The organism is Candidatus Limnocylindrales bacterium (genome assembly GCA_035571835.1).
Taxonomy (GTDB): domain Bacteria; phylum Desulfobacterota; class Binatia; order UBA1149; family CAITLU01; genus DATNBU01.
The window spans coordinates 1-45000 of sequence record DATNBU010000013.1 but is presented as its reverse complement, the minus strand read 5'-3'; the positions used below and the strand labels follow the sequence as shown (position 1 = coordinate 45000).

Below are 45000 nucleotides of genomic sequence, written 5' to 3'. Positions count from 1 at the left end.
TGTCAGACGCAACTTGGAGTCGGGAGTTTAAGTGGCATGCAGCAGCGGAGTCAAACGGTCGCTGCAGCGTAGCTCCCGCCTATGCTGCCTGGGACAGGTCGACCGAGACCATCTTGGAAATTCCCGGCTCCGGCATCGTAACGCCGTACAGGGTGTCGCAGATCTCCATCGTGCGCTTGTTGTGCGTGATGAGCAGGAACTGCGAGCGGTCGCACATCTCTGCCACGATCCGCGCGAAGCGTCCGATGTTGGCTTCGTCGAGCGGAGCATCGACCTCGTCGAGCACACAGAACGGGCTCGGCTTGTGCAGAAACAGCGCGAAAATCAGGCCGATGGCAGTCATTGCCTTCTCTCCGCCCGACAGGAGGTCGAGATTTCCGAGGCGCTTTCCCGGCGGCTGGACGAAGATTTCGACGCCTGTCTCCAGAAGGTTCTCCGGGTCCGTCAGCGATAGCGACGCCTTTCCGCCGTGGAACAGCTTGGGGAACGTCAGCTGGAAGATGCGGTTTACCTCGTCGAAGGTTTCGTGGAATCGCGTCCGCGACAGCTTGTTCAGCCGCGCGATGGTCGCGCGCAGATCCTCGATCGACTTCTCGAGATCGTCGCGCTGTCCGCAAAGCTCCGCCAGGCGCGTTTCGATCTCTTCCAGCTCGGCCACCGCTCCGAGATTGACCGTCCCGAGCCGGCGGATCTTCGCGCGCACGGCCTCCAGGTCGCCGGCCAGCGAAGCCGCGTCGGAATCCGCCGGAACTTCGGTCGCAAGCAGCTCCTCCGCGCCGATGCCGAGACGCTCGGCGATGCCGGCGATCAGCGTTTCCCTCTCGAGCTCGCACTGCTTCCTGCGCAGCTCGCAGCGGCCGAACTCCGCACGCGCCGCATCGAGGCGGGCCGCCAGGCCGTCGAGGTCCTTGTCGATTCCCTGAAGGGATGCGCGAGCGGCGTCCGCTTCGACATCGACCGCTTCGAGGGCGCTTTCCGCCTCCGTACAGCGGCTCTTCAGGCGTTCGAGATCCAGCACCGGGTCCGTCAGACGCGCCCCGACACTGGCGATCTCCAGCCGCGAGCGCTCGACCCTGGCCAGCAGAGCCTCGCGGCGACCTGCCGCTTCGTCCCGGGCAATGGCGATCCCGGAGAGCTGCGACGCCAGAGCCTCGATCCGCTGGCGCGCTTCCGCCTCGGCTACCCGTGCCTGTTCAAGGTCAGTCAGCGCCTGGCGCCGGGCCGTTTCGAGCGCCTTCCCTTCAATCTCGAGCTGCGCACGCTCGCTCTCGAGACGCGCCGCCTGCTCCTCGGTGGTCTGAAGAATGGCTTCGGACTCCCGCTGCCGCGCGAGCACCGCCAGCCGCTCGCGATGGACGCTGTCGAGCTCGAGCCGGACCGCGCGAAGGCGGTCCTCGGTTCGCGCACCGTTCTGCTCGTGAAGACGCTTTTCCCCGCTCCAGCGAACGCGCTCGACGGTCAACAGATGAAGCTCCCTGTCGAGGTCCGCCAGCCGGCTGTCGAGGCCCGCCGCGGCATCGGCCGCGGCGCGAAGCTCGTCCTGGGCCGTTCGCGACGAAAGCATCGCACCGTCGAGGGCCTCGCGTATGCGTCGAAGCTCGGAGCTTCGCAGAAGCAGCCCTTCGTCGACCGGGTTCTCGCTTCCGCCCGTGACGATGCCGCTTCTGCCGACGAGCTCGCCTTCGACGGTGACGAACGTATGCCCGCCATCCCCGCCCTCATACCGGCGACGCGCGTCGTCGAGGTCGGCCACGACGACGCAACCTGCCAGCAACGGCGCCACCACGGCTTCGAAACCTTCACGCACACGAACGTGCGCGGACAGCCGCTCGGCATCTGCGCTCACGGCATCGTGCGCGAGCACAGATGTCATCGGCAGGAACGTCGCGCGGCCTGCGGATTGCTCCCGAAGATATTTCGCACCTTCGATTCCGGACTCGGTGGATGGAACGACGATGTACTGGAGCGCTTCGCCGAGGACGGCTGCAGCGGCACGCTCGAAGCCGGTCTCGATCTCGATCACGTCGGCAAGCACAGCGCGTGCGCCCGCCCGTTCGCGGCCGCCGTTCGACATGAACGCGCGCACGCCGTCGTTGTATCCGGAAAAACCGCGATGCAGCTCCTCGAGAGACTCGAGCCGTGAGCGGAGCAGCGCGCATTCGTCGCGCCAGCGTTCGGATTCGGTCTGTGCAATTCCACGTCGGGTCTGCGCTGCGCTGAGCTGCGCGGCGAGCTCGTGTTTTCCGCCCTCGGCGGCGTCGAGCGCCTGCCCCATTTCGGCGAGCTTCTGTTCAGCGGCGGCGAGCTCTTCATGGAGCCTCTGCTTGACCGTCGCGAGCGCTTCGTCTTCCGAGCGGAGGCGGGCTTCACGCGCTTCGGCAGTTTCGATCTGGCGGGCGACAGCCGCGCGCTCGTTGCGAAGCGCAGCGGTTGCCCCGAGTGCTTCGATGAGCCGCGTCCTCATCGCATCGGCCTCCGCCGACCATGAGAAATAGCGCTCGTCGCATTCGCGCACGCGTGCCGTGACACGCGCACAAACCTGCATGGCTTCGTCGTAACGCGTGGAAAGCTCATCGCGGCGGCGCTCGGCTTCTGCGGCTTCGCCAGACAGCCCGGCAATTCGCTCGTCGAGCTTCGCCAGATCGGTTCCGGATTCGCCGAGAAGCGACTCGAGCTCGCCGCGGCGCTGCATCAGATGCCGCCGTTCCTGCTCGGTTTCGGTCACGCGCGTACGTGCGGCAAACACAGCCTGCTGCGCGGACTCACGGGTGGCTTCGATCGTGCGCCCGCGTTCGCGAAGAACTTCGCGCTCCTGATGACCGCGTGCGATTTCGAGACGAAGCGCATGCTCGCGCCCGCTTTGCTCGGCGGCTGCTTCCATTGCGTCGTGCAGCTGCGCATCGACCGCACCGACCCGCACCATCGTCCACACGCGGTCGAGCTGATCCTCCTGCGCACGAAGCTCCTGGTATTGAACGGCGCCGCGCGCCTGGCGGCGAAGAGAGTTCGCCTGGCGCTCGAGCTCGCGAACGATGTCGCTGACTCGCAGCAGGTTGTCGCGGGTGCGTTCGATCTTGCGCTCCGCGGCAATCTTTCGGCTGCGATACAATGTCGTGCCGGCGGCCTCTTCGATGAACAGCCGCAGCTCGTCCGGTTTGGCGCCGACGATCTGCCCGACGCGTCCCTGCTCGACGATCGAATAGGCCTTGGTCCCCACGCCGGTGCCGAGAAAGAGCTCGGTGATGTCGCGAAGACGGCATGGGCGGTCGTTGATCAGATACTCGGACTCGCCGGAGCGGTACAGACGGCGTGTGACCTGCAGCTCGGGAACCTTGCGCAGGGCGCGCACCACTTCGTTGTCGTCCTCGCCGAGCTCGGCCGACGGTGCTTCGAGACCCTTGTCGTTGTCGAGGACGATGCTGACCTCGGCCATGCCGAGCGGGCCATGATGCTGGTTGCCGGCAAAGATGACGTCTTCCATGCTGCGGCCGCGCAGGTGGCGGGCGCTCTGCTCGCCGAGAACCCAGCGCAGCGCATCAACGATGTTGGATTTGCCGCAGCCGTTGGGCCCGACGATCCCGGTGATGCCCTCGGGGAATTCGAGGACGGTGCGGTCCTTGGAAGATTTGAAGCCTGTCAGCTCGAGCCGTTTGATCCTCACCTTCCTCTCCTCCTCTTCCTCATCCTCTGATCCCTTGGGGTCTGGGCACTATACGGCGGGCCGACGGCCGCAAGCGGCGCATCCGACGGGCGAGTATCCCACGTGGGGAAAAAGCGAGTCAAGACGCGGGAGACAGCGCACAGGTCTTCATGCAGAGGTTCACCAACGGTCCGAGGCTGATCGACCTCGGCTCACTACACCGCTCACGACTTCGGAACGGCAGAGACGTCAGTCCGGATCGAGCTCGACGTTCCAGTACGCGGTGTCGACAGCCCTCAGGAACGGCACCCATTCCCGGTAGCCGCTGACGCCGAACTGCTTCTGGACGAAGGGGCTCCAGGCCGGCCGCTGCGGAGCCCGGATCAGCCGCATCCCGGCGGTATCGGGATCCCCGCCGCCCTTTCGCCGGTTACACTCGATGCACGAGCAGACCACGTTTTCCCACGTCGTCCGGCCGCCACGGCAGCGCGGGATGACATGGTCGAGGTTGAGCTCGCTCCGCGAGAACCGTCGCGCGCAGTACTGGCAGGTGTTGGCGTCGCGCACGAAGATGTTGTGGCGGCTGAAGCGTACGCGCCTGTGCGGAACCCTGTCGAACGACACCAGCAGCACGACACGCGGAATCCGCACGACGCCTTCGACCAGACCGACGGCATCGAATCCGGAGATCGAAAGCTCCGACCAGGACTGGAAATCGAAGGTCTGGTATTCGCTGTCGACGGCCTTCGCGACGCCGCGATAGAGCAAAGAAAGAGCACGCCGAACGGTGGTTACGTGGATCGGCAAGAAGGCCCTGTTCAGGACCAGGCTCCTCCCTTGGAGAGGCGGTGCCGAAGCCACCGCAGTCGTCATTACCGCGGAGGCTACCATCGAGCCTACCGCAGTCAAGGTCGAAAGCCCTGAGTTCCCGCATTGATACACAGCCGCCCCATGGTAAGGTTCCGGACTTTTCGGCGGCCCTGATGCTGCGACCGGCGCCCATACGCGAACTGCGCCGGTCCGTCTCCCTCGCCTCATCGACCGCCGGCACGCATTCGCACCGACACCCGCCACAGGAACCCCGACCTTGCGCAAACAGATCATCATCAACTCAAACCCCAACGAGGTGCGAGTCGCGCTCCTCGAAAACGGCGTGCTCGCCGAGGTTCACATCGAGAGAGCCTCGGAAGAAGCGGCCGCGGGCAACATCTACAAGGGCCGCGTGCTGCGCGTGCTTCCGGGCATGCAGGCCGCATTCGTCGACATCGGTCTCGAAAAAGCGGCGTTCCTGCACGCGTCCGATGTCGTCACCGATGCACCGGCGGCCGTCGACGACTCCGCCGCGGACGATCCGGAGTTCGAGCCGTCGCGCTCGGGCCGCGGTCACGTACCGATCGAGGAGCGCCTGAAACGCGGCGACGAGGTCATCGTCCAGATCGCCAAGGAGCCGATGGGCACCAAGGGCGCGCGCATCACGATGCACGTCTCGCTGCCCGGGAAATATCTCGTCTACATGCCGTTCGGCGACCTCGTGGGTGTCTCCAAACGCATCGGCGACGACCGCGAACGGCGTCGGCTCCGCGAGATCATCTCTTCTGCCAAACCGGCCAGCGGCGGCGTGATCGCGCGCACCGCTTGCCAGAACCTTACCAAGAAGGACATCGTCGACGACATTCGCGGCCTCGAGCAGATCTGGACGGCAGTCCAGACCAAGGCGCCGAAGACCTCGCCGCCCGCCCTTCTGCACGCCGACCTCGACCTCGTGCTGCGAAGCGTGCGCGACATGCTGTCGCCGGACGTCGACCAGATCGTCGTCGATACCGAAGCCGATTTCCTTCGTACACGAGACTACGTCGGCTCGTTCCTCCCGGGTCTTGCCGAGAGGGTCGAGCACTACAACCACAGCGAGCCCATTCTCGATCGTTTCGGCGTCGAAGAGCAGATCTCGCGGGCGATCGAGCCCAAGGTCTGGCTGAAATCGGGCGGCTACCTCGTCATCGACCAGGGCGAGGCGCTGACGATGATCGACGTCAACACCGGGCGTTTCGTCGGGCGGCGCAGCCAGGAGGAGACGGTCCTGAAGACCAACCTCGAAGCCGTCGAAGAAATCGTCAGCCAGCTCCGCCTGCGCAACATCGGCGGCATCATCATTCTCGACCTCATCGACATGGAGGATCAGGCCAACCGCAAGCTCGTCTCCGACACGCTCGAACAGGCGCTGACCCGCGACAAGGCACGCACGAGTATCCTTCGCATCTCGGAGCTCGGCCTGATCCAGATGACGCGCAAGCGCACGCGCGAGAATCTCGAGCGCCTGCTATCGGCTCCGTGCCCGTACTGCGACGGACGAGGCCGCGTGAAATCGGTGCCCACGGTGGCGTCCGAAATCCTGCGCGCGATCCAGCGCGAGGCTTCGCGCACCCCGTCCGCGCACGGCCGCATGGTCGTGCGGGCCAATCGCGACGTGATCTCGTATCTCTTCAACGACGAAGAGGATGCGATTCGCGGTCTGCAGGAACGTCTCGGGCGTGGCGTCGTACTGAAAGTCGCCGAGACCTATCACCAGGAACAGTACGACGTCGTCGCGGCGTGAGCTTTCTTTTTCACAGTCGGCCCCACGCGGCGGCCGCGCGCGCGGCTCTGGTCTCGATTCTGCTGATCACGGCAGGAACCGACGCGCGCGCCGGCACGATCGGCTTCAAGACCGATGCAAAAGTGACGGCCGGACCCGGCATCGACGCCGAGGTCACGCTGACGCACACCGGAGACGAGATGGCCTCCGACGTCCGCGTCGAGGCGGAGCTGCTTGGCAAGACCGTCGACGGCGAAAAAGTCCCGGCGATCGCGCCCGGGCAGAATCACGTCTGGAAGTTCCACATGGCCGACCAGATCGCGCGAGGCTCGTACGCGATCGTGCTTCGCGCGCACTACTCGGATGCGAACGGTTATGAGTTCGAGATCATCAGCACGGCCGTAGCGCCTGTCGGCATAAGCCCTGCGCCGAAGATCTTCGGCAGCCTCGACGTGCCGAGCCTGGCGGTCGGTGGCCAGGCCACGGCAACGCTGAACCTTAAAAAGCCGTCCGAACGCTCCGGGTCCTTCGAGGTACGGCTGGTTGCCCCATCGGGCTTCGACGTGACACCCGACCACGTGACGCTCGACTTCGCGTCCGGCGACAAAACGAGCACGCAGTTCCACGTTCGCAACAAGGATCTGCTGGCAGGCACGTCGGTCAATCTGTTCGCGTTCGTGACCGGAAACGACGCCGGGTTTCCGCAGACCGATACGATCCGTGGCATGGCGCGCATCACCGCAGCCAAGGTGAAGGTCACGTCCCGGCAGTTCTACTACGCTGCGGCAGCGCTGGCGGCGCTGCTCGTCCTGCTCGAAGGTCTGTGGCTGGCCGGCGTCATTTCGCGCCATCGCGAGACTGCGTGACATGACGCTCAGGCGAACCATCCCCCAGGGCGCGGAATTCCTCTGCGTGCTGCTCTCGGCGGCTTTTCTGTGCTGGTTGTGGCCGTGGGGAGCGCTGCTGACGCGCTCGGTGACGGCCGGCGGCGACACCGCATCGCATTTCTATCCGGCGCTGATCATGCACGACGTGCTGATCCCCAAGCTCCAGCTTACCGGCTGGACGATGGGAAACTACGCGGGATTCCCGATCTTTCACTTCTATTCGACGCTGCCGTTCTTCGCGATTGCGGCGCTCGGCTACGTCATTCCGCTCGAGATCGCGTTCAAGCTCGTCACGCTGATCGGTCCGACGACGCTTCCGCTCGCCGCTGCATACATGTTCTGGGCGTTCGGCTACCGCCGCGGTGCGCCGATCCTCGCCGCCGGCTCCGTGCTTCCGTTCCTGTTCCAGCAGGGCAATTCGATGTGGGGCGGCAACATCCCGAGCGTGCTCGCCGGGGAGTTCTGCCACGCCATCGGCCTGTCGCTGTCGCTCATATTCATCGGTCATCTCTATCGCCTTTCGCGCGGCATCGGTTCGTGGGTAGTCAGCGGCCTGCTGCTGGCCGCGATCGGTCTCTCGCACGCGTTCGCATTCATTGGAGCGCTCTGGTTCGCCTTGTGGTTCGTGCGCCCGCGCTCCGACAGCGCGCTCGTCCTGCCACGCATCGCGCCCGCGTTCCTGGTCGCCGCGCTGCTCGTCGCGTTCTGGGGTCTGCCGCTGGTTCCACGCGTCAAGTTCACGACCGAGTGGACGATGATCTGGAACATCAAGGAATGGCAGGAGGTGATTCCACAGCTGCTGTGGCCGGCCGGAATCCTGTCCGGAATCAACGTGCTGCTGATGGCGCTGCGCTTGAAGCCGTTCGTACCCGACCGGCACGGATTCATGCTGTTTTCGGTGTTCGGCAGCGTGATCCTGTACTGCATCTCGCCGATTACCGGTTTCCCGGACATCCGTTTCGTTCCGATCGGCCAGATCTTCCTCGGCTTCCTCGCCGCCGACCTCATCGCGTGGCTTGGTACGCCGCTGCACTTTCCGCTGGTTTACGCGACGGCGGGCCTCATGGTCTGCATGGGCTGGACCTACGACCACATCGGCTACCTCCCGTCATGGCTCGACTGGAACTACTCCGGTTACGAGAAGAAACCGTCGTGGGATCTGTTCCACTCGATCAACGAAAGCGCGAAAGGCGATCTCAACTCCCCGCGCATGGTCTTCGAGCACTCGCAGTCGCACAACCGATTCGGAAGCTCACGTGCGTTCGAGAACCTCCCGCTCTTTGCCGGGCGGTCGACTCTCGAAGGCGTGTTCCACCAGGTCTCGCCGAACTCGCCGTTCGTGTTCTACGTGCAGTCCGAAGTCAGCGAGAAGACGTCCGGCCCGTTCCACCAGTACTCGTACGCGAGGCTCAATCCGGCCGCGGCGCTTCCGCATCTGCGCACCTACAACGTCGGAACGATCGTCGCGACGACCGAAAAGGCCCGCGCGGCGTACGACGCCAATCCGTCGTTCCACAGGATCTTCAACAAGGGCGGGTACTCTGTCTACGATGTGCCCGAGGGGGTCACCGGCTACGTCGTTGCGGCGACCAACGAGCCTGTTCTCTACACCGGGCCGGACTACCGCACGGCGTTCTATCGCTGGTTCAAGCACCCCGAGCTCCTCGATCTCCCGCTCGTTCCTGCCGAAATCGCAGGCGCCGGCGAGTCCTCCGACTTCACGCTGCACACGGCGTCGGTGCGCGAAATTCCGCGCTCACCCATCGCCGGCGACTGCAAGGTGACGAGCGTGCTCGAGCAGGAACGCATCAGCTTCGACACGACGTGCCCCGGACGTCCTCACATCGTCAAGGTTTCGTACTTCCCGCGCTGGCGCGCGACCGACGGTTCCCCGGTTCGCCTGGTGTCACCGGGCTTCATGCTGGTCACTCCGGCCGGAAGCCATTTCGAGATGGTTTATTCGGAAACCGCTCTCGACTGGTTTGCGCTGGCGGTAAGCTGGGTCGGAATCCTGTGGGCATTCGCGACCGTCGTGCACGGCGGCGTTCGTCGCGCGACCGCCAGAGTGGCAACGCGCGTGCTGCGGCCGATCGGTGCGATGCTTGCCCCTCCACGCGTCCGCATTCCGCTGGGCATCCTGCTCGTGCTGGCGTGCGTGGCTGCGGCGTTCACGGTGCGCTACCGGATCCGCGACCTCGACGCGACCTATCGCGCCGGGCAGCAGGCGTATCAGGACAAACGTTTCGAGGACGTCGTGCGCATTCACGGAGAGTACGTGCGCGACGATCAGGACACTCCCAAGATCGCTACCGCGCTGCTTCAGCTCGGTGTGGCCTACTCCGAGCTCGACAGGCCGGAGCTCGCGATCGATACGTTCGAGCGCCTGCGCTTCAGTTTCCCGAACATCGACTACGGCGCGCAGACCCTGTTCCACCTCGCGAAGAATTATCTTGCCATTCACGACCGCGAGCGCGCGGCCGAGATGGCAAAGCTGCTCGACGCGTCCTACGCCGATACGTCGTGGCCGAAGAGGCTGCACAAGGAGAACCCCGAGCTGTTCGCGGCCGCCTCCGGCGCTGCGGCTTCAGTGCCCGCTGCCGAAGGCGCCGGGAACTGATTCGAGGGTTTCGGCCGACCAGCTCGAAAGCTGGTGGTGCGACGATTCCGGCACGGCAGGCCTGGCCACAGGCGAGCGAATCGCCGCGCTTCGTACCAGCGCAGCAGGCACTTGGTTTCTGGCGCGCTCGTCGAGCGCAAAGCCGAGCGCGTAGCGAAGCATTGCGCGAGCCGCCTCGAAATCGAGCGGCTGCGAGGATCGATCGTCTGCGTTTGCCGCTCCGGAGAACGTGACGATGTGGTACCACGCGGCCGTTTCGGCCGGACGGGTGGTCGTCGGCCCGCCGATCGCGACGATGATTTCCCGGGGGCCGTCCGCCTGGCGAAGCAGCGCGACTTCACCGGCAATGGCATCGCGAACCTGCTCGAGGACGCCGGCCGGCGTCGTATCCGGAGAGAAGACCGCGGCAGTATCTTCGCTCGCCGTATCGAAGATGATCACCGGCCGCCCATCACGCGGATTCGCGAACAACTCCCGCGACGGGTCGAGTCGACGCTTCGTCACCGCAATCGCATGCGCGGCGACGAGCGGCCGGATCTCTCGCTCCTTGCCCCGTAGAAAGGGCCGCCGTGCAACCGGCGACGCTGCGAAAACATACGCCGGGGAAAAGTAGTAGGCGCTGTCACCGAAGCGCGCGAACTGGAACTGCGCGGCGGGAGGACGAGCCGGCGGTGCTGCGCTGGAGCCGGCCCCGTCGGGAGCCTTCGGGGCCGCGGGTGGAAGCGGGTCGACGGTGATCCAGTCGCTCCACTGGTCGCGACCGAGCGTCGCCGCGGCCGCAGCCACCGAGTCGGCCGCGCGGTCGTAAGGCGATGGTAGCCGTCCGCTGGTGATGTCTTCCGATTCGACGACGGCTCCGGCGCTGCTTCCTGCAAACGCGACGTCTCCGCTCGAAGCCTTGTCTTCCGCGATCAGGGATGACGGCACCGAAACGATTCGGACCGACGAACGGCCCTGCGCCCAGACCGGTTCGAGCTCGCCAGGATCGCGCCCCGCATCGTCGGCAGCCGCAAAAAGCCGCCTCCAGAATGCCGTGCCGGTCGTCGCCGGCGGAACGGCGATGGGGCCTTTTGCAAGGGTGGTTGCCTGTGCGCCGCCAGTGAAGAGGTCGCTGGATGCGCCCGGAAGCGCGAGGACGACGATGTGCACGGGCGCTTCGGGCGAGCGCGCCCGCCACAGCGCGAACGCAACCAGCACAATGGCGAGAATCTTCGCGAGGCGCGCGAATGTCACCGATCAAAGTCCGAACGATGCCGGTCAGGTTGGTTCGACATGCAGGGCCCTCGTCTCTACACTACACCGCGCTGCGCCGCCACTTACGAGAGCCGCCTTGATGCTCCAGACTCGCGAGAAACATCGCCCCGAGCGGCCGCTGCTCTCCATCGTCGTTCCCTGCTTCAACGAGGACGGCTGCGTCGCCGAGATGGCGCGGCGGCTCCACGATGCCCTCGATCCCCTCGACTGCGAATGGGAAGCGGTCTTCGTCGACGACGGAAGCACCGACGCCACCGCCGAACGACTGGCCGAGCTCGCCGCGGGCGACCCGCGCGTAGGCTACCTGTCGTTTTCCAGGAACTTCGGTCATCAGATGGCTCTTCTTGCCGGCATGTCGCGTGCGCGCGGCGACGCCGTGATTTCGCTCGACGGGGACCTGCAGCATCCGCCCGAGCTGATTCCGACGCTCGTCGAGCACTGGCGGGAAGGATACGACGTCGTCTACACGACCCGCGAAGGCAACGAAGGTCACGCGCTGAAAGAAATCGTTTCGGCATCGTTCTATCGCCTGCTGCGCAGCCTTACCGGCGTCGACATTCCGACCGGCGGCGCGGACTTCCGGCTGCTGGACCGGGTTGTCGCCGATGCCCTTCTCGCCTGCGAGGAACGATTTGTTTTCGTCCGCGGGCTGGTTCCGTGGCTCGGCTTCCGGCGCAAAGGCGTAGCCTACGCGGCGCGCGAGCGTTTCGCGGGAAGCACCAAGTACGTGTTCGCGCGCATGCTGCGTTTTGCGCTCGACGGCGTGTTCTCGTTCTCGACGGTTCCGCTGCGCATGATCTCCGTGCTCGGCGTCGTCACGGTAGCGCTCGGCATACTTTACGGGTTTTACTCGATCGCCGTGCGGCTCTTCACGAACTCGGCGGTCTCGGGCTGGACGTCGCTGGTGGTGCTCGTGCTGGTATTCAGCGGCACGCAGCTTCTCAGTCTCGGGATCCTCAGCGAATACGTCGGCCGCATCTACGAGGAAGTGAAGAAGCGTCCGCGATACATCGTCGCGCGATCGACCGATCCGGAAATCACGCAAACGCAGGCGCGGCCGACTGCTGCTGCCGCAAAGGAACGGGCATGAGGATCCGGGGGATCGATATCGCCGCGGTCGTTCTCGCAACTGCGGCTGCGGCATCCGTGGCCTTCGCGCCGGGCTGCGGCGGCGACGACATTTCGTTCGGCCACGACGACGACGACAGCCCGACCAAGGTCACGTTCACCGGCAATCTCGACGATATCGACCCGGTCACGACGCGCGACATCGTCGTGTTCGTGTACAACATCAACGGCGACGGCGACAACCATTGTCCGTGTCCGCCGAACCCGAGCGGCAACAATGTCGGGAAGGCTGCAGTGATCGGCCAGAACGAAACCGAATTCACGATCTCGGATCTCGAGCCGGGCAGCTTCGGTGTCGTCTTCCTGCTCGACAATCCCGGAAATCTGGCCGACGGCGAGATCGATCCGGGCGACCCGATCGCCGTGCTCGACGACATCGATTGTCAGCTCAACGACATCGACGGCAAGATCACCGTCACGCTGACGGACATCGACCTTCAGTTCGAGAACAGTCCGATCCCACCAGGTTCGACCACGACGACCACACTGTCGTCGGACTCCTGCAAGGAAGGCAGTCCGCCCGCATCGGGACGCGCACGCGCCGACCTGATCCGGAAACAGACCACCGTAACGACAAACTGACGCGTCCCGGGTCGCCGCCCTACATGTACGAGCCGCCGGTCACGAGCACGACGTGACCCGTCACGTAATCCGCCAGCGGTGACGCGAGGAACAGCACCGGCCCCGCCGCTTCGCGCGGCGATCCCGGGCGTCCGAGCGGAATGCGCGCAATGGCCGCTTCGCGCATCTGCTCGGGAATGCCGATCTCGATCTCGTTGCCGTCGACCGTGGTCTTCGTCGACCGGTCCTTTGCGGCCGTCAGCCGGGTTTCAATGAACCCATAGGCCACGGCGTTGACGCATACGCCGAGCCGGCCCCACTCCTTCGCAAGTGTCTTGGTGACACCGACGATCCCCATCTTTCCAGCGGCGTAATTGACCTGTCCCGCATTGCCGGCAACTCCGCTCGTCGAAGACACATTGACCACCTTGCGCGGCTTCGGCGTACCGCTCGCGCTCTCCGCCTTGGCCCATTCCCGCCAGTGTCGTCCCGCTTCGCGCAGGATCCGAAACGGCGCCGTGAGGTGGCAGTCGAGCATGGCCTGCCACTGCTCGTCCGACATCTTGTGGATCATGCCGTCGTGCGTGTACCCGGCGTTGTTCACGATGATGTCGAACGTGCCGAACGCGCCGATGGCCGTTTCGACGAGGCGGCCGGCGAGCGCGGCGTCGGTTACCGAGCCCGCGCAGACCTCGGCCTTGCCTCCGTGTGCGCGGATCGCATCGACCGATTCGCGGGCGACCTTCTCGTCGAGATCGTTGACGACGATCGATGCGCCGTTCTCGGACATCAGCTCCGCAACCGCACGGCCAATGCCGCGGCCGGCGCCGGTTACGATCGCCACCTTTCCGTCAAGCAATCCCATCGCTGGTTCTCCTGTTCGAGCGTCTGCTGCCGCGCATCGGCCCGTTGCCGAGGGCGGCGCCTGCCACGTCCATTGACTGTCTCCGGCTTCGCCGTTAGGCCTTCCGCATGCGAATCGCCGTCGATGATGTGGAGATCGAAGTGGATTGCCAAGGCGAAGCCGTTTCCGGCCCGGCGGTCGTGCTCGTGCACGGGCTCGGCGGATCGCGCAGGACGTGGTCCGCACTGATGCCGCTCCTTGCCCGGCACGTGAAGGTCGTCGCCCCCGATCTTCGCGGCTGTGGCGATTCTTCACGGGGATCCGCCGCGTACACCCTCGCCCGCGCAGCTGACGACGTTGCGCGCGTGGCCGAAGCCGTCGGGCTCGAGCGCTATGTCGCGGTCGGACATTCTCTCGGCGGCGTGCTCGTCGAAGAGCTGCTCACCCGGCAGATACCGGCGATCGCGGGCGCCGTGCTGATCTCGACCTCGAGCCGCCTGAGCGAAAAAGCCACTCAGAACTGGCGGCGCATCGCCGACAGCGTCGAGGCCAACGGCATCTCGCCGTCGCCTGCCGCACGTGCACGCGGCTTTACCGAAGAGTTCGCCCGAGAGCATGCGGATGTGCTCGACTTTCATGCGGCGATCGCCGCACGCACGGACCGGCGCGTCTATGCGGAGCAGGCGCGCGCGGCGAGCAGCTATGACTACACCGACGCCCTTGCGCGCGTGACGTGTCCGGTGCTCATCCTGCAGGGCCTGGCCGACCAGATGACGCCTCCCGGCGGATCCGTGCTGCTGCAACGCGCGATGCCGTCGGTCGCCCGCCTCGAGATGATCGAAGGCGGCGATCACAACCTGCCGCTCGAACGTCCCGAGCTGGTTGCAGAAAAGATTCTCGGATTCGCACGGGACGTTTTCGCCGAGCCCCGCTAACCCGCTCCCACCGGCACGAACTGTCCTTGGCTGTCATTGCGATCGCAGCGGTTTCTCTGCCATCGACCACGCGTGAACGGGCTCGCCGTGCTGCGCCGCTACCTGAGGCTTCCTGCCGGCCGATGTCCGTCGTGTGGCGCGTTCTTCGGATCGCCGCTGTGCCGCGAATGTATCTCCGCCAGCGGCATCGATGACCGGCCGTTTCGCACCCGTGTCGCTTTCCACGAGCTGCAGTTCGTCGGCGCGTACTGGTCGCGGCAGCCCGGCGCCGCTGTCTCACTGTCGCCGCTCGGCCGTGCGCTGCGCGGGTTCAAGGATCGTGGAGACCGTTACGCGGGTCGCTGCCTCGGCGCGCTTTTCGCGATGCGCCTTGCGGGCACCATCGATCCGGCCGAGGTGATCGTCCCGATCCCGTCGGACGTCCGGCGCCTTCGCGCACGCGGCCTCAGCCCCGCGGCGTGGCTCGCCGATGCGCTGTCGCGCAGCAGTCGCGCGCGTCTCTCACAGCAAAGTCTCGTGCGCACGCGCGATCGCCCCGCGCAGCGGACGCTCGGCGGTGCAGCCCGTCGCGCCAATGCCGAGGGCGCGTTCGGGCTTGGCCCCGACGGTGTCCGCGGCTATTCGGTGGTGCTCGTCGACGATGTCATAACGACCGGCGCGACGCTGCGCGCCGCAGCAACTGCGCTCTGGATCGGCGGCGCGGACCGGGTGCGATGCGCCGTGCTCGCCTGTGCCGATGAGGAAATCCTGAACCGATGTCGAGCGAGGACAGAAAGCGCTGGGAGGGGCGCCATCTCGGTGCGAGCAAGCTGACGCCGCGCGAGTCGGTGCGTGCGTTGCCGCGCGCACCGCGCGCCGATGCGATCGCGCTCGACCTCGCGTGCGGACAGGGTCGACACGTCGCACCGCTTTGCGAAGCAGGCTATCACGTGGTCGCGATGGACATCTCGATGACGGCCCTCGCGCACGCCCGTGCGTCGCTTCCGTCCGGGAGCACGGCGCGCACACTCGCACTGCAGGCCGACATCGATGCATGGCCGTTCGCGGCGGCCGTATTCGATCTGATCGTCCAGGTCGATTTTCTCGAGCGCCGGATCTTTCCGAGTCTCCGTGATGGTCTGCGACCCGGCGGCCTTCTCCTGATCGATACGTTCCTTGACCAGGGAACCAGGAATGCCGAGGGACCGTCGTGCACGGAATATCTGCTCGCGGAGTCGGAGCTTCCGCACGCGTTCGCCGACTTCGAGCTGCTTCGTTACGACGAGATGCGCGGCGCGACCGCGCGCGGAGTCTTTCTCGCCCGCAAGCCGTGACAGTGCTGCATTCGGTGCAGGCGACCTCGAATGCGCGCCGCGCACGATCTGCGCAACACCGGCCTGTTCGCTCACGGATGCTGCGAGCGCTCGCTCGTTGACATCCGGGAGCCCGTCCTTTAGGGGCCACGCGTGTCCCGGCGTGCGCTCACCTATCGAAGCGCGGGCGTCGACATCGATCGAGCCGATCGACTTGTCGAAAGCATCGCGCGTCTGGCCGCAAGGACCCGAATCCCCGGAGTTTTGAGCGGCGTCGGACCGTTCGCCGCATCGTTCGCCGTCCCGAAGGGAATGCGCGAGCCGGTCATGGTTTCGTCGACCGACGGCGTCGGCACCAAGCTCTCGGTGGCCCAGCTCACCGGAAAGCACGACACCATCGGCATCGATCTGGTTGCGATGAATTGCAACGACCTGATTACGACCGGCGCCCGGCCGCTCTTCTTCCTGGATTACTTCGCAGTCGGCTCGCTCAAGGGAATCGACGGCGAAGCCATCGTACGCGGCATCGCGGAAGGCTGCCGGCAGGCCGGCATGGCGCTGGTCGGCGGCGAGACCGCCGAGCTGCCCGGCTTCTACAAGCCCGGCGAGTATGACCTCGCCGGATTCTGCGTCGGCATCGCCGAGCGCAAAAAGCTCATCGACGGAAGCCGCGTGCGGCCCGGCGACGTCGTTGTCGGCCTCGAGTCCACCGGACTGCACAGCAACGGCTACAGCCTTGCGCGCCGTGCGCTCGGAGCCACCACGCGCAAGGCGCTCACGCGCCGCGTTCCGGAGCTCGGCGCCACGCTGGGGGACGCGCTCCTCACGCCCACGGCAATCTACGTCAAGGCAATCCTCGCGCTGATCGCGAAGGTCGACGTACATGCGATGGCCCACATCACCGGCGGCGGGCTGGCCGGCAATCTCGTGCGCGTGCTTCCGAAGTCTGCCCGCGCCGTGATCGACCGGCGCGCGCTGCCCGTGCTCCCGATCTTCGAGCTGGTTCGCGAACGCGGCCGCATCAGTCGCGAAGAGATGGATCGAACGTTCAACTGCGGCACCGGATACGTCGTCATTGTGCGGGCGGACGCGGCCGACAGCACGGTCCGTTTCCTGCGACGCCGCGGCGTACCGGCACGGCCGATCGGGACGATCGAAAAAGGCCCGCGCCGCGTCGTCTACCGGCAAGGCTGATCCGGACCACGATGGAGCTGCTCTCGATCGGCATCCTGGCCTCTGGCAGCGGAACCAACTTCGATTCGATCGCTGCCGCCGTCGCTTCCGGCGAGATTCCGGCGCGCATCGCGGTGCTCGTCTGCAACCGCCCTGCCGCTCCGGTGATCGCCAAAGCCAAAGCCAGAGGTATTCCGGTCCGCGTCGTCGAACATCGCGCGTATGCCACGCGAGAGTTGTTCGACACGGACGTTGCCAGTACGCTCGAAACGGCAGGCGTCGGACTGGTCGTGATGGCCGGATTCGACCGCCTGATCACCGGGGCGCTGCTCGGTCGCTTTCCGCAGCGCATCGTCAACATTCACCCGGCGCTGCTGCCGGCATTTCGCGGCTCGAACGCGCAGGCCCAGGCGGCCGAGCATGGCGTGACGATCGCCGGGGCCACCGTCCACTTCGTCGACGAGGACGTCGATCACGGACCGATCATCCTGCAGGGCGCCGTGCCGGTCGTTCCCGGGGAAGATGCGGAGACGATCCGGCAGCGGATCCTTGCGCTCGAGCACCGGATCTATCCGGAAGCCCTGCGCCTGATTGCGGAGGGGCGGGTCACGATCGACGGGCGCTTCGTGCGCGTGCGCGGACGCGCAGCCGTCGGCACGGAGTGTTTCGTGAGCCCGCCGATCGGCGCTCAGCGTTCGTCCGGATAAAAGCGGCCGAGACGTCCAGCGGGGACGCCGCACAGGTAGAGCGTCTTCAGCGTCCACATCCTTGCCGTCGTCGCCCAGACGCCGCGGTTTCGCCACCGCCGCGACGACGTCACCGCCCGTCCGCGTGGAATTGCCATTCGTCCGCGGCGGCGAAGCCGCCGCGCCAGGTCCACATCCTCGAACAGATGCTGTTCGCGGTACCCGCCGGCCGCTTCGAAGTCGCTGCGTCGAACGAAAATCGCCTGATCGCCGGTCGCGCTGCGAAAGATCCGCGACCGCGTCGAGATCAGCCATGCGATGAGTCGAAGAAGCCGGCCGCCTTCATCGAACGTGATGTCGAAACGGCCCCAGCATACGTCGTCGCCGCGCAGCGACGCCTCGATGTCGCCGCGATAGCCGGCGGGCAGCTCCGTGTCGGCATGGACGAACAGCAGCACGTCACCGCTCGCAAGCTCGGCCGCTTCGTTCATCTGCCGTCCGCGACCCGGTTCACAAGTGAGCACGCGTGCTCCGTGTTCCCTTGCAACGTCGGCCGTGCGGTCCGTACTGCGGCCGTCGGCGACGATCAGCTCATCTCCGTCGCGAAGCTCCGGCCCTGCGGCGGCGAGCGTCCGGGCGATGCACGCCTCTTCATTTCGAACCGGAATGATGACGCTCAGCCGCACGAAACCGCTCCGAGCCACCAGCAGCTGCTCTGGACCGGCGAAACGTCACTGATAGCATGTCGCGCATGTCGCAGAAGAGATGGTTTGCCATGGCGGCGATCGGCCGCGACAGGCCGGGAATCGTCGCCGATCTTTCCGAATGCGTTTACGCGTGCGGCTGCAATCTCGAAGACGCGAGCATGACGATGCTCGGAAGCGAGTTCGCAACGTTGATGCTGGTCAGCGGAAGCGGGGCCGACCTTCAGGACCGGCTTTACGAAGCGACCAAACGGCTCGAATGGGAACGGCGCCTGACGGTTTTCCTGCGACCCGTCGACGGCCCCGGTGTCGTCGGGACAGGCGGGGATTACAGCCTTTCGGCCGTCGGCGTCGACAAGGCGGGCATCGTTGCGGGAGTTTCGCGCGTGCTCGCCGATCATGCGGTGCTGATCACCGATCTTCGCGGCGAAGCCAAACCCGTCGCCGAGAGCGGAACGCCACTTTACACGCTGCAGATCCGCATGCGTGTTCCGGAATCTTGCGCGCCGGCGGCGCTTCAGGCCGACCTCGAACGGGCCGGAGCAGCCCTCGGCATCGAGATCAGCACAGCCCCACTCGCCTCCGTCGCGTCCTAGGAGTCCTGCGGTCCAGCCGGACCCGCCTCCGCCCGCCCAGGTTTCGCCTAGTTGACGCGCCCGGGACGGAACAGAACTTTTCCGTCCATCACGACGATCTCGTCGCGCACGCAAAGCTGAACCGCCTTGGTCAGCACCTTGGCCTCGAGCGCGCGGCCGTTGGCCTTGACGGTTTCGAGCGAGTCTTCGCCGACCCGTATGTGAAAGACGTCCTGCAGCAGGATCGGACCCTTGTCGAGCTCTTCGGTCACGATGTGCGCGGTGCAGCCGCACACGCGGATTCCAGCCTCATAGGCCTGCTTGTACGCGTTCGCGCCCGGATAGTACGGCAGCAGCGACGGATGGATGTTGATGATGCGGCTGGCGTACGCGCGCGTCAGCTCGGGCGTCAGCACCTGCATGTAGCGCGCGAGCACGACGAAATCCGGTCGGACCGACGCAAGCTCTTTCGCCAGGAATTCCATGTGCGCCGGCTTGTCGGTCGACGGTGCCCAGCGAAACGGAATGCCGGCGGCGACGGCGAGCGGTTCGAGGTCCGGATGATTCGACAGCACGACGGGGAACTCGGCGTCGAGCTCCTGGTTCGCGTGCGCGTCGATGAGGGCTTCGAGGCAGTGGGCTTCTTTCGACACGAGAAGCGCAACACGTTTCTGCGTCCGCTCGCCGTGCAGGCGGATGGTCACCTCCATCTGCATCTCCGACCCGATGCCCTTGAGGTCGAGAATCAGCGTGTCGAGGTTGACATCAAGATCCTTGAGATCGACGAGCATCGACATGATGAAGAGGCCCTCCATCACGTTCTGCTCGATTTGTTCGATGTTGACGCTGTGCTGGGCCAGGTACGTGCAGATCCTGGCGACGACGCCTTTCTGGTCCCGCCCGAGGACGGAAACGACTGCCGGATTGGATGCGGGCATCCGGGGAAGCTAACGGCGGGGGATCAGTGCCGCAAGCGACTCGTCCCCCGCCGTGCTTCCCGTCGGCCGGCGTCTATAGGTCGCCGGCCGATTGCGAGAGCGTGCAGACAGGAACGTTTACTTGATGTGACCGCGCCATCCGCGACGATCGTAGATTCGCTCACGCCGCAGCTTGCGGCCGCGAGATTGCGATCGATGCAGAAGCGACTGGCACTTGAGCGTGCGCAGGCCGGCCCGGATGTAATCCGGATCGATGCGAAGCGTCTGGCAGATGTTCTCGAATGAAAATGGCCAGTCGGAGTCTTTCTCCGAGACCCACTTGTCGACTTCACAGAAGCGCTTGCGGCGCTCTGGCACCGGCGAATTGAGGCCGCGCTGGAAAGTCACCAGCGCCTCTTCGAGCACAGCAAGCATCAGGCGATTTTCAGGCTCGCGCGAAGGCTCGATTCCCACTTGCTCTACGGTTGCGAACATGGCTGCTGGGTGACTCATGGCTCAACCTCTCCCTTGGTTGCGATCGACAATCGGCTTCAGGCGACCCGTGGTCTTACCTGTGCTTCCCCGTGACTCAGTGATTACGGCCACTACCGCCGACGGTCAACGAACCCGGCAGACAGACTGACGATTTTGCGGGACATGCTGCGACGCGCCGTAAATGCCTTGAAATCCCGCTTGCTTCCCCAGTTTCAAGGCCAATTCACGAAGGCGGTTTCGAGCGATCCACCTCTGCCGTTTATGGCTGAAAGAGACTTGACTGACGTGGAATCACGCTCGCGACTTGGAATTGGACTCAGACTGTTGCGACGCCGGTGCGCAGCCGATGCCGACTTCTGCCATTGTGACAGAGCACAGGGCGTGTTAACCCATCGTTTTATCGCGGCGAGACGCGCACTTGGACCGTCTGGGTGAACGCTCGTGCGAACTTGAGGACGGGTGTGATCCGCAAATCAATCTCCATTGTTTACCTCGTTGCGACGCTGCTTGCGGTCGCACCCGCCTGCGCAATGGAAACCGATCAGGGGGTACTCACAGCCGAGCGAACGCTGCGCGCGGCCGAGCTTCGGCTCGCAGTCGATGACGTCACGCTGACTCTTTACAGGCATGCCAGTGAGGAGGCCGAGGCGGCGCTGGCAAGAAATCCGAACTCCGCAGGCGCCAATTTCGTGTATTTCGCCGCGACCGGACGGATTCTGCTGGCGGACGGCGCAACCAAGAATCTTTTCGCGCTTCGGGCCCTGGACAAGCAGTATCTCGATAAAGCGATTGCACTCGACCCGGGCTATGCGAACGCACTGGCGGCAAAGGGCGGCGTTCTGCTCGACCTTCCGTCGCTTCTCGGCGGAGATGCCCGCGAAGGATTGAGGCTGCTCCGCCGGGCCACCGAGCTCAATCCGGGCGGCGTCGGAACGCGCGTGTCGCTCGCCAGAGCGCTTGCCCATGATGGAGATATCGACCAGGCACGACGCGAGGCGCGCCGCGCGGCTCACCTCGCGTGCATCCAGGGGCGCCGCAAGTCGTTCGACGAGGCCTCCGCCCTGCTCGAGGAGCTCGGCTCCTCCGTGGCCAGGGCTTCCATCAACTAACTCACCCCCGCCACCGGCGCGTCTTCCGGCGACGAGCCGCCAGCAACGGAATCCACGTGACCCGACGCTCTTTCGCCGACCTCGTCGCGATCCTTCACAAGCTGCGCTCCCCTGGTGGATGTCCGTGGGACGCCGAGCAGACGCATGAGACGCTGCGCCCTTATCTGATCGAGGAAGCCTACGAGGTGCTCGAGGCTCTCGATGCCGCGAGCGATGCCGAGCTCCGCGACGAGCTCGGTGATCTGCTCCTGCAGGTGATCTTCCACTCCGAGCTTGCCGCCGAGCGCGGCGCATTCTCGATCGACGATGTCGTCGAAAACATCTGCGCGAAACTCGTGCGCCGTCATCCGCACGTCTTTGGTGACACGACGGTGAGCTCGGCGAGCGAGGTCGAACGCAACTGGGCTGCGATCAAGAAGACCGAACGCGCCGAGCGCGGACATGCGTCGTCCTCGGCGATCGACGGCGTTCCGCGCTCGCTTCCCGGCCTCATCCGCGCGCACCGGCTCGGCGAGAAAGCATCTGCCGTCGGATTCGACTGGGCCGCCGCCGTCGACGTGCGTCACAAAGTGGAAGAAGAGCTCGCCGAAGCCGACGCGGCGTTCGCTTCGGGGAATCCGGAGATGCTGGCCGAAGAGATCGGTGACCTGCTGTTCGCGATTGCGAGCTGGGCGCGGCTTTCCGGCGTGCACGCCGAGGTCGCACTCGAGCGCGCGCTCGTCAAGTTCCAGGCGCGTTTCCGCGCGCTCGAGACTTCGATGCAGGACCAGGGCCGCGACCTTGCCGCGTGCTCGCCGGACGAGCTCGAAGCGGCCTGGCAGCAGGCCAAGCGCCTTACCAGCGAGTCATGACGCGACCGGCGGCGGCTCGGCCGCTCGCCGCACCGCCGCCAGCAGCTCGAGGATCTCTGCGCTCCCGAGCAGCGCCGCCACCGCAAGGTAGATGGCCGAGCCCCCGGCGATTCCGCCCGCCACCCGCACCGCAAGTGCACCCTCGAAGCTCCAGGATGCCGCCAGAGCCTTCCATCCCATGAGAAAGGCCGCCATCACCGTCGCTGCAACAGCGTGGCGCAGCACCGGCCGGGCGAGCATCCCGAGGCGCAGCCCGGGAAGGGCCTTGCGCAGCAGGACGAGCAGCACGACGGCGTTGGCCGTCGATGACAGCCCGGTCGCGAGAGAAAGACCGGCGTGCCGGTAGTCGGCGACCCCAAGCGTATGGCTGAGCGCAGACAGTGCGCCGGCGCCCCACCACGCCATACCCGGGTCGACCGGCCCCATGAGCGCAATCGACAGGACCGCTCCGAGGAACAACGACAGGATCCCCGAGAGCACCGGAACACGCGTGTTCTCGATCGCGAAGAACGCCGCCGACAGCACGCGCACGAGTCCCACGCCGAGAAGTCCCGGCACGCTCGCACGCAGCGCCCACGCCGTCATTGCCGTGTCGTGGGCGGCAAAGCTTCCGCGCTCGAAAAGCAGCGCGGTGATGTCGTCGGACAGCAGCACGAGACCGACTGCTGCGGGCAGACAGAACGCGATCGTCAGCCCCATCGCATGGATCACGGTTTCGGCCATTCCGTCGAGGTGGCGCGCGGCGGCCTGCGAAGAGAGGCTCGGAAGCGCCGCCGTTCCAACCGCGACCGCGACGATGCCGAGCGGAAACTCGAAGACCCGGTCCGCGTACCACAGGTACGAGACGGTGCCCGGCGGAAGCAGCGATGCGAACATCGTCGCGACCAGCACGCTGAGCTGGTAGACAGAACCGCCGACGACCGCGGCGGCGACGAGCCGGCCGCAGCGCCGGACGGCCGCGTCCGAGAAATTCGCAAACATCGACGGCCGAAGCCCGAGCCGCCACAGCGACGGAACCTGGACGGCGAGCTGTGCAGCGCCGCCGACGACTACGCCTGCCACGAGCGCCCACGACGGCGTCTCCAGGCGCGGCGCCACAAGCAGCGCGAACGCGATGATGGCGACGTTCATCATCACCGGGCCGATCGCGGGCAGCGCGAAGCGGCGGAACGTGTGATGGACTCCCATTGCCCACGCCGCCAGACCGACCAGCAGCAGATACGGAAACGTCCAGCAGGTCAGCGAGACAGTGAGCGCCTGCTTCGCCGCGTCGCGCGAGAAGCCGGGCGCGAACAGCGACGTCAGCACGCCCGAGAATGCCATCCCGGCGACGGTCAGAACCGCCAGCACCACGAATGCCGCGCCGCCGACGGCTCCGGCCGCCTTCAGCGCCGATGATTCGCCGCCGCTTGCGAGACGCTCGGTGAGCACCGGCACGAACGCGGCCGATGTCGCGCCTTCCGCAACCAGGCGTCGCATCAGATTCGGAATGCGGAAGGCCACGAAGAACGCGTCCGCACCGGCGCCGGTTCCGAACACCGCGCCGATGGCCGCGTCGCGGAAAAGCCCGGCAACCCGCGAGATTGCGGTCATCACGGCGAGCACGTGCGCGGCGCGCGAGACGCTGGCGCGCTCGTCGGCGAGCGGCAGAGCGTGCCGGCCGGGCACGCCCTTCGCGGCTTGACCGTCCCCTTCTCCGTTGATACTGGGCATCGTTTCGCTCAGCTGAAATCACCACCGGAGGTTCCGTGGCCAATCATCCTTCTGCGCTCAAGCGCCATCGCCAGTCCGAGAAAGCCCGGATCGCCAACCGTTCGGTGCGCGCCAAGCTGCGCACGATGATTCGTCAGCTGCGCGAAGCCGTCGCCTCGGGCGACAAGGACGCGGCCGACGGCAAGCTTCGCGAAGCCGCCAGCCAGCTCCACAAGGCTGCGAGCAAAGGCGTCCTTCACCGCCGCACGGCGGATCGCCAGAGCGGCCGCCTGGCACGCAGCGTGGCTGCGCTCAAAGGCTGAAGATCCCCCACCGTCAGAACCCTTCGGTCATGCGCGAATAGACCGTCTCGGCCAGGTCGCGCAGCACCGCGTCGCGTGCGGCGATCTTGCGTTCTTCGCCGAGCTGCACGCCGTCGAATTTTCCGAGGTCCTCGCGCGAGACGATGTCACCGCCCTGGAACGACGAGCTCGACGTCACGATTGCGCCCTGCACCGCGGCCTGGCCCCGGGTAGCCGCGACGTGCTCCGCGGACCACAGCACTGCATCGCCCGTGCGCCGCAGCTGCGCATTGACCGCAATCGTCGCCTGGTAGTCCAGGACCTGGTCGAACTCATCGAACGCGACCGCGCGGATGCGGTCCGTGGTCACGTGCAGCACGAGCTCCGCGTCGGCCTTGCCGCTTTCCACAGGCCGGAAGCGGCCGTTCCATCGCAGCACCCTGCGCATCTCGCGCGCGAGCGCATCGGCGATCAGCGGATCGCTTCGCTCGGGCAGCTGCACACGCACGAGCACCGTTCGAACGTCGGCAGGAACCGCCACCGAACGCACGAAGCTATAGCCGCAGCCGGCCGCGGTGAAGAGCAGCGCCACCGCGGACGCGATTGCACGAGCACGCACGGCAGCACCCACAGTCTTCGAGAACCGCAGCCGGCATCCGTAGCTCTGCCCGAAGAGCGGCATCAGACAACGACGCTGACGAGGCGCCCGCGCACGTAGACACTCTTTCGCGGGACACGTCCGGCGAGCTCCGCGTGAATCTTGCCATCGGCGAGCGCGGCTTCGATGGCCTCGGCGTCCGAGCATTCGGCGCCGATCAGGATGCGCGAGCGCACCTTGCCGTTGACCTGCACGGCGATCTCGATGCGTTCACGGACGAGCGCCGCCGCGTCATAGTCCGGCCACGCGATGCTCTCGAGGCCCGCACCACCGACCAGCCGCTCCCAGAGCTCGCATGTCATGTGCGGTGCGAATGGCATCAGCAGCCGCAGCACCGTCGCCACGGCGAACGGCAGCACCGGGTCACGCGGGCCTTCGCTGCCTGCCGAGCTGGCGCTGCGGTCGTAGATCGCGTTGACGAGCTCCATGATCGCGGCAACGGCGGTGTTGAAATGCATGCGCTCGCCGATGTCGCGCGTCACGCGCCGGATCGTGTCGTGGACCACCGAGCGCAACGCGGCGCTCTCGCTCGAAAGGCCGTCCGCGCCCGGATCCTGCCATGCAAGCGGTGCGTCGGGGACAGAGAGCGCCATGCGCCACACGCGCGAAAGGAAACGATGGCTTCCTTCGACGCCGCGCTCGCTCCATTCGAGATCCTTTTCCGGCGGCGCAGCGAACATCGAGAAAAGCCGCGCGGTGTCGGCGCCGAATGCCTGCACGAGGTCGTCCGGGTCGACGACGTTGCCCTTCGACTTGCTCATCTTCGCGCCGTCCTTGATGACCATGCCCTGCGTAAGCAGGTTGGTGAACGGCTCGTCCAGATCGACCCAGCCCAGGTCGCGCAGCACGCGCGTGAAAAACCGCGAATACAGAAGATGGAGCACGGCGTGCTCGACGCCGCCGACGTACTGGCTCACCGGCAGCCAGCGCGCGAGCTCAGCGGGGTCGAACGGAGCGTTTTCGCTGCGCGGCGACGTGTAGCGCAGGAAGTACCACGACGACTCGACGAACGTGTCCATCGTGTCGGTCTCGCGCCGGGCATCGCCGCCGCATGCAGGACACGCAACGCGTACCCAAGATTCCAGTAACGGAAGCGGCGACGCGCCGCCGGCCAGCAGAGGCGCATCGGTCGGCAAAACTACGGGAAGCTGTTCGCGCGGCACCGGAACCACGCCGCACTTCACGCAATGGATGATCGGGATCGGCGTGCCCCAGTATCTCTGGCGCGAGATGCCCCAGTCGCGAAGGCGAAAGTTGACGCGCCGGGTGCCCTTCCCGATTCCTTCGAGCTCGCCGGCGATTCGTTCGCGCGCGTCGGCGCTGGAAAGCCCCGTGTACTTTCCGCTCGCTCGCAGCACGCCGTCGTCTTCGAATGCCGCCGTCATCTCGTCCGCCGACAGCGAGGAGCCTTCCGGATCGACGACGACGACGATCGGAACGCCGTGCGTGCGCGCGAACTCGAAGTCGCGCTGATCGTGCGCCGGCACCGCCATGACTGCACCGGTGCCGTAGCCCATCAGCACGAAGCTCGCGACGTAGACCGGCACCTTCTCCCCGGTGAGCGGATGAATCGCGTGACAGCCGGTGGCGACGCCGTCTTTGCCCTGCGAACGCTCGGCCTGGTCCTGCCGGCGGATCTTCTGCACGAACTCGCGCACGGCCTCGGCGTTGCCGCCGGCCTGGGCCAGCTTCTCCACGAGCGGATGCTCGGCGGCGATCGAAACGAACGTCACGCCGAACAGCGTGTCCGCACGCGTCGTGAAGATGCCGATATCGTCGCCGGTCTCCGCAACTCGAAACGACATCTCGACGCCTTCGCTGCGGCCGATCCAGTTGCGCTGCATGGTGCGGACTTTCTCGGGCCACCCGGAGAGCCCGTCGAGTCCCTTCAGAAGCTCGTCCGCGTATGCGGTGATCCGGAGGAACCAGCCGTCGAGCTCCTTCTGGATGACCGGCGTGTGGCCGCGCCAGCACTGGTCCCCTTCGACCTGCTCGTTCGCAAGCACGGTGCCGCACTGTTCGCACCAGTTGACGACTGCCTTCTTGCGATATGCAAGATCCTTTTCGAGCATCTGCAGGAAGAACACCTGCTCCCAGCGATAGTATCCCGGATGGCACGTCGCGATCTCGCGCCACCAGTCGTAGCTGAAGCCGAGCCGCTTGAGCTGCACGCGCATCGACGCGATGTTTTCGTACGTCCACGCCGCCGGCTGCACTCCGCGCTGGATCGCGGCCGTTTCAGCGGGAAGACCGAACGCGTCCCAGCCCATCGGATGCAGCACGTCGAATCCGCGCGCGCGCAGAAACCGCGCCAGCACGTCGCCGATCGTGTAGTTGCGGACGTGGCCCATGTGGATGCGGCCCGACGGATACGGGAACATCTCGAGCAGATAGAAGGATTTACCGGTTCCGTCGGCGCGCGGCGCGGAGGCCGCGCTGGCGGCCGGTGAAGTGGAATCCGCGCTGGCGGCCCGTGGAGCGGATGCCGCGTCTTCCCACTTCGCCTGCCATCGACGCTCGATCTCGCCGGCGTCGTATCGTTCGGGCAGCATCGTCCTGCTCTCCTTTCTTCTGTGGCCGCGCGCCTCGCGCGTTGGCTAGCTGCGCGCCCCGCGCGCTTTCGATATCCGTCCGGTATCGCGCGCGACCCGGTCGAGCACACCGTTGATGAACGATGCCGCCTTCTCGTCCGAGAAGCGGTGTGCGATTTCCACCGCTTCGTTGATGACGACCGGCGCCGGCACCTCCGGCGAACCGAGCAGCTCGCCGACGGCCAGGCGCAGCAGGTTCAGATCGACGCGTGAGAAGCGGTCGAGATCCCAGTTGCTCGCGGCCGCATCGATTGCCGCGTCGATGCGGGTCTCATCCGACAGCACGAAGCGCACGAGCGTTTCTGCGAATTCGCGCGTGCGCGGATCCAGCTCGATCTCCGGCCACGATTGCCAGTAGGTCGCGAACGCATCGTCGTCCCGGTTGCCGGTAAGGTCGACCTGGTAGAGAAGCTGCAGCGCTGCCTCACGGGCCTTGCGGCGCGACGGCTTGCTCACGCACCGCTCCCGGCCGCTCGCACCCGCTCGATCGCTTCGAGAGTCTCGACCACCGTGACCACGGCTTCGTAACCCTTGTTGCCGACTGCACCGCCGGCACGCTCGAGCGCCTGACCGACGTCGTCGGTCGTCAGCACGCCGAACGCCACGGGCTTGCCCGTCTCCATCGAGACGCGCGCGATTCCCGCCGCCGCTTCGCTGCAGACGTAGTCGAAGTGCGGCGTCTCGCCGCGAATGACCGCGCCGAGGCAGACGACGCCGGCGTAACGCTCGCGCATGGCAGCCTCACGGGCCACCAGCGGCAGCTCGAATGCTCCGGGCACCGCAAATACGTCGGCTTCGTCGCACGACACGCCGAGCTTTGCCGCCGCGGCGCGCGCGCCTTCGAGCAGATTGTCGGTGACCGACCGGTTGAAACGGCTGACCACGATCGCGATGCGAATGCTCTCCGTCATTCGCCGCGGTCCTTGTCGCCCGGAGTCGGGAACTCGAGCAGGTGGCCGAGCTTGTGCTGCTTGGTGCGAAGATACGCGATGTTGTCCTCATGGGCAGGGATTTCGATCGCGCGCCGCTCGACGACGGAGACTCCGTAGCGTTCGAGGCTCGCGACCTTGCGCGGATTGTTGGTCAGCAGGCGTACGCGCTTTACGCCGAGATCCTTGAGGATCTGGGCGGTGATCCCGTAGTCGCGCAGGTCCTCGCCGAATCCGAGATCGAGGTTGGCTTCGACCGTGTCGCGTCCCTGATCCTGGAGCTCGTAGGCACGAACCTTGTTCGCGAGACCGATGCCGCGGCCCTCCTGGTGCATGTAGACGATCACGCCGCGCCCTTCGCGCGAGATCGTATCCATCGCGAGACGCAGCTGGTCGCCGCAGTCGCAGCGGGTCGATCCGAAGACGTCTCCGGTCAGGCACTGCGAGTGCACGCGCACCGTCACCGGATCGCTGCCGGCGAGATCGCCGGCGACGAGCGCCATGTGCTCGTCGCGATCGAAATCGTTTCGATAGACGATCGCGCGAAAGCGACCGCCGTAGCCGCTTTCCATGTCGCGCTCGGCGATGCGGTCGACGACGACTTCGGTCGCGAGCCGGTGTGCAACGATCGCTCCGATCGGCAGGAGCGGTGCGTGGATCTCTTCGGCAAATGCCGAAAGGCTCTCCAGGCTGGCGAGCTCGCCGGTTTCGTCGAGCACGGCGCAGAGGGCGGCCGACTCGGACTCGCCGGCGAGTGCGCAGAGATCGGACGCCGCAGCAGCCGCGTCGGCGCGCACCAGCACGCCCCCGCTACGCACCTGGATCGGAAAGATATGTCCCGGCATCACCAGATCGGCGGGTACGGCATCGGGGCCGCTCGCGACGAGGATGGTCGCCGCGCGATCGGCCGCCGAAATGCCGGTCGTCACGCCGGTCGCGGCTTCGATGGATGCACCGAAGGCATGGCCCTGGCGAAACGGGCTGTCGGCGACGAGCAGCGGTATGCCGAGCTTGCGAAGCCGGTCCTCGTGGACGGCCAGGCATACGAGGCCTCCCGCACGGCTGGCCATCAGGTTGACCATTTCGGCCGTGATGCGGCGCGCGCTCGCGACCAGGTAGCCGCCGTTTTCCGGATGATTCTCGTCGAAGAGAACGACGCCGGAGCCGCGACGAATCTCACGCATCGCGACCGTGAGCTCGGCAAGTTTTCCGTATGCGGCGCGCGTCACTCGAATTCCCCCTCCCACAAAATGTCTTCGCCGATCCGCTGCACGCCGAGCGTCCTGAGCTTCGGCCCGTCGGCGGCGCGGCGCACTCCGAGCGCGCCGATCATTGCAACTCCGTCGGCGCCGAGAAACCGCGCATTGTAAAAGATCGAGACGCGATTGACCACGCCGGCTTTGACCGCCGACGCAGCCACCGATCCTCCGCCTTCGACCAGCAGTTCCATGACACCGTGCCCGGCCAGTCGGCCGAGAAGCCTCTTCCAGCCACGAACGCCGCGCGTATCAAAACACTCGACCGTCGCGCCCGCCCGCTCGATGCGCTCTCGACGTCGAAGGGGCGCCGACGCGCTTCCGATGATGAGCGCCCGCCCGCGTCCGCGAATCACGTTGGCGTCCGGAGGCGTCTGCAACTCCGGATCGAGGATGACACGCAGCGGAGACGGAGCCCCCGGAATCCGGCACGTCAGGCGCGGGTCATCGGCAAGCACGGTACCGATCCCGACGAGGATCGCCTCGGACCGCGCGCGCATTTTCTGCACGAGCGCGCGCGACGCATCGGTCGAGATCCAGCGTGAATCACCGCCCGCGGCCGCAATGCGCCCGTCGAGGCTCGCGGCCAGCTTGAGATGCACATACGGGCCTTTTCCCGTGATGAAGCGGCGGTATCCGCGAATCACGTCGCCGCATTCGTCCCCGAGCAGGCCGCACTCGACGACGACGCCCGCGCCGCGAAGCTGGCGCAGCCCGCGACCGCGGACGATCTCGTGGGGATCCTCGCATCCGATGACCGCTCGACGAACGCCCGCGCGAATCAGCGCATCGGTGCACGGCGGCGTGCGGCCCTGGTGAGCGTGCGGCTCGAGCGTCACGTACGCGGTGGCGCCTCGCGCCTTCGATCCGGCCGCCGCCAGCGCCACGGCTTCGGCATGCGGACCGCCGGCGCCCCGGTAGTGACCACGGGCGACCTCACGGCCGTTGCGGACGAGGATGCAACCGACGGCGGGATTCGGAGTCGTCCGTCCGAGGCCGCGCTCGGCTTCGGCGATGGCTTCGCGCATCCATTTCTCGTCGATTCCTGCAGCGACGCTGCTTCCGTTGCCGGCGGCAAGCTTTTTGTCTGTGCGGGACGCGACGTGCTTCTTGCCGGAGCTTCCGGCCGATCGGCGCGGATTCATTCCTTGCCGCCGCGGTTTCGTTCGCTCACGAGGTTCTCGACCGTGCGCTGGAACTCGGCAATGTCGCGGAACGAGCGATAGACCGATGCGAAGCGCACATACGCAACCTCGTCGAGCGTCTTGAGCGTCTCCATCACCTGCTCGCCGACATCCTCGCTGCGGATCTCGCGCAGGCCCTTGTCCTGGATGGCCCGCTCGATGCGCGAGACGCCTTCATCGATCGCATCGGCCGGAACCGGCCGCTTTTCACACGCCTTGTGGAATCCGGCTTCGAGCTTGATGCGGTCCCACGGCTCGCGGCGTCCGTCTTTCTTGACGACCAGCGGCATCACCACGTCGATGCGTTCATAGGTCGTGAAACGCCGCTTGCAGGACAGACATTCGCGACGCCGGCGTATGACCTCACCGCCGTCGCCTTCGCGCGAATCGACGACCTTGTCGTCCGCATGCTGGCAGAAAGGACAACGCATCGCTCGTCCTCGTCCTGTGGACTGCCGCGGACGAAGCCGCCGGCAGCTCAGCTCGCGTAGTGGCGGCCCGGATAGATCGGGAACCGGCGGCAGAGCGCTTCGACGTCGCGTGCGACAGCGGCCAGCGAAGCCGCATCGTCGGGCGATGCCAGGCCGCGCGCGATGAAAGCGGCGATCTCGCGCATCTCGGTCTGCCCCATTCCTCGCGTCGTCACCGCCGGCGTCCCGATGCGCACCCCGGACGTCACGAACGGCGAGCGCGGATCGAACGGAACGGTGTTGCGATTGGTCGTGATGCGCGCGAGGTCGAGACTTTCCTGCGCTTTCTTTCCGGTGATCTCCGTGTCGCGGAAATCGATGAGCATCAGGTGGTTGTCGGTGCCGCCCGAAACGAGGCGAAAGCCCGCTTCCATCAGCGCCTGCGCGAGCGCGGCGGCGTTCTCGATGATGTTTTCCTGGTATGTACGAAATTCCGGACGCAGCGCCTCGCGGAACGCGACCGCTTTTCCCGCGATCACGTGCATCAGTGGTCCGCCCTGGTTTCCCGGGAAGATCGACGAGTCGATCTTCTTCGCGTGCTCGGCCTTGCAGAGGATCATCCCTCCACGCGGCCCGCGCAGCGTCTTGTGCGTCGTCGTCGTGACGAAATCGCAGTGCGGGACCGGCGACGGATGCAGGCCGGCAACGACCAGCCCCGCCACATGCGCGATGTCGGCCATCAGCAGCGCGCCGACTTCGTCCGCAATGCTGCGGAACGCGGCGAAATCGAGAATCCGCGGATACGCGCTGTGCCCCGAGACGATCATCTTCGGGCGGTGCTGGCGCGCCAGCGCGCGCACTTCGTCGTAATCGATGCGATGGTCGCCCTCGCCCACACCATAAGGGACGACCTGGAAGAAACGGCCGGAGAAATTGACCGGGCTGCCGTGCGTGAGGTGCCCGCCGTGCGAAAGATTCATCGCAAGGATGGTGTCGCCCGGCGCGAGGTTCGCGAAGTACACGGCCATGTTCGCCTGCGATCCGGAATGGGGCTGCACGTTGACGTGCTCGGCTCCGAACAGTTCTTTGGCGCGCGAGATCGCGAGTTCCTCGGCAACGTCGACGAATTCGCAGCCGCCATAGTAGCGGCGCCCCGGATAACCCTCGGCGTATTTGTTCGTCAGCACCGAGCCGACCGCTTCGAGGACGGCTTCGCTGACCGCGTTTTCCGATGCGATCAGCTCGAGGTTGAGCTCCTGCCTGCGCCCTTCCGCGCAGATGGCAGCAAAAATCTCCGGGTCGCTTCGCTCCAGAACATTCACGGCGTTCTTCCTTGCGGTCATCCTCGCGGAGTGGTCTCGCGAGTCCCTTCGAGGCTGCGGATCTTGTCGAGTCGCCGCTCGTGGCGCCCGCCTTCGAACCGGCTGTTTACCCAAGTCCTCACAATGTCGCGAATCAGCCGGTCGCCGAGCAGCCCGCCGCCGAGAACCAGCACGTTCGCGTCGTTGTGCTGGCGCGACATCGCGGCAGTCGTCACGTCGTGTACGAGAGCAGCCCGCACGCCGTCGACCTTGTTGGCGGCAATCGACATGCCGATGCCGGTGCCGCACAGAAGCACGCCGCGGTCGGCCTCTCCAGCGGACACGCCGCGAGCAACGCGCTCGGCGTAATCGGGGTAATCGACGGATGCGGAATCGTTCGGGCCGAGGTCGACTGCCTCGATCCCGCAGGACCGCAGCTCGTCGAGCACCACGGCCTTGGCCGCGATTGCCGCGTGGTCGCTTGCGACCACGAACTTCTGCGCGGCGGCCTTGCCATCCCGAGTGACCGCGGTAGCGGTCTTGCTGTCTGGGGTGGCCGCCGCGGCGGTCATCTACTTTCGGTTGTCGATGAAATCGACGATGTCCTGGACGGTGCGGATCTTCTCGGCGTCCTCGTCGGAGATCTCCAGGCCGTATTCTTCTTCGAGCGCCATGATCAGCTGGACGATGTCCAGCGAGTCGGCCCCGAGATCCTCGAGGAACGACGAATCGGGCGTGACCTGGGAAGGATCGAGCGTGAGCTGGTCGCAGATGATCTCGACGACTCGTTCGGTTGCAGACATCGGAACATCTCCCATTCTACGTTGCGGAAGACCGGCCGAAGCCTCCCGAAAGGCGGGTTCATACAAAGGCCACTACCCGCTTGCAAGGCGCCCGCAGTGCAGAAATTCGCGGTATTCCGCGGGCAAATCTGCCGCAATACTCGCGGCGACGGAGTGGTCTAGGCTTCCGCGGTTTCGATGACGCGACGGCCGTCGTAGTTGCCGCACGCGCGGCATGCACGATGCGGAATCGTGCGCTCTCCGCAGTTCGCGCACGCGACCAGCTGGATCGGGGTCAGGAAGTCATGGGCGCGGCGCATGTTCTTCTTCGACTTGGATGTTCTTCTCTTCGGAACCGGCATCTTCGTACTCCTCGAACTTTCTTGCTCAGACTTTCGGTAACTCGATCGCTCGCAGGGGACGAACCCTGCCGGTTTCCGGGCACGTGCACTTCTCCCGGTTGAGATTGGCGCCACAACCCGCACACAGGCCCATGCATTCCTCGCTGCACAGCGGCAGCGATTCGAACGACAGCAGCGCCTGTTCGCGCACCAGCGGACTCAGATCGAGATCGTCACCGCTGTAGTGATCGACCCCTTCGTCGTCTTCCGCGTCGTCATCCCTGGCCACGCGGGGCAGGATGACGAACCGGAACTCGCGGTGCAGGGGCCGCTCGAACTCTTCGAGGCAGCGCGCGCAGGTCTCGCGAACCTCGCCGTCGATGCTGCCCTGGAAATGAACGTCGTGCCCGGTCCGGTAAATCTCCGCGACGACAGCCAGATCCCTGCAAAAATGCTGGTCGTCGGCCCCGGGACTCGCGTTCACCTGCGTGTTGAGCTCGTCAGCCGGTTCGAAAAACTCGAGCTGCCGGACCTCTTCCTTGAGGTCTGGGACCCTGATGATCACGACATGCCCCTTCCCAACCCGGCCGACCGGACCACCGCCTGTGCTCGCTGTGTCCGAGGCGCGAACAGGATCAGTTAGCGAAAGCAGCCCGCAGAGGCAACGCGACGACGGCGCGCGAGGAATGCGGGCGGTTCTTACGGCGGGACGCTCGAGCGGGACTCCTCAGCCGTCGCCGGGCTCGGCGTCCTCGCGGCCCGTTTTCGCAAGAGAATTCTCGAGGCGGCGCACGCGACGCAGAAGCTCCGGCAGGCGCAGCAGCGCGCTTGCCGTACGCCGCCACAGGGCGATTTCGACCGCCGGCATGCCCGCCACGGTGGTACCCGCCCGCACGTCCGAAATGATCCCGGCGCGCGCCGCGATGCGCACGTCGTCGCCCACGCGAAGATGCCCGGCAAAGCCCGCCTGGCCGCCGGCCATCACGCGTTCCCCGATGCGCGTGCTGCCGGCCATGCCGCATTGCCCGGCGAGCATGGTCCCTGCCCCGATGCGGCTGCCGTGGCCGACCATCACGAGGTTGTCGAGCTTGACGCCGCGTCCGAGGACAGTGTCGCCGACGGTCGCCCGGTCGACCGTCGTATTCGCGCCGAGCTCCACGTGGTCTTCTAGACGAACGCCGCCGATCTGCGGGATGGACTTCGGAACATCGCTTCCGGACGGGAGAAATCCGAACCCGTCGCCTCCGACGATCGCCCCGGGCTGCAACACGACATCGTCGCCGATGGTCACGCCTTCACGGACCACGCTCCCCGCATGAGCCGTGAAACGACGGCCGATTCGGACCGAAGCATAAACCACTACGTGAGGATGCAGCACGCTGTCGTCGCCGACCACGCTGTCGTCGCCGATGACCACGAAGGCTCCGATCGAAACCCGCTCGCCGAGCCTGGCGCTGGGTGCGATCACCGATGTCGGATGGATTCCCGGCAACGGTCGCCGGCGGCGATCGAACAGCGCGAGCGCATGCGCGAATGCGGAATACGGGTCGCGGGCACGCAGGGCCGCCCGTCCGCAGGCATCTTCTCCGATAGCCAGGATGACGGCCGATGCCTTGGTCGTACGCAGCAGAGGCCGATACCGGGGAGCGGCAACGAACGTCAGGTCCCCTTCGGCAGCGTCCTCGATCGGAGCGAGCGAACGGATGTCGATCGCCTCGTCGCCAGGGCGGCCATCGAGCTCGAGATCGAGTCGATGCGCGATCTCGTCGAGCCGCATGCGGGATTTTTGCCTTTCATCCGCTGCTCCGCAACTATCGCGGATTCCGCAGCGCCGGCTCAGCCGCCCATCCCGCAAAGGACACACGCGTGAACGTTCTCAAACTCGGCCTCCCCAAGGGCAGCCTCGAGCAGACCACGATCGATCTGATGAAGAAGTCCGGCTGGCGCGTGACCACCAGCTCGCGCAGCTACTTCCCGAACATCGACGATCCCGAGCTGGCGTGCTCACTGGTGCGCGCCCAGGAGATGGCCCGCTACGTCGAGCTCGGCTCGCTCGACTGCGGTGTGACCGGCAAGGACTGGATCGCCGAGAATTCTTCGGACGTCGAGGTCATCTGCGACCTCGTCTATTCGAAGGCCTCGTTCCGGCCGACGCGCTGGGTGCTCGCCGTGCCCGCCGAGTCTCCGATCCGGCGCGCCGAAGACCTCGCGGGCAAGCGGATCTCCACCGAGCTCGTCGGTTTTACCAGGCGCTATTTTGCCGAACGCAACGTTCCGGTCAGTGTCGAGTTTTCCTGGGGTGCAACCGAAGCCAAGGTCGCAGCCGGCCTTTGCGACGCAATCGTCGAGGTTACCGAAACCGGCAGCACGCTGCGCGCCAACGGCCTCGTCATCATCGCCGACCTGATGGAGTCGAACCCGCAGCTCATCGCGAACCGGGCCGCGCTCGCCGATCCGTTCAAGCGCGGCAAGATCGACCAGATCTCGATCCTGCTGCAGGGCGCGCTCAAGGCGGAAGCCCAGGTCGGGCTGAAAATGAACGTTCCTCGTGAGCGCGTCGGCGAGGTGATTGCGTTGCTGCCGTCGATTACGGGGCCGACGGTCGCCAATCTCTACGAGAAAGACTGGCTGTCGATCGAAGTCGTAATCGCCGAGAAGGTCGTGCGCGACCTGATCCCCCGGCTCGTCTCTGCAGGAGCCGAGGGAATCATCGAGTATCCGCTCAACAAGGTGCTCTGAGCCAAGCCGAAGATGCTCGGCCCGAAGCCGAAGATGCTCGGCCCTGGGCCGACCTCGCGATCGACGGTCAGTTGGTCGATCGCACCGCGCGCACGAACTTCGAAGTCGTCTTCAGGTCCGAAGCCGGAGCACCGGTGTTGAACGTAATGACGTACGCACCGGTGGTCGGTGACGTTACCGACGAGTTCGACCAGTAAAAGCCCGAGCGGTTGGGCAGGAAGAGTGCGTCCTGAACGCACGGCGCCGCTCCGCATCCCGGCGACAGGATCGTGATCGTCTTGAGCTCGTCGATGGTCGGAACACGCCAGTCGCAATGACTGGCGTAGCAGCCCGAGGTCGAGAACGATGGCGAGCCGGTGGTAACGCCGTTGAGCTTGAGCAGGAAGTCCGTGTAGAGCGTTCCGGACATCACGCTGCCGCTGGCGGCCCATGTGTACGTATTGTCGACGTCGTGCGGGTCGGCGAGGTTCGCCGTAGCGTCGGAGTTCCCCTTCTTTTCCCACTCGAGCTCGGTCTGGTGATCGAGGATCGTGGTGCCCGTATCCTCGAATCGGGTCGCATGGCAGCCGGTCGTCACGAACGTGCAGCCCGGGCCGCATGCCAGCGTGCCGTTGAAGAATCCTTCGGACGCGCACGTCGCGCCGCCGAGATTTCCGATATCGCAGTCCTCGCCGGCGTCGATCGCGCCATCACCGCATTCGCCGGTAGGTCCCAGCGTGGTGGTGGTCGTCGTGGTGGTCGTCGTCGAACCGGAAAGAATGAATGCGACGGTGGCCTCGTAGTCGTCGCTGAGGGTGATGATCTGATTCACATCCCCCTCGCTGTTACACACACCCGCCGGATCCTCGAGATTGGCGAACTTGCTCAGTATCTTCTCTGAACACTTCGTAAAGTCCGGCGGCAGGTTTTTCAGAATACTGGTCGCATCCGCCTTGAGACGGCACGAAGCATACGAAGCAACCGCCTTGAGCTGGCCGGATTCGCATTTCGCATCGGGGGGGACCGCAGCGGCGGCGTCGATGGCGGCAAGACCGAACACGGAAATCGCGATAATTCTCGATGAAAGCTTCATTCTGGTTCTCCGTTGGCTGAGGCCCGAGTTCGGTCGGGAAGGCCATGCAGAAGCCTAGGCCCCGAACGGTCTACTGACAAGACCGGTTTTTCGGTACATCAAAGGATCGACAAAGGATCGACTCGACTTTGCCGCTGAGAGCGTCCCCTTTGACCGCATAAGACCGCCTGTCGCTGCCGGCGCTGGCGATGCGTTCAGGCTGCATGACGCTGGCGGAAACTGTCCCATGTGCGGGAGAGGCCACTGTCGAAATCGACCAGCACGCGGTACCCGAGACGGTCGATTGCCGGTCCGATATCGGCCAGGCTCTTTTTGACATCGCCGGCGCGGGACTCGAGGTGGCGGCGCTCGAGCGGCCGTCCGAGCGCGCGCTCGAGCGCTTCGACGATCTCGATCAGGGTGTAACTTCCACCACAGGCGATGTTGAAGACCTCGCCCGCCACTCCATCCACGGTTGCGGCCAGCAGGTTCGCCGAGACGACGTTGTCCACGTAGGTGAAATCGCGCGACTGGAGCCCGTCGCCGTGAATCTCGAGCGCTTCGCCGCGCATCGCCCAGCGCATGAATTTCGGGATCACCGCGGCATATGCAGAATCCGGCCGCTGGTTCTCGCCGAACACGTTGAAATAACGCAGCGCCACCGTCTCCAGCCCGTACACCCGCCAGAACACACGCGTATAGCTTTCGGCCGCCTGCTTGGTGACGGCGTACGGCGAGACGGGATCGGTCGCCATGCCCACGCGCTTCGGAATCTCCGTGTTGGCTCCGTAGACCGACGATGACGAAGAAAAGACCACCCGCTGCACGCCGGCGTCGCGCGCGGCCACGAGGACGTTGAGCGTGCCGTTGATGTTGACGTCGTTGCTGGTCTTCGGGTCTTCGACCGAGCGCGGCACCGAGCCGAGCGCACCGAGATGCAGCACGTACGTCACACCCCTGGTCGCACCGGCGACCGCGTCGCCGTCGCGCAGGTCGCCGCGCACGATCTCGATGCGGCCGGCATGCGGAGCCAGGTTGCTCTCGAGACCGGTCGCAAAATTGTCGAACACGCGCACCGCTTCGCCGCGGCGGACGAGCTCGGCGACGATGTGCGAGCCGATGAAACCGGCGCCGCCGGTGACCAGCCAGGTCGCGCTCAGGAGCGTGTCCTCGGCGTCCGGTCGCCCGCGAGCCTTACCCAGTGCGCTTCGGACGGAGGAACCCGCTCGGTCGCCGGCATGCGATCGAGCACGTTGAACTTGAAGATGAACCAGAATGCGGCGACGCCGTCGCGCCACGTGATCTTCTTGCCGGCGTCGTAGTCGCGGCCCCAGTACGAGATCGGAACTTCGAAGATCCTGCATCGCATCTGCGCAACACGCGCCGTGACCTCGGGCTCGAAGCCGAAGCGATCGGTGGTCAGGCGCATGCGCTGGACAACCTCGCGGCGAAAAACCTTGTAGCCGGTTTCCATGTCCGTGAGGTTCAGGTTGGTCATCACGTTGGACAGCAGCGTCAGGAACTGGTTGCCGAGCTGGTGCCAGAAGAACAGCACGCGGTGCGGGCCGCCGAGAAAGCGCGAGCCGTAGACGACGTCGGCCACGCCTTGGAGAATCGGCTCGAGCAGGACCGGGTACTCCATGGGGTCGTATTCCATGTCGGCGTCCTGCACGACGACGACGTCGCCGGTCGCAGCCGCGAGCGCCGTCCGGATCGCCGCACCCTTTCCGCGGTTGATCTCGTGGAAATAGACCTTGAGCGACGGGTCGTCGGCCGCGATCTTCTTCAGCAGGTCGCGCGTGCCATCCTTCGAGCAGTCGTCAACGAGGATGATCTCGCTTTTGACGGGAACGGCGCGAACTCGCGCGATCACGTTCTCCACGGTGTGGAGCTCGTTGTAGCAGGGTATCAGCACCGATACGGTGAACTCGTTGTCGCTTGCCATTGAAACCTTCGCTCCGCTCATGCCTTGTCCAGTTGCCTTTCAAACACCTTTTGCCCGCCGCAGGCCGGCGGCAGCCGCCCTGCACCGCCGCCCGTGTCACCCCACCTGTTGGCGAATCGAACGAGACCGATCAGGAAGCCCGCTGCCCAGCTCTGGTGAATCAGCACGAGCGCGAGCCACAGTCGCGCTCTCGCCGCAGCGCCCCGCGCGCCCGAAACGGCAACGACGCCGATCAAACCGGCGTACAATGCCACGGCTGCAAGACCGATCCAGAGCGCAGGCCGCCAGACGACGATTCCGCCGAGAACGAGCACAACGACGCCGGCCTGGAACAGCGGCGGAACGAAATGCCGGATGCTCATCTGGCGCGGATGCTTCTGCAGCACGCGCACTTTCCAGACCCCGTACTGCCGAAACTGGCTCGCGAGCGCCTTCCACGATTCGCGGTTCTGGTAGATCGAGCGCATCACCGGAGAGACCACGATCCGGCCTCCGGCCTTGCGGATGCGGTAGCTCAGCTCGTCGTCCTGATTGCGGACGAATTCCTCGTCGAACAGGCCCACTTCCTCGAATACGCGCCGCGGCCACATCCCCATGTAGACCGTGTCGCATTCGACCTCGCCGGTGGCGAAATGAAACGTCGCGCCGATGCCGAATCGCGACGCCATCGCCGCCGCGATCGCATCGCCGACGGGGCTGCCGCCGCGGCAGATCATCGGACCGCCGACGTTGCTCGCTCCGGTGCGCGCGAGCAGCTCGATGCCGCGCCGAAGGTAGTCGGGCTCGATCATCGTGTGCGCATCGATGCGTGCGATCACGTCGCCACGTGCCGCCGCAATCGCCAGGTTGAGGCCGGTCGGCACGATCAGGCCGGGGTTTGCGAGGACCCGCACCCGCGGGTCGCGTTTCGCGAGGTCGGCCAGCATCTGCGGCGACGAGTCCGTCGACATTCCGTCGGTGACGATGACCTCCATGCGGTCGGCCGGGTAATCCTGCGCCAGCACGCTTCCGAGACAGCGTGCGATCCACGCCTCTTCGTTGCGCATCGGAATGATCACGCTGACGAACGGAAGCACGGAGGAGGACGAACCTGTGCCGGCACCCGTCATGCGTGCACCCCGGCGACGGCCTGCTCGTAGACTCGCGTCGTCGCCCGCACCATGGCGTCGATCGAAAAACGCTCCGCCGTGCTCTTGCGAGCGCTGGCCCCGAGCTCACGCGCCACGTCCGGCGCACCCGCCAGCTCGAGCGATGCGCTCGCAACGGCAGCAGCATCGCCGGGCTCGACGAGAATGCCCGAGCGGCGATCGTCGATGACTTCGGGCGTGCCGCCGACGCGCGTCGCGATCACGGCGAGGCCTGCCGCCATGGCTTCGAGCACGACGTTCGGCGTGCCCTCCCAGTCGGACGTCAGCCAGAACTGGTCGAGGCCGGCAAAGAGCTGCGGAATGTCGCTGCGCGTTCCGGGCAGTGAGACCGCATGATCGAGGCTGCGCCGCGCAATCTCGGCCTTCCAGTGATCACGCAGCGAGCCGTCTCCGACGATTTCGAAGCGGGCGTCGGGGCGGCGGGCCAGAACCATTTCCGCGGCGTCGAGGAACATCCCGAGGTTCTTCTGGCGCTCGAGGCGGCCGACCGTGCCGATGCGCAGCCCTTCGTGCGCCCGCCTCTCGACGAAGAACCGGGCCGTATCGACGCCGTTCAGCACCACTGCCGTGCGCTCGGCCGGTGCGCCGTAGTAGCTCGCCGCGTAGCGTGCCATCTCGCGCGAGTTGCACAGCACGCGCGACGACGCGCGAAAGGCGGCGCGCAGCACCGCGCGCCGGACCGGGTTCGGCTCCGGCTTGCAGTTGCGTGCCGACGTCACGAGGCGCACTCCGGCAAGGCCGCGGGTTGCGAGATAGGAATATCCGCTCGCAAGGAAGAGGAACGCGTGGACGACCTCGATGCGGTCCGCAGCAAGCGCGCGCCTGAGCGCGAGCACGCGTCCGACGTCGAAGCTGCCGCGCGACGCGAACACACGCACCCGGATTCCCGCCTCGCGCAGACGGCTTGCGTACGGCTCGTCGCTTTCGGACAGGCAGTACACGACCGGATCGGCGAGCTTCGATTGCGAAAGCCCGCGCGCAAGCTCGAACAGCTGTCCTTCGGCGCCGCCATATGTGAGTTGTCCGATCACCAGCCCGATCCGCCTGCGCACGTTGCTGCGCTCGCCGGCCGGCTCGCGGCCCGCGCCGAGATCGAGCCCGCCGGTGCCGATCCGCGTTCCGTTGATACGGTCCGTCGCTGTGTCGGCCGGCGGCATCGTTCCTCAGACCCGCAGGATGTGGTCTCCGTCGATGCCCTTGAATGCGTTGCGCGTGTCGATCAGCAGCTTGGACGCCGACGCGATGGCCGGACGGTCGAATGCCGTGTGATCGGTCAGCAGCAGCACGGCATCGGCTGCGGCCAGCGCCGCGGCCGCAGGCTCGACGCTCTTCAACTTGTTGCCGCGCAGCTCGATCTCCGGGACGAACGGATCCGAATACGTGATCTTTGCGCCTTTGGCGGCGAGCAGCGTCATCACATCGAGCGCCGGCGACTCGCGCACGTCGTCGACGTCGCGCTTGTACGCCACGCCGAGCGCCAGAATGCTCGACCCCTTGAGCGACTTGCGACGGTCGTTGAGCGCATCGCTGACCTTCTGCGCCACGAACTCCGGCTTCTGCGCATTGATCTGGCCGGCGAGCTCGATGAAGCGCGGCTCGAATCCCTCCGCCCTCGCCTTCCATGTCAGATAGAGCGGATCGACCGGGATGCAGTGCCCTCCGAGCCCGGGGCCCGGATAGAACGGCATGAATCCGAACGGCTTGGTCGCAGCGGCGTCGATCACTTCCCACACGTCGATTCCGAGATGGGCGCACATCATCGCCATCTCGTTGGCGAGCGCGATGTTGACGCTGCGGAACGTGTTCTCGAGCAGCTTGACCATCTCGGCGACGCGCGGCGAGCTGACCATGACGACCTGGTCGATGCAGCGCCCGTAGAGCGCACGCGCCGCGCGGCTCGCGAGAGGCGTGCAGCCGCCGACGACCTTCGGAATCCGCCGCGTGTCGAACAGCTTGTTGCCCGGATCGGTGCGCTCGGGCGAGAACGCGACTTCGACGTCGCGTCCGGGCTCGAGCCCGACGGAACGCAGCCGCGGCAGCACGATCTCGTCGGTCGTGCCCGGATACGTCGTGCTTTCGAGGATCAGCAGCTGGCCGGGCCGCATGTGCGGAAGCAGGCTGTCGATCGCGCTGATCACGAACGACAGGTCGGGCTCGCGCGTCTTGCGCAGCGGCGTCGGCACGCAGATGTTGATCGTGTCGAGCCCCGAGACCGCCGCAAAGTCGGTGGTCGCGTCGAGAAGCCCCTTGTTGACGAGCGCGTCGACGCGCTCGCTCGGAACGTCGAGGATGTACGAACGTCCGGCGTTGATCGCGTCGACCTTCTTCTTCGACACGTCGATGCCGGTGACGTGCAGGCCCGAATGCGCGAGCTCGACAGCCAGCGGCAGGCCCACGTAGCCGAGCCCGACCACGGCCGCGCGCGCCGTTCCGTCCTGGATCTTCTTTTCAAGCTCATTCGTCATCGATCACTCCGTCCTGTCGGTCGATTCGTCGCCTTCGTTTCCAGCGCCGCCCGGCGCCGGCGCGGTGCGTACGGCTTCGACGTCGCCGGCACGCAACGCGCGCCGCGGCTCGAAATCGTAGAGTACGCTGTAGGACCCCACGCGCTGCTCCGCGTACCGCACACCTTTCGTCTTCAGCAGGTCGAGCATCGCCAGGTGCTGGCGTTTGGCCGTCTGGTCGTCGCGGAACACGTAACAGATCGAGTCGGTTGCCTCGATCCGGTCGTCGTAGGCCGGATACCGGTCTTTCTGCAGCGGCGAAATCACGACCCTTTCCCCGCCCGCAAAGACGACGTGGTAAAGCGGTGACGCGCTATAACAGGCACGGATGCCGCGGTCATCCAGCCATCGCACGAGCACCTCGCCTCGGTCGTCGTCGGCAGCCGGCGGCATCATGGCCGCATCGACCCAGCCCGTGAGATGAAACAGCAGTACCGCGGCAAGGCCGGCCGTCATCCAGGCCCTGCGGACGCCGGTCAGGCGCGTGACCAGCGCGGCAGCGAGGATCGCGGCCAGCGGGTAAGCCGGGAGCATGTACCTGGGACTCACGTAGCCGACGACGAACGTGATGACGAGGAACAGCGCAAGCAGCGGATCCGAGCCGATCGCCGACCAGCCGCCCGGCCCGCGGCGCGGGCGCGCAGCGACCAGTGCGATGGCAAAGACCACGAGCGGCAGCACGAATAGCCGCCTGCGAAGCGGCGCCAGCGGCCCGCCTGCCCGTGCCTCCTCGCTCATGCCGAGCCGCTCCACGTCGGCGCCCGGCGGCACCCCGAACACGATGCCGAGCTTGTCGAGCCCGTCGCCGAGCGCTGCGATGCGCTTTTCGAACCCCCTCCTCGCCCACGCATCGTCGCGTTCGCTCGCCTCGACGCGATTCATCACCAGCGCCTTGCGAGCGAGCGATCGCACCGTCGCGAGCGGATGCACGACGTTGTAGCCGATGAGAAGGCACGAACCGAGAACGAGACCGATGGCGGCCTCTTTCCAGCCGCGGCGATCCTCCCGATCCAGCAGCAGGAGAAAAGCCATCGCCGCGAGATAGGCACCGACGAGCTGGTTGACCCACAGCGCGACTCCCGCAGCGAGCCCGAGCGCAAACGCGGTTGCCGGATCGCGCCGGCGATAGAGATAGAACGACCAGAACAGCAGCATCACGACGAACAGCAGGAAGACGTGCTCGACGAAGCCGCCTCGCGCCTTGAGGTTCCACTGCAGGAAGTACATCGGCGCAACCGCGACGAGCGCGGTTGCCCAGCGCGCCACGGCCACCGAATGAAAGCGGTACGCGAAGCGGTAGACGACGACTCCGAGCGCGATCGAGAACACCAGCGGCACCGCACGAAGCGATGTCAGGCCTACGCCGAAGAGCGCGAAGAACAGCGCCGCCACGTAGGCTTCGAGCGCGCCGAGATATGACTGGCCGTAGAAGAACACCGGCAGCGCATGCTGCTCGAGGATGTGCTTGCCCATCAGCCCGACGATTCCCTCGTCGGCGAGGTAGACGTCGACGTCGCCGCCGCTGACGAGCCGGTAGTGCGTCAGCATCCAGATCCGCCACGCGAGGCCGAGGGCCACGAGGCTGTAGAACAACGTTCGATTCACGGCTTGTCTTTTACTGGAGGTAGCCGAGCGACCTCAGCTGGTCCCTTGCCTTCGCGTCGAGCACGACCGGCTGGATGCCTTCCTTGCGCGCGCGCTGGTCGAAATGGTGCCAGTGCTGATCGAGCCAGTCGCGAAGCCCCGTCATCAGTGATTCGGCGGGCGCGGAGCCGGGCGCGAGCGATGCGTGCTCACCGGGATCGGCCGCGAGGTCATAGGTTTCGACGGACCGGCGCTGGAACTGATGGATGATCTTCTTGCGCTCGTCGATGCGCGCGACCTGCACGTTGCGCGTGCCGGTGCGGTAGAGCTCGGCCTCGACTGC

General features: G+C 66.0%; 44 protein-coding genes. 15 read left to right on the top strand and 29 right to left on the bottom strand.

Annotated elements, in window-relative coordinates; all coding sequences use genetic code 11:
- Positions 1-79: 79 nt before the first annotated feature.
- Complete coding sequence (smc, locus tag VN634_05775) at positions 80-3661, bottom strand: chromosome segregation protein SMC (protein HXC50376.1); 3582 nt, start codon at positions 3659-3661, stop codon at positions 80-82.
- Positions 3662-3889: 228 nt separating this feature from the next.
- Positions 3890-4447, bottom strand: coding sequence for an HNH endonuclease (locus VN634_05770; protein HXC50375.1), 558 nt, complete (start codon positions 4445-4447; stop codon positions 3890-3892).
- A gap of 280 nt (positions 4448-4727) precedes the next feature.
- Here VN634_05770 and VN634_05765 point away from each other — a divergent pair, with 280 nt between their 5' ends.
- From VN634_05765 to VN634_05755, 3 genes are read left to right on the top strand one after another with little or no spacing between them, the layout of a single operon-like run.
- Positions 4728-6233 carry an Rne/Rng family ribonuclease gene (locus tag VN634_05765; GenBank protein ID HXC50374.1) on the top strand — a complete coding sequence of 502 codons (1506 nt, stop codon included), beginning with the start codon at positions 4728-4730 and terminating at the stop codon, positions 6231-6233.
- On the top strand, positions 6230-7078 hold the full coding sequence (locus VN634_05760) for a hypothetical protein (GenBank protein HXC50373.1): 849 nt from the start codon (positions 6230-6232) through the stop codon (positions 7076-7078). The genes VN634_05765 and VN634_05760 overlap by 4 nt, the downstream gene beginning before the upstream one ends.
- A 1-nt stretch (position 7079) precedes the next feature.
- Entirely contained in the window at positions 7080-9716 is a 2637-nt protein-coding gene (locus tag VN634_05755; GenBank protein HXC50372.1) for a 6-pyruvoyl-tetrahydropterin synthase-related protein, read from the top strand.
- Here the strand turns inward: VN634_05755 and VN634_05750 are convergent.
- Complete coding sequence (locus VN634_05750) at positions 9684-10949, bottom strand: hypothetical protein (GenBank protein HXC50371.1); 1266 nt, start codon at positions 10947-10949, stop codon at positions 9684-9686. The genes VN634_05755 and VN634_05750 overlap by 33 nt on opposite strands.
- A 100-nt stretch (positions 10950-11049) precedes the next feature.
- On the opposite strand from VN634_05750, the gene VN634_05745 reads away from it, so the two are divergent.
- Together VN634_05745 and VN634_05740 are read left to right on the top strand one after the other, a co-directional pair.
- Positions 11050-12060: a glycosyltransferase family 2 protein gene (locus VN634_05745; GenBank protein ID HXC50370.1), complete on the top strand. Its 1011-nt coding sequence runs from the start codon at positions 11050-11052 to the stop codon at positions 12058-12060.
- The gene (locus VN634_05740; GenBank protein HXC50369.1) at positions 12057-12680 is read left to right on the top strand and encodes a hypothetical protein; all 624 of its coding nucleotides are present in this window, start codon (positions 12057-12059) and stop codon (positions 12678-12680) included. The genes VN634_05745 and VN634_05740 overlap by 4 nt, the downstream gene beginning before the upstream one ends.
- Before the next feature lie 19 nt (positions 12681-12699).
- On the opposite strand, the gene VN634_05735 is transcribed toward VN634_05740, so the two are convergent.
- The gene (locus VN634_05735) at positions 12700-13524 is read right to left on the bottom strand and encodes an SDR family oxidoreductase (GenBank protein ID HXC50368.1); all 825 of its coding nucleotides are present in this window, start codon (positions 13522-13524) and stop codon (positions 12700-12702) included.
- A gap of 107 nt (positions 13525-13631) precedes the next feature.
- Here VN634_05735 and VN634_05730 point away from each other — a divergent pair, with 107 nt between their 5' ends.
- The 5 genes from VN634_05730 to purN all read left to right on the top strand — a co-directional run bounded on the left by VN634_05730 (position 13632) and on the right by purN (position 17610).
- Positions 13632-14438 carry an alpha/beta hydrolase gene (locus VN634_05730; protein ID HXC50367.1) on the top strand — a complete coding sequence of 269 codons (807 nt, stop codon included), beginning with the start codon at positions 13632-13634 and terminating at the stop codon, positions 14436-14438.
- A 72-nt stretch (positions 14439-14510) separates the two neighbouring features.
- Positions 14511-15251: a phosphoribosyltransferase family protein gene (locus VN634_05725; GenBank protein HXC50366.1), complete on the top strand. Its 741-nt coding sequence runs from the start codon at positions 14511-14513 to the stop codon at positions 15249-15251.
- Entirely contained in the window at positions 15194-15751 is a 558-nt protein-coding gene (locus VN634_05720; GenBank protein HXC50365.1) for a class I SAM-dependent methyltransferase, read from the top strand. Before VN634_05725 ends, VN634_05720 begins: the two co-directional genes overlap by 58 nt.
- Positions 15752-15883: 132 nt before the next feature.
- Positions 15884-16924, top strand: a complete 1041-nt coding sequence (gene purM / locus VN634_05715; GenBank protein ID HXC50364.1) for a phosphoribosylformylglycinamidine cyclo-ligase — start codon at positions 15884-15886, stop codon at positions 16922-16924.
- An 11-nt stretch (positions 16925-16935) separates the two neighbouring features.
- Entirely contained in the window at positions 16936-17610 is a 675-nt protein-coding gene (gene purN, locus VN634_05710) for a phosphoribosylglycinamide formyltransferase (GenBank protein HXC50363.1), read from the top strand.
- Here purN and VN634_05705 read toward each other — a convergent pair.
- Positions 17592-18293, bottom strand: a complete 702-nt coding sequence (locus tag VN634_05705; protein HXC50362.1) for a TIGR04283 family arsenosugar biosynthesis glycosyltransferase — start codon at positions 18291-18293, stop codon at positions 17592-17594. The two genes, purN and VN634_05705, sit on opposite strands and share 19 nt — an antisense overlap.
- Before the next feature lie 47 nt (positions 18294-18340).
- On the opposite strand from VN634_05705, the gene VN634_05700 reads away from it, so the two are divergent.
- Entirely contained in the window at positions 18341-18889 is a 549-nt protein-coding gene (locus VN634_05700; protein ID HXC50361.1) for an ACT domain-containing protein, read from the top strand.
- A gap of 47 nt (positions 18890-18936) precedes the next feature.
- On the opposite strand, the gene VN634_05695 is transcribed toward VN634_05700, so the two are convergent.
- Positions 18937-19806: a formyltetrahydrofolate deformylase gene (locus VN634_05695; GenBank protein HXC50360.1), complete on the bottom strand. Its 870-nt coding sequence runs from the start codon at positions 19804-19806 to the stop codon at positions 18937-18939.
- A 117-nt stretch (positions 19807-19923) separates the two neighbouring features.
- Positions 19924-20298, bottom strand: coding sequence for a hypothetical protein (locus VN634_05690; protein ID HXC50359.1), 375 nt, complete (start codon positions 20296-20298; stop codon positions 19924-19926).
- A 443-nt stretch (positions 20299-20741) separates the two neighbouring features.
- Between VN634_05690 and VN634_05685 the strand changes: the two genes are divergently transcribed.
- Together VN634_05685 and mazG are read left to right on the top strand one after the other, a co-directional pair.
- Positions 20742-21389: a hypothetical protein gene (locus tag VN634_05685; protein HXC50358.1), complete on the top strand. Its 648-nt coding sequence runs from the start codon at positions 20742-20744 to the stop codon at positions 21387-21389.
- 56 nt (positions 21390-21445) lie between these two features.
- Positions 21446-22240, top strand: a complete 795-nt coding sequence (gene mazG, locus VN634_05680) for a nucleoside triphosphate pyrophosphohydrolase (protein HXC50357.1) — start codon at positions 21446-21448, stop codon at positions 22238-22240.
- Here the strand turns inward: mazG and murJ are convergent.
- Positions 22235-23953: a murein biosynthesis integral membrane protein MurJ gene (gene murJ / locus VN634_05675; GenBank protein ID HXC50356.1), complete on the bottom strand. Its 1719-nt coding sequence runs from the start codon at positions 23951-23953 to the stop codon at positions 22235-22237. The two genes, mazG and murJ, sit on opposite strands and share 6 nt — an antisense overlap.
- 35 nt (positions 23954-23988) lie before the next feature.
- On the opposite strand from murJ, the gene rpsT reads away from it, so the two are divergent.
- Entirely contained in the window at positions 23989-24255 is a 267-nt protein-coding gene (gene rpsT, locus VN634_05670; GenBank protein ID HXC50355.1) for a 30S ribosomal protein S20, read from the top strand.
- A 13-nt stretch (positions 24256-24268) separates the two neighbouring features.
- Here the strand turns inward: rpsT and lptE are convergent, their stop codons facing one another.
- The 13 genes from lptE to lpxD all read right to left on the bottom strand — a co-directional run bounded on the left by lptE (position 24269) and on the right by lpxD (position 35463).
- Positions 24269-24853, bottom strand: coding sequence for an LPS assembly lipoprotein LptE (lptE, locus tag VN634_05665; GenBank protein HXC50354.1), 585 nt, complete (start codon positions 24851-24853; stop codon positions 24269-24271).
- Between the two features lie 62 nt (positions 24854-24915).
- Positions 24916-27444: a leucine--tRNA ligase gene (leuS, locus tag VN634_05660; protein ID HXC50353.1), complete on the bottom strand. Its 2529-nt coding sequence runs from the start codon at positions 27442-27444 to the stop codon at positions 24916-24918.
- Positions 27445-27489: 45 nt separating this feature from the next.
- Positions 27490-27939: a transcription antitermination factor NusB gene (gene nusB, locus VN634_05655; GenBank protein ID HXC50352.1), complete on the bottom strand. Its 450-nt coding sequence runs from the start codon at positions 27937-27939 to the stop codon at positions 27490-27492.
- On the bottom strand, positions 27936-28394 hold the full coding sequence (gene ribH, locus VN634_05650) for a 6,7-dimethyl-8-ribityllumazine synthase (GenBank protein ID HXC50351.1): 459 nt from the start codon (positions 28392-28394) through the stop codon (positions 27936-27938). The genes nusB and ribH overlap by 4 nt, the downstream gene beginning before the upstream one ends.
- Positions 28391-29641: a GTP cyclohydrolase II gene (gene ribA, locus VN634_05645; protein HXC50350.1), complete on the bottom strand. Its 1251-nt coding sequence runs from the start codon at positions 29639-29641 to the stop codon at positions 28391-28393. Before ribA ends, ribH begins: the two co-directional genes overlap by 4 nt.
- Positions 29638-30813, bottom strand: a complete 1176-nt coding sequence (ribD, locus tag VN634_05640; protein HXC50349.1) for a bifunctional diaminohydroxyphosphoribosylaminopyrimidine deaminase/5-amino-6-(5-phosphoribosylamino)uracil reductase RibD — start codon at positions 30811-30813, stop codon at positions 29638-29640. The genes ribA and ribD overlap by 4 nt, the downstream gene beginning before the upstream one ends.
- Entirely contained in the window at positions 30810-31283 is a 474-nt protein-coding gene (gene nrdR, locus VN634_05635; protein ID HXC50348.1) for a transcriptional regulator NrdR, read from the bottom strand. The genes ribD and nrdR overlap by 4 nt, the downstream gene beginning before the upstream one ends.
- A 47-nt stretch (positions 31284-31330) precedes the next feature.
- A complete protein-coding gene (gene glyA / locus VN634_05630; protein HXC50347.1) occupies positions 31331-32584 on the bottom strand; it encodes a serine hydroxymethyltransferase in 1254 nt (417 codons plus the stop codon).
- A 17-nt stretch (positions 32585-32601) separates the two neighbouring features.
- Positions 32602-33135: a ribose 5-phosphate isomerase B gene (rpiB, locus tag VN634_05625; protein HXC50346.1), complete on the bottom strand. Its 534-nt coding sequence runs from the start codon at positions 33133-33135 to the stop codon at positions 32602-32604.
- Positions 33136-33366, bottom strand: coding sequence for an acyl carrier protein (acpP, locus tag VN634_05620; GenBank protein HXC50345.1), 231 nt, complete (start codon positions 33364-33366; stop codon positions 33136-33138).
- Positions 33367-33524: 158 nt separating this feature from the next.
- Positions 33525-33707, bottom strand: a complete 183-nt coding sequence (rpmF, locus tag VN634_05615; GenBank protein HXC50344.1) for a 50S ribosomal protein L32 — start codon at positions 33705-33707, stop codon at positions 33525-33527.
- 25 nt (positions 33708-33732) lie between these two features.
- On the bottom strand, positions 33733-34251 hold the full coding sequence (locus VN634_05610; GenBank protein ID HXC50343.1) for a DUF177 domain-containing protein: 519 nt from the start codon (positions 34249-34251) through the stop codon (positions 33733-33735).
- A 162-nt stretch (positions 34252-34413) separates the two neighbouring features.
- Positions 34414-35463 carry a UDP-3-O-(3-hydroxymyristoyl)glucosamine N-acyltransferase gene (gene lpxD, locus VN634_05605; protein ID HXC50342.1) on the bottom strand — a complete coding sequence of 350 codons (1050 nt, stop codon included), beginning with the start codon at positions 35461-35463 and terminating at the stop codon, positions 34414-34416.
- 89 nt (positions 35464-35552) lie between these two features.
- Here lpxD and hisG point away from each other — a divergent pair, with 89 nt between their 5' ends.
- The gene (gene hisG / locus VN634_05600; GenBank protein ID HXC50341.1) at positions 35553-36425 is read left to right on the top strand and encodes an ATP phosphoribosyltransferase; all 873 of its coding nucleotides are present in this window, start codon (positions 35553-35555) and stop codon (positions 36423-36425) included.
- A gap of 67 nt (positions 36426-36492) precedes the next feature.
- On the opposite strand, the gene VN634_05595 is transcribed toward hisG, so the two are convergent.
- The 8 genes from VN634_05595 to VN634_05560 all read right to left on the bottom strand — a co-directional run.
- The gene (locus VN634_05595; protein HXC50340.1) at positions 36493-37497 is read right to left on the bottom strand and encodes a DUF1566 domain-containing protein; all 1005 of its coding nucleotides are present in this window, start codon (positions 37495-37497) and stop codon (positions 36493-36495) included.
- Positions 37498-37691: 194 nt separating this feature from the next.
- The gene (locus tag VN634_05590; GenBank protein ID HXC50339.1) at positions 37692-38621 is read right to left on the bottom strand and encodes an NAD-dependent epimerase/dehydratase family protein; all 930 of its coding nucleotides are present in this window, start codon (positions 38619-38621) and stop codon (positions 37692-37694) included.
- A gap of 11 nt (positions 38622-38632) precedes the next feature.
- The gene (locus VN634_05585; GenBank protein HXC50338.1) at positions 38633-39421 is read right to left on the bottom strand and encodes a glycosyltransferase family 2 protein; all 789 of its coding nucleotides are present in this window, start codon (positions 39419-39421) and stop codon (positions 38633-38635) included.
- 17 nt (positions 39422-39438) lie between these two features.
- Positions 39439-40530 carry a glycosyltransferase family 2 protein gene (locus VN634_05580; GenBank protein HXC50337.1) on the bottom strand — a complete coding sequence of 364 codons (1092 nt, stop codon included), beginning with the start codon at positions 40528-40530 and terminating at the stop codon, positions 39439-39441.
- On the bottom strand, positions 40527-41726 hold the full coding sequence (locus VN634_05575) for a glycosyltransferase (protein HXC50336.1): 1200 nt from the start codon (positions 41724-41726) through the stop codon (positions 40527-40529). The genes VN634_05580 and VN634_05575 overlap by 4 nt, the downstream gene beginning before the upstream one ends.
- 6 nt (positions 41727-41732) lie before the next feature.
- Positions 41733-43034, bottom strand: a complete 1302-nt coding sequence (locus VN634_05570) for a nucleotide sugar dehydrogenase (protein ID HXC50335.1) — start codon at positions 43032-43034, stop codon at positions 41733-41735.
- Positions 43035-43037: 3 nt separating this feature from the next.
- Positions 43038-44678 carry a glycosyltransferase family 39 protein gene (locus VN634_05565; protein ID HXC50334.1) on the bottom strand — a complete coding sequence of 547 codons (1641 nt, stop codon included), beginning with the start codon at positions 44676-44678 and terminating at the stop codon, positions 43038-43040.
- Between the two features lie 10 nt (positions 44679-44688).
- The coding region (locus VN634_05560) for a hypothetical protein (protein ID HXC50333.1) at positions 44689-45000 on the bottom strand (312 nt) is incomplete at its 5' end.

What these genes read in the sequence shown, in the direction of transcription:
- ribH (HXC50351.1), bottom strand. Translation starts at nt 28,394, where the DNA reads ATGACGGAGAGCATTCGCATCGCGATCGTGGTCAGCCGTTTCAACCGG.
- ribD (HXC50349.1), bottom strand. Translation starts at nt 30,813, where the DNA reads ATGAATCCGCGCCGATCGGCCGGAAGCTCCGGCAAGAAGCACGTCGCG.
- rpiB (HXC50346.1), bottom strand. Translation starts at nt 33,135, where the DNA reads ATGACCGCCGCGGCGGCCACCCCAGACAGCAAGACCGCTACCGCGGTC.
- VN634_05755 (HXC50372.1), top strand. Translation starts at nt 7,080, where the DNA reads ATGACGCTCAGGCGAACCATCCCCCAGGGCGCGGAATTCCTCTGCGTG.
- VN634_05740 (HXC50369.1), top strand. Translation starts at nt 12,057, where the DNA reads ATGAGGATCCGGGGGATCGATATCGCCGCGGTCGTTCTCGCAACTGCG.
- VN634_05570 (HXC50335.1), bottom strand. Translation starts at nt 43,034, where the DNA reads ATGACGAATGAGCTTGAAAAGAAGATCCAGGACGGAACGGCGCGCGCG.
- VN634_05585 (HXC50338.1), bottom strand. Translation starts at nt 39,421, where the DNA reads ATGGCAAGCGACAACGAGTTCACCGTATCGGTGCTGATACCCTGCTAC.
- leuS (HXC50353.1), bottom strand. Translation starts at nt 27,444, where the DNA reads ATGCTGCCCGAACGATACGACGCCGGCGAGATCGAGCGTCGATGGCAG.
- purN (HXC50363.1), top strand. Translation starts at nt 16,936, where the DNA reads ATGGAGCTGCTCTCGATCGGCATCCTGGCCTCTGGCAGCGGAACCAAC.
- lpxD (HXC50342.1), bottom strand. Translation starts at nt 35,463, where the DNA reads ATGCGGCTCGACGAGATCGCGCATCGACTCGATCTCGAGCTCGATGGC.
- VN634_05695 (HXC50360.1), bottom strand. Translation starts at nt 19,806, where the DNA reads ATGCCCGCATCCAATCCGGCAGTCGTTTCCGTCCTCGGGCGGGACCAG.
- VN634_05730 (HXC50367.1), top strand. Translation starts at nt 13,632, where the DNA reads ATGCGAATCGCCGTCGATGATGTGGAGATCGAAGTGGATTGCCAAGGC.
- VN634_05690 (HXC50359.1), bottom strand. Translation starts at nt 20,298, where the DNA reads ATGAGTCACCCAGCAGCCATGTTCGCAACCGTAGAGCAAGTGGGAATC.
- nrdR (HXC50348.1), bottom strand. Translation starts at nt 31,283, where the DNA reads ATGCGTTGTCCTTTCTGCCAGCATGCGGACGACAAGGTCGTCGATTCG.
- VN634_05745 (HXC50370.1), top strand. Translation starts at nt 11,050, where the DNA reads ATGCTCCAGACTCGCGAGAAACATCGCCCCGAGCGGCCGCTGCTCTCC.
- rpmF (HXC50344.1), bottom strand. Translation starts at nt 33,707, where the DNA reads ATGCCGGTTCCGAAGAGAAGAACATCCAAGTCGAAGAAGAACATGCGC.
- VN634_05575 (HXC50336.1), bottom strand. Translation starts at nt 41,726, where the DNA reads ATGCCGCCGGCCGACACAGCGACGGACCGTATCAACGGAACGCGGATC.
- VN634_05580 (HXC50337.1), bottom strand. Translation starts at nt 40,530, where the DNA reads ATGACGGGTGCCGGCACAGGTTCGTCCTCCTCCGTGCTTCCGTTCGTC.
- VN634_05720 (HXC50365.1), top strand. Translation starts at nt 15,194, where the DNA reads ATGTCGAGCGAGGACAGAAAGCGCTGGGAGGGGCGCCATCTCGGTGCG.
- VN634_05595 (HXC50340.1), bottom strand. Translation starts at nt 37,497, where the DNA reads ATGAAGCTTTCATCGAGAATTATCGCGATTTCCGTGTTCGGTCTTGCC.
- VN634_05700 (HXC50361.1), top strand. Translation starts at nt 18,341, where the DNA reads ATGTCGCAGAAGAGATGGTTTGCCATGGCGGCGATCGGCCGCGACAGG.
- VN634_05735 (HXC50368.1), bottom strand. Translation starts at nt 13,524, where the DNA reads ATGGGATTGCTTGACGGAAAGGTGGCGATCGTAACCGGCGCCGGCCGC.
- murJ (HXC50356.1), bottom strand. Translation starts at nt 23,953, where the DNA reads ATGCCCAGTATCAACGGAGAAGGGGACGGTCAAGCCGCGAAGGGCGTG.
- acpP (HXC50345.1), bottom strand. Translation starts at nt 33,366, where the DNA reads ATGTCTGCAACCGAACGAGTCGTCGAGATCATCTGCGACCAGCTCACG.